This is a genomic window from Streptomyces sp. NPDC101225 (genome assembly GCF_044767585.1).
Classification (GTDB): Bacteria; Actinomycetota; Actinomycetes; order Streptomycetales; family Streptomycetaceae; genus Streptomyces.
Map to the genome: position 1 here is coordinate 1 of NZ_JBIWOE010000052.1, position 53,081 is coordinate 53,081.

Consider the following 53,081-nt stretch of genomic DNA (forward strand, 5'->3'; position numbering starts at 1 on the left):
ACCGAACCAGACGCCCGAACTCTCCCGCAACAATGCCGACACCATGCCTGATCAGCGGAAACTCAACGACCACATCCGGAAAGACAACGGCTTCTTAGGCCAGTGCTTCGCGTGCGCGGCGGGCGAGTTCGGCGGCTCCGGGCACTTTGCGGCGCTGATAGGTGGAGAGGGTGGAGCGGAGCGAGGTGATTGCTTTGCAGGTGCGGTCGGACGTCATGCCCTCCATCAGGGTCAGGGCCTGTGACCAGGCGGCGACGGCTTCGTCGGCTCGGGCCTGGGCGGCGAGGCTGTCGCCGAGGTCGGCGTGCGTGAGGGCGTGGACGCGCTTGTACTTCTCGGGGTCCCAGCGCACCAGGGCGTCGCGGTGTTGTTGCTCGGTGCCGACGTGGTCGGCGAGGTCGGTCAGGGTGCGGGCGGTGTGGCTGGCGACGGTGCCGGCGGCCGGGCCGCTGACGCGGGAGTAGCTGGGCTGGGGACCGTCGTCGCGCAGGAGGGCGTCTTCGGCGGCGAGCAGGGTGCGGGCTGCTGCTGGCTTCGCGCCGACCGCAGCGTATGCGCGGGCGTGGGTGATGTGCAGTAGCGCCTCGGTCTGGCCGTCGACGTGGCCCAGGCCGCGGGTGAAGGCGGCTTCGACGAGGTCGATGCAGTGGTGGGGCTGTTTGAGGCTAAGGGATTGGTGGGCGAGGGCGCGCATCATCCAGGCGGCGTGGCCGCGCGGGTCAGCTTCGCAGGCGAGATGGTAGCCGACCTGATAGTAGCGCTGTGGTGCACCTTCCTGGCCGAGGTCGTGGTGCTTCCACCCGGCGAGGTAGGCGAGTTCGGCGACGACAGCGACTGGTTCGGATGCCCTAGACAGCGAGCAAGTGTGAGGGGTACCGAGTCGCTGACGGTGAGTGGTGCGCGGTCGGGTGCAGCCATGCTTCGCGGCGTTGCTATGCCGTCGGCCATGGCCAGAACAGTCACCGTCGGTCGGCGAAGTGGCGGCCGGGCTGGGCGCGGGGTTGTGCAAGAGACGGCTCCTGACGGTTGGGAGACGCAGGGGCGCCAGAGCAGCGACGCGGCTGCCCGGAGCCCCCGAGGACACCGTCAATGCTCCGGAGAATCGCCGGTTTCGCTAACCGGCGATGTGGGTGTACTCTCCCTCGCTCGTCTCGGTTCAGCGGCAGGTCAGACCGCTTCTGCTAGCACCTCCTGCTGCCTCGATTCGCCAGTCTCTGCGTCATCGCCCTCGGCCTGTTCCGGTCGTACGAACTCGACCGTCGCCCGCTTCTCGACGGGCGTCGACCTTCCCGCACCGGACGCCTTGGTGACCGTGACCCGGCGCACGAACAACTTGACGAACTCCCGGCGCTCCTGCGTCGTCGCAGCCTCCCACCATGAGCCCTCGCCCACAGGATCGACGTCCCCCGCACCCAAGGGCAGCCACAGGTGGATCGGGAGCGTCGGCGTCGCCGCCTCTTCCAATTCGGTGAGACGGGCCTCCGCCCGCTCCATACGGCCGAGGAGCCGTTCCCTGCGCTCCCGGAACCGGCGTCGTCCGACGGGGTCGTCGTAGTCGCCGGCCTCTTCCCTGTCGTACAGCTCCTCCAGCGCGTGCTTGGCATCGGCGCGTTCGGTGACGAGACTGCGGCGTTCGCCCACGATCTCCGGCTGTTCCGTCTGCGCCGCGTACCGACGGGCGGCCTCGGCGAGGATGACTGCCGTCTCGGGGTCATCTTCGGCGGTCTGGATGAGGGCGAAGATTCGCCGGGCGACGTACAGGTCCAGGGTCTGCATGCTGATCGTGCACTCGCCCTCGTGCTGGCCCGGCAACGATTTCCGACGGCGGCAGCGGTACGCGGCCTTGTTGGGAGTGGTGGCGCGGTGCGACGTCATCACCGCTCCGCAGTCGCAGAACAGGACGTCCATGGCGGAGAGGACGGCGTGTCCGCGCGACAGGCCCTTGCCCTGGCCCCGCCCGTCGAGCCACTTCTGCAGCTCGTGCCAGTCGTCCGGCGGGATGATCGGCGGGTACGCCTGAACCGGCTTCATGGTCTCGGGGTCGCGCTCGATGCGGTAGCTCTCGATGGTGCTGGTCAGCTTGCCGTCCTCCCGGCGCTTGTAGACCGGGGTCGCCGCGTAGCCCGCGATGCGGGGGTCGCGGAGGATGCGCATGGCCGTCTTCGGGTCCCAGATGCTGTCCTTCGTCTTCTTGCCGACTCGCTGCCCCTTCGTCGGTACGCCGTCGGCGGTCATCTGAGCGCAGATGCCCGTGAGGGAGCCCGGATGCCGACGTCCCCCTCCGGGGCGGTACGGCATGTCCTTGTGCTCCTTGATCCGCGCCCACATGTCCCGAATCACCGGCACCTCGTCGGGATCGTGCTCCAGGATGTGGATCACGACGGGCCTGCCGTCGGCCGTCGTTCGCGTCGCGGGGACCATGCGGAAGCCGTACGGCGGCTTGCCGCCCACATAGCCGCCGAGTTCACGGGCCGTCTTCTTCGCGCCCCGCACCGCGTCGCTCTTGTTCTTGCTCTCGCTGTGGGCCGCGTCGAGCCGCAGGATCAGATGGATCAGGTCCATCAGGTTGCCCTTGCGGAACTCGCCCTCGGTGAGGCTGACGATCGTCACGCCGAGGTTGAGTAGCTCCGTGACGATGGGGATGGCGTCCAGCGGATCCATCCGTGACAGGCGGCTGATGTAGTAGACGATGATCAGGTTGATCCGGCCCTCGTGGCAGTCCTTGAGCAGCCGGTCGAAGTCCGGGCGGCCGTCGCCCGTGAACGCGGATATGCCGAGGTCTTCGTACTCGGTGATGCTGACGACCCCGCGCCGCTTGGCCTCGGCCACACCCGCAGCGCGCTGTGTGACCGTGCTGACCTCGGACTTGTTGGTGCGCCCCACGGACTGACGCCCATAGACCCCTGCATGGATGTCCATGCCGGTCACCACCCCTGGTCTGATCATGGGGGGACTCTAGCCGATTTTTAATCCCCCAACTGGTTTAACTCAAAAAGGCCCCCTGGCACCCGCACCGCGGATTCGAGACCGTCACCTACATCATCGACGGGATCTTCGACCACCAGGACTCCAACGGTGGCGGCGGCACCATCACCAACGGCGACACCCAGTGGATGACCGCGGGCTCGGGCCTTCTGCACATCGAGGCTCCGCCGGAGGCGCTGGTCATGTCCGGCGGGCTCTTCCACGGGCTGCAGCTGTGGGTGAACCTCCCGGCCAAGGACAAGATGATGCCCCCGCGCTACCAGGACATCCGCGGTGGCAGCGTGCAGCTGCTGTCGACCCCGGACGGCGGGGCGCTGCTGCGGGTGATCGCCGGTGAGCTGGACGGCCACCAGGGCCCCGGCATCACCCACACGCCGATCACGATGCTCCACGCGACGGTGGCGCCGGGCGCGGAGGTCACCCTGCCGTGGCGGGAGGACTTCAACGGCCTCGCCTACGTCCTCGCCGGCCGGGGCTCCGTCGGCACCGACCGCCGCCCGGTCCGCATGGGGCAGACGGCCGTCTTCGGCGACGGTGGCTCCCTGACGGTCCGCGCGGACGAGACGCAGGACTCGAACACGCCGGACCTGGAGGTCGTGCTCCTGGGCGGGCAGCCCATCCGTGAGCCCATGGCCCACTACGGCCCCTTCGTCATGAACACCCGTGACGAGCTGCAGCAGGCCTTCGAGGACTTCCAGAAGGGCCGCCTGGGGACGATCCCCGCGGTGCACGGGATGACGGAGGGCGGCCTGTAGGGCCTGCCGGCAGGCCCTCGCGGGGCACCTTTCGACCGGGACCGCCGGACCTCTCGTTCGGCGGTCCCAGCGCGACACGGCATCTGACGTATGGCCAGATGAGAGGGTGCCCGCTCCGCAACCGCTGCTTCCCGGTCCCGTACGGCGGCTCGGCGCCTGGTGCGCCGTCGTGCTGCTGGTGGCGGGCGTCGGCTGGGTCGGCATCCGGCTCTGCGCGGAGCTCAGGACCGCGGTCACGCCGGTGCTGCTCGCGCTGCTCGGCACGGCACTGCTCGGGCCGCTGTACCGGCGGCTGGTGAAGGCGAAGGTCAACCGGTCGATCGCGGCCGGGCTGACGTGCGTGGCCGTGGTGGCCGTCGTCGGCGGGGCCGTGTACGTCGTGGTCGCCGCGCTCATCGACACCGGGGACCAGATCATCGCCTCGCTGAAGGACGCGGGGCGGTCGGTCGCCGAGCACTTCGGGGCGGCCGGGACCTCACTGGACGATCTCGCCTCCAACGCCAAGGACCTGCTCGGCAGGTTCGGCGGAACGGCCGCGTCCAACGTCATCAGCGGGGTCAGTGTCGTCGGCGAAGGCATCGCCATGGCGGTGCTGGCCCTGCTGCTCGTCTTCTTCTTCCTGCGGGACTCGCACCGGGCGGCCGGCCTGATCCGGAGCCTGGCCCCGGGCCGGAGCGGCGACACCCTCGAGGCCATGGCCCGGCGGGCCTACGAGGCGGTCGAGGGGTTCATGCGCGGCACCACCCTGATCGCGCTCATCGACGCCTTCTGCATCACGGTGGCGCTGCTGGTCCTGGACGTGCCCGGTGCCGTCGGCCTCGGTGCGCTCGTCTTCGTCGGCGCCTACATCCCCTATCTCGGCGCCTTCATCTCCGGCGCCGTCGCCGTTCTGGTCGCGCTCGCCGACCGCGGCTTCGTGATCGCCCTGTGGGCCCTCGGCGCCGTCGTCGCCGTGCAGGTGCTGGAGGGCCATGTCCTCCAGCCGGTGATCCAGAGCCGTACGGTGCAGATGCACCCGGCGGTCGTGATGGTCGCGATCACGGCGGGCGCGTCGGTGGCCGGAATCCTCGGCATGCTGCTGGCCGTACCGCTCACCGCGGCGGCCTTCGGTGTGGTGGGCGAGCTGCGGGCGCGCTACGCCCTGCCGGACGGGGGCGTCTCGGCGGCCGAGTCCCCGGAGGCGTAGACGCGGCCCGCCCGCCGGAGCCGTCCGGTGGGTGCGCGGACGCGCTACGCCGGGGCTTCGGGGGAGCCCTCCCCCGCCGAGCCGTCGGACTCGTACAGCTCGAACCAGATGCTCTTGCCCTCGCCCTGGGGGTCCACGCCCCAGGCGTCGGCGAGGAGTTCCATGAGGACCAGGCCGCGGCCCGAGGAGGCCAGTTCGCCGGGGCGGCGCTTGTGCGGCAGGGCGTCGCTGGTGTCGGTGACCTGGACGCGCATACGGCGGCTGCCGGGCTCGCCGCGCACGTCGGCCAGCAGCAGGGCGTCGGCGTCGGTGTGCACCAGGACGTTGGTGAGCATCTCCGAGACCAGCAGCACCGCGGAGTCCACCTGGTCGGGCGAGGGCCAGTCGTGCAGCAGCTCGCGCAGCTGCTGGCGGGCCGCCGCCACCCGCTCCGGTTCGGCCTGGGCGACCGACAGCATGGTGCGGCGCACGGGCGGCGGCAGGAACAGGGTCTCGCCGCTGCCCTGCTCCGGCCGGTGCAGCAGCAGGACGGCTATGTCGTCCTCGCGCCGGTCGGCGAACGGGCCGGTGGTGTGGTGCGAGGAGGGCCCGTGCACGCCCTGCACCAGGGCGTCGGCCAGCTCCTCCAGATCGCCCTTGTGCTCCTCCAGGATCGTGCGCAGCCGCTGCCAGCCGCTCTCCAGGTCGTGCCCGCCGGTCTCGATCAGACCGTCGGTGCAGATCAGCATGGTCTCGCCGGGTTCGAGCGTGATCCGGGTCGTCGGGTAGTCGGCGTCCGGGTCGATGCCGAGCGGCAGGCCGCCCGCCGTCGGCCGGGCCAGCACCGTGCCGTCCACCAGCCGGATCGCCGGGTCCGGATGCCCCGCACGGGCGATGTGGAGGGTGCCGGTCGCCGGGTCGGCCTCCACGTACAGGCAGGTCGCGAAGCGCAGGTCGGAGAGTGTGTCGTCCTCGGCGACGCCGTCCGTCATGCCGTGCAGGAAGCGGGAGGCGCGGGAGAGCACCGCGTCGGGGCGGTGGCCCTCGGAGGCGTAGGCCCGCAGGGCGATCCGCAGCTGGCCCATCAGGCCGGCCGCCCGGACGTCGTGGCCCTGGACGTCGCCGATGACCAGGGCGATCCGCCCCGCCCCGGAGGAGGGACCCCCGGGCAGCGGGATCATGTCGTACCAGTCGCCGCCGACCTGGAGGCCGCCGCCGGTGGGCACGTAGCGGGCGGCGACACGCATCCCGGGTATCTGCGGGCCGAGTGTCGGCAGCATCGAGCGCTGGAGGCCGTCGGTCAGCGCGCGCTCCGTCTCGGCGGCGCCGGCCCGGGACAGCGCCTGGGCGAGCATGCGGGCCACCGTCGTCAGCACGGACCGCTCGTCCGGGTTGAAGGTGACGGGATACGCGAAGGCCGCCATCCAGGCGCCCATCGTGCGCCCGGCCACGGTCAGCGGCAGAAACGCCCAGGAGTGGCGGCCGAAGGACGAGGCGAGGGGCCAGGTGGCCGGATAGCGGGCCTTGTACTGGTCGGGGGTCGAGATGTAGACGGCACGGCCGGTGCGGGCCACCTCGGCGGCCGGGTAGTCCGTGTCCAGGGACATGTGCGAGAAGGGGCCGTCGTCGCCGGGCTGGTGCCCGTGGTGGCCGATGATCGTCAGCCGGTCGCCCTCCACGCCGAAGACCGCGAGCCCGTCCGGGGTGAAGCCGGGCATGGACAGGCCCGCCGCGACCCGCAGCACCTCCGCCGTCGACCGCGCCTCGGCCAGCGCACGGCCCGCGTCCAGCAGGAACGCCTCCCGGGAGCGCCGCCAGTCGCCCGTGACGGCGCTGCGCCCGGCCGGTGAGCCCGGCGTCGGCTCGGTGACCTCCTGAAGGGTGCCGATCAGCTGGAAGGCCCGCTTGACCGGGTCGAACGACGGCTTGGAGCGGGAGCGGACGACTCGGATCACCCGGCCCTGCTCGTCCATGATCCGGATCCGTACCTCGGCCAGCGTGCCCTCGGCGACGGCCAGCCCGACCACACCCGTGATCTCGTTCCAGTCGACCGGATGGAGGCGGGCCCTGGCCTGGGCCTCCGTAAGAGTGGTCTCCTCGGCGGGCAGGCCGAGCAGCCGAGCTGCCTCGGCATCGACCGTGACCTTGTCGGTGGCGGTGTCCCAGTGCCACATGCCGGTCGCGAGGGCTGCCAGAACCTCCCCCACGGCGGGCAGAGGCTCACCAGTGCGCATTGCCCCACTTTATGGAGAGGAGATCCGGGAGTGCCACCGATCGTCGCCTCTTCATGGTGGGGAGCCGATCTTGGGGTGCCCGGTACGCTGGGGGTGTTTCACGTGAAACGTGCCCCCGATCCGCGAAGACTGGATGAACGACGATGCATCGGTACAGGTCCCACACCTGCGGCCAGCTCCGCTCCTCTGACGTCGGCACCGACGTCCGGCTGAGTGGCTGGCTGCACAATCGGCGCGACCTGGGCGGCATCCTCTTCATCGATCTGCGCGACCACTACGGCATCACCCAGCTCGTCGCGCGCCCCGGCACCGCCGCCTACGAGGCCCTCGACAAGGTCACCAAGGAGTCCACGGTCCGCGTCGACGGCTCGGTCGTCTCCCGTGGCGCCGAGAACGTCAACCCGGACCTGCCGACCGGTGAGATCGAGGTCGAGGTCGGCGAGGTCGAGGTGCTCGGCGCCGCCGCCCCGCTCCCCTTCACGATCAACACCGAGGACGGGGTCAACGAGGAGCGGCGCCTGGAGTACCGCTTCCTGGACCTGCGCCGCGAGCGCATGCACCGCAACATCCTGCTGCGTACGTCGGTCATCTCGGCGATCCGCCACAAGATGACCGCGCTGGGCTTCAACGAGATGGCGACGCCGATCCTGTCCGCCACCTCGCCCGAGGGCGCCCGCGACTTCGTCGTGCCCTCGCGCCTGAACCCCGGCAAGTTCTACGCGTTGCCGCAGGCCCCGCAGCAGTTCAAGCAGCTGCTGATGATCTCCGGCTTCGACCGCTACTTCCAGATCGCGCCCTGCTTCCGGGACGAGGACGCGCGTGCGGACCGCTCGCCGGGCGAGTTCTACCAGCTCGACATCGAGATGTCCTTCGTCGAGCAGGAGGACGTCTTCCAGCCGGTCGAGAAGCTGATGACCGAGCTGTTCGAGGAGTTCGGGAACGGCCGGCACGTGACCTCGCCCTTCCCGCGGATCCCGTTCCGCGAGGCGATGCTCAAGTACGGCTCCGACAAGCCGGACCTGCGGGCCAAGCTGGAACTCGTCGACATCACCGACGTCTTCGAGGGCTCGGAGTTCAAGGCGTTCGCGGGCAAGCACGTGCGCGCGCTGCCCGTGCCGGCGGTCCAGGACCAGCCGCGCAAGTTCTTCGACCAGCTGGGTGACTTCGCGGTCTCCCAGGGCGCGAAGGGCCTGGCCTGGGTGCGCGTCGCCGAGGACGGTTCGCTGAGCGGCCCGATCGCCAAGTTCCTCACCGAGGAGAACGTCGCCGAGCTGACCAAGCGGCTCCAGCTCGCCGCCGGTCACGCGGTCTTCTTCGGCGCGGGCGAGTTCGACGAGGTCTCCAAGATCATGGGCGCGGTGCGGGTCGAGGCCGCCAAGCGCGCCGGGCAGTTCGAGGACAACGTCTTCCGCTTCTGCTGGATCGTCGACTTCCCGATGTACGAGAAGGACGAGGACACCGGAGCGATCGACTTCTCGCACAACCCGTTCTCGATGCCGCAGGGCGGCCTGGAGGCCCTGGAGACCCAGGACCCGCTGGACATCCTGGGCTGGCAGTACGACATCGTCTGCAACGGCGTGGAGCTGTCCTCCGGCGCGATCCGGAACCACGAGCCGGACATCATGCTGAAGGCCTTCGAGATCGCGGGCTACGACCGCGAGACCGTCGAGGAGAAGTTCGCGGGCATGCTGCGCGCGTTCCGCTTCGGCGCCCCGCCGCACGGCGGCATCGCGCCCGGCGTCGACCGCATCGTGATGCTCCTGGCCGACGAGCCGAACATCCGCGAGACCATCGCTTTCCCGCTCAACGGCAACGCCCAGGACCTGATGATGGGCGCGCCGACGGAGCTGGAGGAGGCGCGGCTGAAGGAGCTGCACCTGTCGGTGCGCACGCCGCAGCCGAAGTAACCCGAGCGGACCCGAAGGGCTCGAAACCGGCGTCGGTTTCGAGCCCTTTCCCGTGCCTGCCGGGATTCACAGCTCCCTCCGATGTTCCGGCCGGCCGCCCCGCGCCTACGTTCCCTGGCCATGACGGACACTCGGACACCCGAAGACAGACGACATCTGGCCCGCCGCACGGTCCTCGCGGCGGGCAGCGTGGCCGTGACCGCGGCGGGCGTGGGCAGCGCCTTCGCCGCCGGTTCCGCCGGCTCTCCCGGTCCGGACACCGACGCCGCGGCGGCGCGGGAGGCCTGCTACACCCTGACCTCCGAACTGGTCGAGGGGCCGTACTACATCGACGCGGACAAGATCCGCCAGGACGTCACGGAGGACCAGGACGGCATCCCGCTCGCCCTGCGGCTCAAGGTGATCGACGCGCAGACGTGCCGGCCCTTGCGGAACGCGGCCGTGGACATCTGGCACTGCAACGCGTCCGGCATCTACTCCGGATACGAGGAGACGGGCAGCGGTGGCGGCGGCCCCACCGGTCCCCCGCCCTCGGACACGCCGACCGGCACCCCCACCGACGTTCCCACCGGGACCCCGACCGACGGGCCTCCTCCCGGCGGCGGCCACCAGGAGCCGACCGACGACGCACGCTACCTGCGCGGCACCTGGCGCACCGACCGGCACGGACACGTCGCGTTCCGGACCGTCCTCCCCGGCTGGTACCAGGGCCGCTGCGTGCACATCCACGTCAAGGTGCACGTGGACGGCACCTGGACGGACGCCGGATACGAGGGCGGCCACACCTGCCACACCGGCCAGCTCTTCTTCGACGAGACCTCGGTGCTGCTGTCGGCGGACGTGCCGCCGTACGCGGCCAACACCACCCCCCGCACCACCCTCGACGAGGACACGATCTACCCGGGCAACGGCCATGCGGGCGGCCTGCTCCGCCTCGACTACGACCACCGGCACATCGCCCGGGGCGTCCATGCCCGTCTGACGCTGGGCGTCACGCCGGACGAGACGCACGACGGCTGACGCCGCACCCGCCCGGGCGAGCTCACCGGAAGCCCACAGGCCGTGCGAGGAGGGCGCACAGCGGCCCGTCGTGTCATGGGAGGAGGACATCGCAGGGGCCGGCGCGGACCGGCGGGCAAGGGAGGTCGGCCATGGGGTACGCGGGCGTGACGGCGCTGCTGCTGATCGCCGGGGCGGCGGGTGCGGCCGTCATCCTGCGCCGGGCGCGGGGTGCCCAGGGCCGGCCGGGCGCACGGGGCGCGTCCGGGCTGGACGCGGAGGCCGAGGCGCATCGCCTGCTGCTCCGGCTGGCCGCCGGCCTGGCCCCGCCGGACGCGGTGAGCTGGGCGGGCGCCGACGCCTCGGCGGGACGGGCGCTGACGGAGGCCGCCACGTGCCATCGCGGCGCCCGGGCCCTGCTGGCGGACGCCCGCACGACCGCGGAGTACGAGCGGGCCGCGCGCCTCGCCCAGGAGGGCCTCCGGCACGTCCGGACGGCACGTGCGGCGCTGGAGCACGGTGCCGCGCCGGCGGACGGCGCGCATCCGGCGGCGGTCCCGGGCGGGCCCCGAGGACTGAAGGGTCTGCACAGTGCTTTCCCACGCTCCTGACAGCCGCTCCTCCTACCTTCGCCGTCCATGACGGGAAACGAGACGGCCCAAGGGCCGCGACACAAGAAGGACCCGACACGCCGCAAGGTCGTCGCCGTGGGTGCGGGCGCGGTGGCTGCGGCGGGCATCGGGGGCGGGCTGGCCCTGAACGCCTTTGCGGACGAGCCGGCCGCCGACGCCGCGGCGAGCGGCGGCAGCGCCGGGAGCTGCTACCGGCTCACCTCGGAGACCACCGAGGGGCCGTACTACATCGACGCGGACAAGATCCGCCGGGACATCACCGAGGACAAGGAGGGCATCCCGCTCACGCTCAGCCTCAGGGTGATCGACTCCGAGAGCTGCAAGCCGGTCCGCAACGCGGCCGTGGACATCTGGCACTGCGACGCGCTGGGCATCTACTCCGGCTACGAGAGCCTGTCGACCGGCGGCGGCAGCGCCCCGACGGACGCGCCCTCGGGCACACCGACCGGCACTCCGACGGGCACTCCGACGGGCGCGCCGCCGTCCGGTGGTACCGGGGGCGGCGGTCACGAGGAGCCCACGGACGACGAGCGCTACCTGCGCGGCACCTGGAAGACCGACCACGGCGGCCGGGTCACCTTCAAGACGGTCTTCCCGGGCTGGTACCGGGGCCGTGCCGTCCACATCCACACCAAGGTGCATGTGGACGGCACGTGGACGGACGCCGGATACGAGGGCGGTCACACCTGCCACACCGGCCAGTTCTTCTTCGCCGAGGAGGCGGTCCTCGCCTCGGCGACGGTCGAGCCCTACTCCACCAGCACCACCGAGCGCACCACGCTCACCGAGGACACGATCTACGACCAGAGCGGCACCACGGGCGGCCTGCTCAGGCTGGCGTACGACAGGAAGCACATCGCGAAGGGCGTGCACGCGTCGATCACGGTCGGCGTCGACCCCGACGAGACCCACGACGGCACGGACGACGCGGTGCAGCCGGGCGCCTCGGCGTCGGCCTCGGCATCGTCGTAGGCGCCGCCGCGTCCGCGCGGGTGACCGGGGCCCGGGCCCCGGTCACGTGTCGTACGTGCCGTCCCAGGGTTCGCCGAAGCCGAGGTGGTCCGGGTACAGCTCGGCCCACGGCTCGCCGTCGTCCTCACCGGCCAGCAGGCCGAACAGGACGCCGTCCACGGTGACCTGGAAGGGGCGGACGGCGATGTCCGTGTACGAGCGACGCGGGAGGCTGCGCAGCAGCTTGGCCAGGTGGACCCGGGCGCGGGCGAGCACGGAGTCGTCCCCGTCCGGGTCGCGCTGCTGCTCGGCCCAGGTGCCGGCGCACCAGATCTCGGAGTCGCGGTAGTGGCCCTCGGCGTCGAAGAGGTGGAGCACGGTGTAGAGGCGTTTGTGCTCTTCCCAGCCGTCGTCGGGGCGGAACCCTTCGGGGAACGCGTAGCTGACCGACGCCAGGAACTGCCCGTCCGCGTACCGTCCGATGCTCTCGGTACGGTGCCGCGGCTGGTAGGCGATCGGAATGACCTCTGGTACTGCCATGGCGGAAACCATAAGGGTGAGCTACAACACTTCGGAACCGGGGGCCGGTTGACTGGGGCCGCGGATTACTCCGGCTCGCCGCCGAAGCGCTCCTTGTACGTCTCCAGGTCCTCGTCCGTGAGCTTGGCGAAGAGGACCGGGGGGACCGTGAAGGGGGTGCCGGACGGGACGGCGGTCAGGGACTTCGCCTCGTCGGCGGTGACCCAGGTCGCGGAGTCGTCCGGCAGGGCGAACGCCTGGCGCATGGCGGCCGACGCCGTCGGGATGAAGGGCTCGGAGACCACCGCGTAGAGGTGGATCAGGTTCATCGCCGTGCGCAGGGTGAGGGCCGCGCCGTCCTTGTCGGTCTTGATCTCCAGCCAGGGGGCCTTCTCCTCCAGGTAGGAGTTGCCGGCCGACCACAGGGCACGCAGGGCGGCGGCCGCCTTGCGGAACTGCAGGGCCTCCATCTGTGCCTCGTACTCGGCGAGGAGCTCGGCGATCTGCCCGCCCAGCCTCGCCTCCGCCCCGCCGGGCTCGCCGCCCGCCGGGACCTCCTCGCCGAAGCGCTTCCGGGAGAAGGACAGGACGCGGTTGACGAAGTTGCCGAGGGTGTCGGCGAGGTCCTTGTTGACCGTCGCCGTGAAGTGCTCCCAGGTGAAGGACGAGTCGTCCGACTCGGGGGCGTTGGCGATGAGGAAGTACCGCCAGTAGTCGGCCGGCAGGATCTCCAGCGCCTGGTCGGTGAAGACGCCCCGCTTCTGGCTCGTGGAGAACTTGCCGCCGTAGTACGTCAGCCAGTTGAAGGCCTTGACGTAGTCGACCTTCTTCCACGGCTCGCGCACGCCGAGCTCGGTGGCCGGGAACATCACCGTGTGGAACGGGACGTTGTCCTTCGCCATGAACTCGGTGTAGCGGACGTCTGTGTCGACGTCGTACCACCAGGACTTCCAGTCGCGGTTCTCCGGGTCCTTGTCGGACCACTCCTTCGTCGCGCCGATGTACTCGATCGGGGCGTCGAACCAGACGTAGAAGACCTTGCCCTCGGCGGCCAGCTCCGGCCAGGTGTCGGCCGGGACCGGGACGCCCCAGTCCAGGTCGCGGGTGATCGCGCGGTCGTGCAGGCCCTCGGTCAGCCACTTGCGGGCGATCGACGAGGCGAGCTGCGGCCAGTCGGCCTCGTGGCGGGAGACCCACTCCTCGACCTCGTGCTGGAGCTTCGACTGGAGGAGGAAGAGGTGCTTGGTCTCGCGGACCTCCAGGTCGGTGGAGCCGGAGATCGCCGAGCGCGGGTTGATCAGGTCGGTCGGGTCCAGGACGCGGGTGCAGTTCTCGCACTGGTCGCCGCGGGCCTTGTCGTAGCCGCAGTGGGGGCAGGTGCCCTCGACGTAGCGGTCCGGGAGGAAGCGGCCGTCGGCCGGGCTGTAGACCTGGCGGATCGCCCGCTCCTCGATGAAGCCGTTCTCGTTGAGGCGGCGGGCGAAGTGCTGGGTGATCTCGACGTTCTGCGGGCTGGAGCTGCGGCCGAAGTAGTCGAAGGCGAGGGCGAAGCCGTCGTAGACCGCCTTCTGGGCGTCGTGGGCCTGGGCGCAGAACGCGTCGACCGGCAGGCCCCGCTCCTTCGCGGCCAGCTCGGCCGGGGTGCCGTGCTCGTCCGTCGCGCAGATGTACAGCACGTCGTGGTCGCGCTGGCGCAGGTAGCGGGAGTACACGTCCGCCGGGAGCATGGACCCCACCATGTTGCCCAGGTGCTTGATTCCGTTGATGTACGGAAGGGCGCTGGTGATGAGGTGTCGAGCCATCGGGGGCTGCTCCCAGGTCGGTTTTCTCGGTACTTCGCGAACCTTGAAATCGTAGCCGACACGGGTGGGCCGCCCGCTTCCCGTTTTACGGGGTGGGAAGGGGCGGCCGGTTGTACGTGTGCGGCTGTGCCGGGTTACGGGCGCCAGTCGATCAGTACGCCGTCGTAGAGCTCGGCGTCCGTGAGCTCCCTGGGGGTCGGGCCCGCGTGGAAGAAGGCCGTGTTGCCGGTCTTCAGCTTGCGGAGGTAGTCGAAGGCCTTGTTGTCGTGGTCGCCGAACGCGACGAAGGAGAAGAACACCGAGGGGTGGGACGCCGCGGCGTCGGTGAGGGACTTCGTGGCCGGGGTCTTGGCGTCCGGGGCGCCGTCGGTCTGGAAGACGACGAGGGCGGGGGTGCCGGGGGCGGCGTGCTTGTCGTAGTGGGCGAGGACCGCTTCCACGGCGGCGTGGTAGCTGGTACGGCCCATGCGGCCGAGGCCGGCGTGCGCGTCGTCGATCGCGGTCTCGGAGGAGGCCGGGGTGAGATCGGCGGTGCCGTCGACCTCGGTGGAGAAGAAGACGACGTGCACGGAGGTGTCCGGGGCGTCGGGGTCCAGGTGCTCGGCGAGGGCGAGGGTCTGGTCGGCGAGGGCCTGGGCGGAGCCGTCCTTGTAGTACGCGCGCATGCTCGCCGAGCGGTCGAGGACGAGGTAGGTCTTGGCGCGGGTGCCGGTGAGGTCGGCTTTGGCGAGGGCCGCGGCGGCGGGGGTGTCCTCGGCGGCGGGGGTGTCCTCGGCGGTCACGGGCTCGGCTTCGCCGTCGCCCGCCGTGTTCCCACCCGCACCACCCGTACCACTTTCGTCGCCGGGTGCGGGTGGCCCCTGCGGGGCTTCCTCGCCGTCGGCGGCCTCGGGTGCGTCGGTGGCCGTGGTGGTCGCCTCGGGTGCGGAGGTCGCGTCCGCCTTCGCCTCCGGCTCCGGCTCCGGCTCCGGCTCCGGGACGGTGTCGCTGACCGGCTCGGGGGCGGGCTCGGGCTCCGCCGTGGCCTCCGTGGCCGGTTCCCGCCGCTCAGCCTGCTCGGCCTTCGGCTCCTCGGTGACGGGGGCCGCCGCCGCGGGCTCCGCCTCGGCCACCGGTTCCTCGGCCGCGGACTGTGCCTCGGTCGGCTTCTCCGCCTGCGGCTTCGCCTCGGTCACCGGTTCTTCGGCCTGCGGCTTCGTCTCGGCCACCGCTTCCTCGGCCGCGGGCTGTGCCTCGGTCGGCTTCTCCGCCTGCGGCTTCGTCCCGGCCGTCTGCTCTTCCGCCGACGGCTTCGCCTCCGGCGACTCCTCGGCCGCGGGCTTCGCCTCGGCCGCCGGTTCTTCGGCCTGCGGCTTCGCCTCGGTCACAGGTTCTTCGACCTGCGGCTCCGCTTCGGCCGTCTGCTCTTCGGCCGTGGCCTTCGTCTCGGCCGGTTCCTCTACCTCCGGCTTCGCCTCGGCCACCGGTTCCTCGGCCGCAGCCGTCTCCTCGGCCTGGGGCTCCTCGGCCTGCGGCTTCGTCTCGGCCGCCGGTTCCTCGGCCGCCGTCTCTTCGGCCTGCGGCTTCGTCTCGGCCGCCGGTTCCTCGGCCGCCGTCTCTTCGGCCTGCGGCTTCGTCTCGGCCGCCGTCTCCTCGGCCGCCGACTCGTCTGCCTGCGGTTCCTCGGCCTGCGGCTTTGCCTTCGGTGGTTCGGCTGCCGTCGGCTTCGGCTCGGCCGTCGGCTCAGTCCCCGTCGGCTTCTCGGCCGCGGGCTCAGTCTGCGTCGGCTTCTCGGTCTTCGGCTTTGTCGTCGTCCGGGGTTCCGGGGTCGGGGCGGTGGGGGCTGCCTGCGCTTCCGGTGCCGGCTCGTCGTCCAGCGGTTCCGACGGTTTCGGGACCGTCACGTTGTCGAAGGCCGCCGAGACCAGATCGTGCTCGTCGCCGGTCTCCGTGGCCGACGAGCGGGGCTCGGGGACCTGGGCGGTGGCGGACGGCCGGGGCTCGGGGGACGGGGAGGGGACCGTCGGCTCCGGGGAGTGCGAAGAGGTTAGGTCCGCACCCTCTGCCTCGGCGGCACGCCCCTTGCGTGACCTGCCGAACGCGTTCCGCAGGAGAGTGAGAATGCCCATGTGCGCAACCCTTCGCGTGAGTTGATGCCCGTCAATCCCTGGCCAGGACGGACACGTAAGGTTAGCGGCCCCGGACGGCGATCTTGGGGAGGGGCAAGAGACAGTACGGCCACTTGTGTCAAGCACGCCTCAACCCCCTCCGGGATCAACCTGATTACCGAAGCGCCGAGGCCGAGGCGGGGACCGGAGCCGGGGTGCTCGTACCCGTGCGTTCCAGCCACTCCCGGTACGTCGGTGCCCGGCGGGCCGATTCCCAGTACGCCTCCTCCAGCGCGGGCAGGGCGCCGTCCAGGTCCGTCTCGGTGCGGGCCGCCAGCAGCAGGCGGACACCGAGCGGGTCGCCCCGCAGGCGGCGCACCACCATGTCGGTGTGGGAGACGGTGGTCGGCTGGCAGACGGTGACCACCTCGCCGGTCGCGACCAGGGCGGCGGCCGTGTGGTAGTCGCCGTGCAGCACGTGCGGATGGATCTGCGCCCGGCGGAACATGTGCTGCACCGCGTCCCACTCGCCGTCCACCGTGGGGTCGATCATCCAGCGGTCGGCCGCGAGGTCGCGGACGTCGACCGCCGGGTGCGCGGCCGCCGGGTGGTCGGCCGGCAGGTACACGAACTGCGGCTCGCGCTCGACCAGGACGCGCAGCCGCAGGCCCTCGGGGATGCGCAGTCGGCTGCCCTCGACCTCATGCACGAAGGCGACGTCCAGCTGGCCGTCGGCGACCATGCGCAGCAGGGCGTTCGGGGAGACGTTCATGTGCAGGGTGGGGTCCTGGCCGCGGGCGCGCAGCCGGCGCAGCCAGCCCGCCAGGGCCTTGCTCGCGGTGGAGCCGATGCGCAGTTCGGGGCCGCCCGTCGCGGCGGCCCGCGCCTCGCTCACCAGGGAGCGCATTTCGGCCACCAGCGGACGGGCGCGGCTCAGTACCAGGCTGCCCAGCGGGGTCGGCCGGCAGCCGGTGCGCGCGCGGACGAACAGCGCGCCGCCCAGCTCCTGCTCGATACGGCGCAGCTGCGTGCTCAACGACGGCTGAGCGACGCCCAGTTGGCGCGCCGCACGGTGCAGGCTGCCGGTGTCGGCTATGGCGCACAGCGCGCGGAGGTGTCGCACCTCGAGGTCCATGCCCTCGGAGCGTAAAGCGGAATCAAAGGTTTCACCAGACGCACAAATCCCGGCAGGAACCCGCGAATCGGGATGTCCGGCCGAACCGCGATAGGGCCGCGCTATCGCCGGTTGGCATCATCACAGGGCCCGCACAGGCGCACACACTCACCGGTGACGACTGACTCACCCCCCACCTAGGAGTCATCGATGCACCAGCGCACTCCCCTGCCCATGTCCCGGTTCCTGGCCGCCCGTACGGTGGCGGCGGCCGGTGTCGGCCTCGCGCTCCTCGGTCTCGGCACGGCGGTTCCGGCCGCCGCGTCGCCGGCTGTGGCGCCGTACTCCGGCTACACCGGTTCGGCCGACGAGGCCAAGGCGAACCAGGCGTTCTTCCAGGCGGTCCTGAGATCCGTCGCCGAGAAGCGCGCCGCGCACCCGAACAGCGCCGCCGCCGTCACGGTCGTCTACAACCCCTCGGGGGCGCCGACGTTCAGCGCCCAGATAGCCCGCGCCGCCCAGATATGGAACGGCGCGGTGTCGAACGTGAAGCTCCGCTCGGGCTCCAACGCCGACTTCAGCTACTACGAGGGCAACGACTCCCGCGGCTCGTACGCCTCGACCGACGGTCACGGCCGTGGCTACGTCTTCCTCGACTACGCGCAGAACCAGCAGTACGACTCCACGCGCGTGGCCGCCCACGAGACGGGCCACGTCCTCGGCCTGCCGGACCACTACTCGGGCCCGTGCAGCGAGCTGATGTCCGGCGGCGGGCCCGGCCCGTCCTGCACCAACCCCTACCCGAACGCCAACGAGCGGGCCCGCGTCAACCAGCTGTGGGCCAACGGCTTCGCCGCCGCGCTCGACAAGGCCATGACCGAGAAGTCCCTGCACAAGTCCGGCCGATAGCTCTCGCGGCGCCACCCCCCACACCACGGTGCGGGCCGTCCTCCTGCACAGGGCGGCCCGCACCGGCCTGTCCGCACCGGCCTGTCCGGGCGCGGGACCGTCCGGCCGCGGGACCGTCCGGCCGCGGACCGCCCGGGGTCATCCCCTCCGGTGCAGCGTGAGGTCCACCAGCAGGGCGCGATGGTCGGTGCCGGTGAGCCGAAGGAAGCGCGCGCCGCTCGCGGAGAAGTCCCGGGAGACCAGCACGTGGTCGATCTGCGCGCCGAACCCCGGGGTCAGCCGGGCGGGCCAGCTCGGCGTGCGGTCGTGCCCGGCGAGCGCGGCGGCGTCGCTCAGCCCCGTGTCGAGGATGCGGCGGAAGGCGGCGTGGTCCTGCGAGGAGTTGAAGTCGCCGGCCAGCACCAGCGGGGTGCGGGTGGCGGCGGCCGTGTCCCGCAACCGCCCGAGCTCGCGCCGCCAGACGCCGACCTGTCCCGGCAACGGAGGCATCGGATGGGCGAGTTGGAGCCGTACCTCGTGCCCCCGCACATCGGCGACGGCCCCGGGCATCCCCATGGTGCCGCGGACCCCGGCGGTGGTCCTCAGCGGAAAGCGGCTGAGGACGATCGACCCCTTGGACCCCTCGGCCGCGACGGCCCGGCGGTAGGGGTACACGGTCCCGAACTCCCGCAGCAAGGTGGCCCGGCAGCCGTACTCGCACTCCTCGACGAAGACGATGCCGGGCCGGTGCCGCCGGATCTCCGGCACGAGCGAGCCGGTGCCGCGCCCGAACTCGACGTTCGAGGTCAGCACCCGGAACTCGGCGACCGGCGTGCCACCGGCGTCCTCCGTCCTGCCGTACGGCTCGATGAACCAGGCCAGCAGTCCCAGCACGACGAGCGCCCACACCATGCCGAGCCGCCAGCGCGCCAGCAGCGTGAGCAGCAGCGCCAGCGCGGCGGGCGCGAGGAGCCAGGGCAGGAAGGCCAGGACCTGGGGGATCGGGGTGACGCCGTCCGTGTCGGCGGCGCGGCAGCCGGCGACCGCGCTCACGGCGACGAGCAGCAGCCCGGCGCACCGGGCGGCGAGGCGCCGGCCGGGACGCCGTACGGGTTCGTCCTTGCTCGGGGCGGTCCGCCCGGCAGTGGCAGTGTCCACGTCCCGGCCTTCCGCTCGTGAGAGAGATGCCCGAATCATCCCCCAGCCGGGTCGACGCGCGCCAGGAACTTCCCGAGGACGCCGTTGAACTCCTCGGGGCTCTCCAGGTTCGGCAGGTGGGCCGCGCGCTCGACGACGTGGAGGACCGAGTCGGGCAGGGCCGCGTGCAGGGCCGCCGCCTCGGAGACCGGGGTGTAGGTGTCGTCCGCGCCCACGACCACCAGGGCCGGGACCGTGATCCGGGGCAGCAGCGGGCGGTAGTCGGGGCGGGCGGCCCGGGCCCGGAGCGCCGCCGCGGCGGACTCGGGGCGGGTGGCCGTCATCATGGCGTGGACGTGCGCCTTGACCCGCGGGGCGGCGTACGGGGCGACCATCCTCTCCAGGACGTCGTCGGCGTATCCGCGCATGCCCTCGCGCAGCAGCCGGTCCGCCGTGGCGTGGCGGGCGCGGGCGCCCTGGGGGGTCTCGGGAGCGGGGAAGGTGTCGGCGAGGACGAGTCCGCGGACGCGGTGCGGGAAGCGGCCGACGAGATCCATCGCGATCTGGCCGCCCATGGACAGGCCCGCGAGGACGCAGCCGTCCACCTTCAGGTCGTCCAGCAGGGCGGTGATGTCCTGCGCGAACTCCTCGAAGCGGGTGACCTCGGGGGTCGCGGGGGAGGCGCCGTAGCCGCGCAGATCGGGGGCGATGACGCGGCGCCCGGCGCGGAAGGCGTCCAGCTGGGGTGCCCACATCGTGCGGTCGAAGGGATGGCCGTGGACGAGGACGAGGGGGAGCCGTGCGGAATCCGGCCCTTTGTCCTCGTATGCGAGGAAGGGTGCCATGAGGTCGACCCTAGGTTCCCCAACTTCTCGGTGCAATAAGATCTTTGCCCTCGGTGCAATACCGGCAGGGGGTCTCATGGACGCGTACCGGCGCATCGCCGACCGGATAGCGGACGACATCGCGGCGGGACGGCTGCGGCCGGGCGAACGGCTGCCCGCGCAGCGGCGGTTCGCCCGGCGGCACGGCATCGCCGCCTCCACGGCCGAACGGGCCTACGGCGAGCTGGTGCGGCGGGGGCTGGTCGTCGGCGAGGTCGGCCGCGGCACCTTCGTGCGGGCCGCGGCGGCGGGTCCGGCGGGGCGCGCACTCGTCGAGCCGGCCACCGCGGCGCCGGTGAATCTGGAGCTCAACTACCCGTCCGTCCCCGGCCAGTCGGAGCTGCTGGCGCCCGCCCTGGCCCCGCTGCTGCGCCCGGACGTCCTCGCCGAGGCCCTGTGTCCGGGGCCCGCCGGCGGTACCGCGGCGGCCCGCGAGGCGGTGGCCGGACTGCTCGCCACCCCCGGCTGGCGCCCGGACCCCGGCCTGCTGCTGTTCACCGGCAACGCCCGCCAGGCCATCGCCGCCGCCCTCGCCTCCCTGGTCCGGCCCGGCGGCCGCGTCGGGGTCGAGAAGCTGACCTATCCGCTGGTCAAGGAGATCGCGGCCCGGCTGGGCATCCGGCTGGTGCCGCTGGCCACGGACGCGGAGGGCCCGCGGCCGGAGGCGGTCGCGGCCGCGCACCGCAGCGCCCCGCTGTCCGCGCTCTACCTCCAGCCGACGCTGCACAACCCCACGTCGGTGACGACGGGCCCGCGGCGGCGGCGCCGGCTCGCCGCCGTCGTCACCGATCTGGACATCCCCGTGGTGGAGGACCGCATCTGGTCCTTCCTGGCGGAGCCCGCCGACCCCCTCGCCGCCTACGCGCCCGGCCTGACCCATGTCGTCGACGGCCTCTCCAAGCGGGTCGCGCCCGGGCTCACGGCCGGCTTCCTCGCCGTACCGGCGCACCAGGTGGCGGCCGTCGCGGACGCGGTGCGCTCCGGCGGCTGGAGCGCGGGGCGCTTCGCGCTGGAGGCGGGGGTGCGGTGGATCGAGGACGGGACCGTGGCACGGCTGGTCGCGGCCAAGCGGGCGGAGGCGGCGCGCCGGCAGCGGCTGGTCGCCGGGCACCTCGGCGGCTTCGCCGTACGGTCCGATCCGCACGCCTGCTTCGCCTGGTGGGAGCTGCCCGCCCCCTGGCGCGCGGACACCTTCACCGCCGCGGCCGCCGCCCACGGCATCGCCGTCACACCGGGACCCGCCTTCTGCGTCGGTCCCGGCCGCACCCCGAACGCGATCCGCCTCGGGCTGGCGTCGGCCGCGCGCGCCGATCTGGAACGGGCGCTGGAGACGCTCGCCTCCTTGGCGCGGGACGGGCGCGGCGCCGGGTGAGCGGGCGGGGGAGCCGGTTCCGGTGCGTGCGGACCGCGGCGGACCGCGCGGACAGCTGAGGGCCGCCGGAGGGTTCAGACGCGGACCCCGGGCGGCCGTCGCGCCGGGTCCGGCGTGGGGCTCGACGGTGCTCCCGGGCGGCGCCGGCGGCCGGTCAGCCAGGTGGCCAGGGCGACCGTCAGGCCGAGGGCGACCAGGAGCCAGGAGGCCTCGCGGAGCGTGGCGGTCAGGGCGTCGTAGACCGCGCCCGCGGCCGGCTGGTGGGCCTCCTCGGGCAGGTCGGCCAGGGTGAGGCGGCGGCCGATCATCACGGCGAGGGCGAGCAGGGCACCGCCCAGCGCCGTGCCGAGCGCGGTCGCGGTGACGGCGCGGCGGCGGCAGGTGGCGACGCCGATCCCGGCGACGGCGAGGACGACGGCGGTGACGGGCAGCCAGAAACCGGCGACTTCCAGCACGCGGAATCCTTTCCGGAGCCGGTCCAGTTCCTGGACCGGCAGAACCGGCACCTCGGTGTGCTCGACCGGGATGCGGTTCGCGAACGGGACGTGGTCCACGGCCAGTTGACGCTTGACCTGGGCGGTGACGGGGGCGAGGTCCACCGTGACGTCGTGCTCGCTCCCGTCGTGCAGGGCGCGCAGCACGGCGTCGTGCACGGCACGGTTCGCCGCGTCCCAGGCCAGGCGGAAGGCCGCGGTGCGGGTGAAGGAGTGGACCGCGTCGTGCACATAGGGGCGCACGTCGGCACCCCGCAGCGGGCGCACGTCCACGTGCGCGTCCACCTCGTCCATGATCCCGGCGCCCACGGTGTCGGCGACGGCGTTGCGCACGGCCGGATCGGCGGCCAGCGGCGCCATGGTCGTGACGTAGCGTCCCGTGTCGGCGAGGTCGTACGCCGCCCAGGCCGCCAGCGCGCCGCACGGGGCGAGCAGACAGGCGAGGGCGACCAGCGCCGCCGACAGGGCGCTCCGCAGGCGCGCAGGAGGTGGGGACACCCCTCAAGGCAACGGCCAGGGGGCGCCGCGCGCGAGCGCTGCGGCTCCGAACGGGTGACCCGCGCGCCGCCCGTGACGGTCAGCGGACGCGGTTGCCCACGGCGTCCTCACGCGTGTAGTAGCGGTAGAAGAACACCAGGAAGACGGCCGCCGTGACGAGCACGCCCACCGCCACCGACCGGTAGATCGAATCGCCGGTCTGGCTGTAGAGGAAGCCGATCGCGGCGCCGGCGAAGGCGGACTTCACCAGCGAGTGCAACTCGCGCTTCAGCAGCGGCGCGAAGGTCGCGACGGCGATGCACAGCACGATGAACACGGCCGCGGTGACGAAGCCGAACAGGATGTTCCAGCCGGTGATCTCGCCGCCGCCGCGCCGGTTGGCCGCCGCCCAGAAGCCGTAGAGGAGTCCCAGGGCGACGGGGATGCCGTACCGGCCCACGGTGTGGACCCGCTCGTCGAACAGATCGGGTGTCCGGGTGGGACGTGCCGCCCGGTTCGCCCTGACCCGTCCCATCATGCCGCCGGACGTGGGTGCCGCTTGAGCCATGAGAGCACTCCTCTCTCCTCGCCCCCGCCTACCAGAGCACACCTGCGGACAGGCCCTGGCAAGTCGGTCGACAGCCCGGATGCGCCCGGCACGGGGACATGTTTCGCTGGGGCGCATGACCAAGGTGCTCGACCGGCTGCCGCGGGCCGGGCACCTCGACGCTCCGCAGGGCCATCAGACGCTGCGGGTGCGGGGGCACAGCGTCGCCTGGGTGCCGCCCGCGCTGCTGCTGGTGGGCATCATGGTCGCCGACTTCAACACCACCGGCGAGTTCCGGATCATCTCCTGGCTCGTGCTCGTGCCGGCCATCGCGGCCGCGCTCTGCGGGGTGTGGGCCACGACGTTCTTCGCCCTGCTGACGCTGGTCACCTATGTGCTCGGGGACCATGCCTGGCCGCACCAGTACCAGACCGGACTGCCCGACTTCATCCTGGTCGTCCTCGGCGGCGTGCTGTCCGTCCTCGCCTGCGCGGTGCGGGTGCGCGGCGAACTGCGCATGCTGCACATGCGGGACGTCGCCGAGACCACTCGCCGCACCGTGCTGCGCCCCCTGCCGCCCGACTGGAGCGGCCTCGAGCACGCGGCCGTCTACCTCGCGGCCGACAGCGAGGCCCGCGTCGGCGGCGACTTCTACGACATCCAGCCCGGCCCGCGCGGCACCCGTGTCCTCCTCGGCGACGTGCAGGGCAAGGGCCTCGGCGCGGTCGAGGCGGCGGCCGCCCTGCTCGGCACGTTCCGCGAGGCCGGCTACCACGAGGCCGACCTCGCGACCGTCGCCGAGCGCCTGGAGGTGCGGATGGTCCGCCACCGCGGGCACACCGCCGCGCTCGGCCGGCGCGACGGCGACCGCTTCGCCACCGCGGTGCTGCTCGACTTCCCCGACGACGATCCCGGCGCGGTGGACGTGGTGCTGTTCGGCCACGATCCCCCGCTGCTCGTCGGGCCCGCGGGCGTACGGTCCCTGCCGCCCGGCGACGGCCTTCCGCTCGGCCTCGGCGACCTCGTCGCCGACGGCCGGCCGCACGTGCGCCGGGTCCCCCTCGCACCCGGCGAGACGCTGCTGCTGACCACCGACGGCGTGACCGAGGCGCGGGACCGCGCGGGGGAGTTCTACCCGCTCGCCGACGACGTCGCCCGGGCCCTCGCCGCCGATCCGCGGCTCGTGGAGCCGCCGCGCCTGGTCGCCCACGTGCGGGACGGCACGCTGCGGCACTGCGGCAACCGCCTCGCCGACGACACCACGGTCTTCGCCGTGCGGCGTTCGCGGTCCTGAGACCCACCTTTGCAGCCGCAGCGGTTACGGTTTGCCGTACGTGATCGACGGGGGATGGGGAGGGAACGATGCCCGGGACCGTGCTGTTGCTCGCCGCATCCCCGGCGGGCCGGGGATGTCTGGTGGACGCGGCGTCCGTGCTCCCTGTCCTCGCGGCCGTCGCGCCCGGCGTCCTGTCCGGCACGGACACCGCGAACGTCGTCGAACTCGCCGACCCGTTGGAGCCGCAGGCCGTGCTCACCCGGCTGCGCGCGGCCGCGGCGGCCCCCGGGCCGCTCACCGTCTTCGTCACCGGGCAGCTGCAACTCGACCGGCGCCAGCGGCTGCCGCACCTCGCGCTGGCCCGCACGACACCCTCGACGGTGCGGTACACGGCGCTGCCCTGGCACTGGGTCCGGGAGGAACTCCGGCTGCGGGCGGCCGGATCCACGACGCTCGTCCTCGATCTGCACGCCGACGCGGAGACGTGGGAGCGGCTGCGCACCCGCCCCCTCGACTGCGGGCGCCACGTCGCCGTCTACGGCCGTGTCGCGCCGCCGCCGTCGCGGCGGGCGGTGGCGGCGCCGTCGTACATGAAGGCGGTGGCGACGATCCTGCGCAGCGGGTGGCGGCCGCCGGTTCCGCAGTTGCACGAGCAGGCGCTGGCCCGGGTGGGGGTCGAGGGGTACGCGGACCTCGTGCTCGCCTCGGGCGGCGGGGCGGCCGGTGTCGCCGGGAGCCCTGCCCCCAGACCCCCGTATCGGCCCGAAGGGCCTCGTCCTCGAACGCCGGACGGGCCGGGTGACGCGGACCGGCGTGCGGACCGTGACGCCGGCCACGGCGACCCGCACGCCGCCATCTCCGCCGCCGTCGCCGCCGGGCGGCACCTCGACGCCGACGCCCTCGCCGCACGCCACTCGCAGGCCGCGGTCGACGCGCACGGGGCCGGGTCCGAGGAGGCGTTGCACTGGGCCGAGGTCCGGGCGGATCTGGCGATGTTCGCCGGGGATCCGGTGCGCAGCTGCCGGACGTGGCTGGGGGTGGCCGCCGCGCGGCTGGCGGCGGGGCAGCCGGCGGACGCGCCGGCCGTGGAGGCGGCCGTGGACCGGGCGCACCACCAGTGGGGGCAGGTGCGCGACGCGGTGCTGGCACGGGACCTCGGCGCCTCGCTCGCCGACCTGCGCTCGCGGGTGCCGGGACGCCGGGAGGGCGCCCTGGACCATGTCCGGCGCCAGCTGCGGCAGTTGCAGGCCCAGCCCTAGGGGGTGGCCCGGACAGGATCTAGGGGCCCTGGACGAGGTGTGCCAGTGCGGCCGAGACCAGGGTCCGTACGCCCGGGGTGATCGTCGCGAGGTCGGGGGCGAAGTGGGGGCTGTGGTTGCTGGGGACGGCGAGGAACTTCTCCATCAGGTCCGTGCCGGGTGCCGCGTCCCAGACGTCGGCCGGGGTGGTCGTGACGAACCAGTAGGAGTACGGGATCCCGCCCGGTGCCAGGTGGGGGAAGTCCTCGCTGCCCATCACGGGGCCGAAGTCCAGCACCGTCCCGGCGCCGAGCACCTCCTCGTGGACGGCGGCGGTGCGGCGGTCGGTGGCGGCGTCGTTCACGGTCATGGGGAAGGCCGCGCCCACCGTGACCTCCGGCTCGCGCGGGCAGCCGGCGGCGAGGGCCTCGCCCGCCGCGATGCGCCGGACCGCCGCGATCATCCGCTCGCGCACCTCGTCGGACTGGGTGCGCAGGTTGAGGGAGATGTGGGCCTGGGACGGGATGATGTTGTGCCGGGTGCCCGCCTCGATCCGGCCGACGGTCAGCACGGCGGACTCGCGGGCGGCGATCTCCCGCGCGACCACGGTCTGCAGCCGGGTCACGAGGAAGGCCGCCGTGACGACGGGGTCGACGGTCGTCTCCGGCCGGGAGCCGTGCCCGCCGCGCCCGTGGACGACGATGTCGAGGTCCGTCGTCGCCGACAGGATCAGGCCCGGCGAGTGGGCGTAGAAGCCGACCGGGCCGGGCCCCGCGTGCTGGCCGAGCAGCACGTCGGGGCGGGCGAAGCGCTCGTACAGGCCGTCCTCGATCATCGCCAGAGCGCCCTGGCCGGTCTCCTCGGCGGGCTGGCCGATCACCAGCAGGGTGCCCGACCAGGTGTCCCGGCCGGCGGCCAGCGCCTCGGCCGCGCCGGCCAGCCAGGTCATGTGCAGGTCGTGCCCGCAGGCGTGCATCACCCCGGGCACCTCGGAGGCGTAGGGCAGCCCGGTCTCCTCCGGCACCGGCAGCGCGTCCATGTCGGCGCGCAGCAGCACGGTCGGGCCGTCGCCGTTGCGCAGCAGTCCGACGACGCCCGTGCCGCCGACGCCCTCGGCGGTCTCGAAGCCCGCCTCGGCCAGGCGCCCGGCGAGCTTGGCGGCGGTGCGGTGCTCCTGGCGGGAGAGTTCGGGATGGCGGTGCAGGTCCCGGTAGAAGTCCGTCAGGCCGGCGACCGGCAGGTGGGCGGTGAGTTCCAGCGCGGTGCGGGCGGCGGGAGAGGTCACGGGGGCAGGGTAGCGGGAGGGGGCGTACGAATGCCCGGGAAGCCGCCCGCCGGGTCAGCCGGCGTGATGGACTTGCTGCACCTGACCGGCCTGTCCGGTGTCCGCCGCCCGTGCCGGGCCCGCGTTGGCGGCCAGGACCAGGGCGGCCACCGCGATCAGGGCGGCACCGAAACCTCGGGCGTAACGCTCGGAGATGTGTCGAAGCACGGCAACCTCTCAACAGCGTTGTATTAAACGCGCTTAAGACGCCGTTTAACCTAGGGGCATTCGTGGGCAACAGCAAGAGGCACAGGGGGAGTTGGCGTGTCGGAACGTGACGATCCGGTGACCATCGGCCGCAGAGTCCAGCAGCTGCGGACCGATCGTGGCCTGACACAGAAACAGCTGGCCGAACCCGCCTACACCCCCGCCTACATCTCCACCCTCGAGGCCGGCCGGGTGCGGCCCTCCGACGAGGCGCTCCGGTACATCGCCGAGCGCCTCGGGATCGCCTATGAGGAACTGGTCACCGGACGCCCGGCGCACCTCGCCACCGACCTGCGGCTGAGGCTGACCGAGGCGCAGCGCACCCTCGCCTCCGGGGAGGCGGAGGAGGCCGCCGAGCAGTACACCGCCCTGCTCGCCGAGGCCGAGGAGCACGAGCTGGCCGACGTACAGGCCGTCGCGCTGCTGGGCCTGGGCGAGTGCGCCCTGGACACCGGTGAACTCGACGTCGCCCGCGGGTACTTCGAGCGGTCCGAGCAGGTGCTCGCCGACGTACCGCTGCCGGCCCGGGTGCCCGCGCTGCGCGGCCGCGCCGTCTCGCACTATCTGGCCGGTGAACTCCGCTACGCCGTCTACCTGCTGGAGTCCACCCTCGACGAGCTCAACCGCGGCGGACTGCACGACCCGGACGCCCTGCTGCTGCTCTACGCCAGCGCCATCGGCCCCTACATGGACATGGGCGCCCACGCCCGCGCGGCCCAGGCCGCCGAGTTCGCGCTCGCGCTCGCCCCGCAGTCCGGCGACCCCGCGCTCGTCGCCCGGATGCACCGCTCGGTCGCCCGCACCCTGCTCGCGGAGGGCCGGATCGCCGAGGCCGACGCCTCGCTCGCCAAGGCCGCCGAGCTCTACCGCACGCTCCAGATCCGCACCGAACTCGCCAACTGCCACTGGATGCGCGGCTACGTCTGCGCCCAGAACGGCGAACTGGGGCGCGCGGAGGCCGAGTTGCGGCAGGCCCTCGACATGCTCTCCGCCAAGCGCGCCGCCCTCTACAGCAGTCAGGTCGCCGTGGAACTCGCCGACGTCCTGCACCGGCGCGGCAAGTCCGCCGAGGCCGCGGCCCTGCTGCACGACGTGCTCAGCGACCTCAGTTCGGAACGCGGCGCGCTGCACTCCGCCGCCGCCCACCGCCTGCTCGGCATCATCGCCGACGACGCCCGCGACACGGACGCGGCGGAGGAGCACTACGTCCGCGCCCTGAGCCTGCTGGAGCGGGCCGGCGCCGCCGGCGACCTGGCCGACCTGTGCCGGCTGCTCGGCGATCTGCTGCGCCGCACCGGCCGTGTGGAGGCGGCGCTGGACGCGTACCGGACGGGCCTGGGCCACCGGACGGCCCCGGGCACCACCACCCTGGGACCGGCCCCCGCCCAGCCGCCCCTGTAAGCGGTCCGCGGCCCGGCGCGCACCGTGTTTCGCCCCGGGGGGGCAGGGGTAGTCGGGCAGCAATCCGGAGCGGGTGCGCCGCCGGCCCGACCCCTGCCGGGAGCGGGCCCGCCTCCGGGGACGCGCGAGCCCCCGGCCCTCGTCGGCCGGCGAAGGAGGCGGTAGCGGTGCGGCCCACGCCCGACCGCGGCACCTTCCCGGGCGCCGACCCCGGCCCCGGCCGCGGTGCCGATCCCGGCGTTGGTCCTGGCGCCGATCCCGGCCCCGGTCCCGGTCTCGGTCCTGGCCGCGGTGCCGACTCTGGCCCTGGCGCCGATCCCAGCGCCGACTCTGGCCCTGGCGCCGGTCCTGGCCGCGGTGCCGATCCCGGCGTTGGTCCTGGCGCCGATCCCGGCCCCGGCCCCGGTCCTGGCCGCGGTGCCGACCCCGGCCTTGGTCCCGGTGCCGGTCCTGGCCGCGGTGTCGACCCCGGCCTTGGTCCCGGTGCCGGTCCCGGCCGCGATGCCGTCCCCGGCCCTGGTCCTGGCGCCGGTCCCGGTCGCGGTGCCGACCCCGGCCCTGGCGCCGACCCCGGCCCCGGCACCAACCCCGACCCCGGCACCAACCCCGGCCCCGGCGTCGATCGCGGTGCGCGCGGCCGTACCGGGCGCGGCCCCGACCGGGCCCGGGCCGTCGCGTTGATCGCCGACGGGGTGCGCGACGCACGGCCTCCCGAGCTCCCGGACCGCCTGTGCGCCGTCGCGGTACGGCTGCTGCCGGTGGCCGGCGCGAGCGTGTCGCTGCACAGCGGGGGCGTGCCCGTCCGGTTCGGCGTGAGCGGCGAGCGGGCCGCGCGGCTCGCGGACATCCAGGCCACCCTCGGCGAGGGACCCTGCCTGGACGCCGTCCGGGACGGCGCCCCCGTGCTCGCGCCCGATCTCAGCGGCCGGGACGCGCACCGCTGGCCGGTGCTCGCGCTCGCGGCGACGGCGGCCGGGGCGCGGGCGATGTACGCGATACCGCTGGGCGGCGGCGGGACCCCGCTCGGGACGCTCGATCTGCACCGGACCGCCCCGGGCCGGCTGACCGCGCGCAACCTGCGCGACGCGCGGCTCGTGGCCGGTGCCGTCGCCCTGGCCGTCGCCGCGCTGCCGCACGAGGAGGACGCCGATGGCCGGGACGGGTCCTGGCTGAGCGGGCTGACCGCCGAGCACGACCGGATCCACCAGGCCGTGGGGATGACCATGGCGCAGCTCGGCACCGGCGCAGGCGAGGCGCTGGCACGGCTGCGCGGCCGCGCCTTCGCGCAGGGCCGCACCGTGCTGGAGCTGGCGCGGGACGTGGTGGCGCACCGGGAGAGGCTGGACCGAGGCTGAGGGGCCTACGATCCTGTCATGGACATACTGGGGCTCTCCCTGATCATCCTGCTCGTGCTGTTCGGCATCAGCAGCATCGAGAACCGGATCTCCCGTCAGGACAAGCGCGTGGCGCGCGTGGAGCACAAACTCGACCTGATCCTCGACCACTTGGGGCTGCGCGAGCCGGAGCCGTGGTCGGACGAGGTCGGCTCCCTGCTGCGCGACGGCCGGAAGATCGAGGCGATCAAGGCGTACCGGGAGGCGACGGGGGCGGGCCTGAAGGAGGCCAAGGAGGCCGTGGAGAAGCTCGACGCGGCACGCTGACCGCGCGGCCTCCCGCGGCGCGGCGCCGTCAGACGCGCAGCCGCGCCTGCTTCCTGACGTCGGTCAGCCGTGCCACGCCCACCTGGACGAACGCCTGCGTCGTCGCGGCCGACACGAAGCCAGGGCCGCCGTGCGTGAGGGCGATCGTGACGTCCCCGACCCGGACCACGGCCACGTCCAGGGTGAGCACCGTCTGCTCGCCGTCGTCCGTCTCGCGGGTGAACGTCACCCGCAGGCCCTGCCGCGCGTCCCCGACGTCCGGGAGCTCGGCCGCGCCGACCAGGACGCCCTCGCGGGCGCCGTGGTCGGTCGTCGCCATGAACCTGGCGCAGGTCCGGGGCAGCGACCCCAGCCAGGCGAGGGTCCGGTCGACGTCCGCGGGGTCCGGCGTCAGCACCTGGTAGCGCAGCTGCGCCTGGTCCATGGCGTCGTCGAGCCCGGTCACCGCCCGGGTCCCGGGCTCCGTCTCGAACAGGTCGTCGGTGTAGAGCGCGTCGAGCAGCCGCCGGCAGTCCGGTGCCTCGGCGGTCGCCTTCAGCACCCCGTCCCGCCAGGTCGCGGCCCCCTGCGTCGCGGCCCAGGGCTCCCCCAGGTCGCCCTCGGTCACCAGCGCGGCCCGCGCCTGCGCCTCGGTCAGCGGCAGGGCCGACGGCGGCGCGGACGGGGACGGCCGGGCGCTGTGCGAGGGCGCGGCGGGCGCCTGGGCCCTCAGCTGCGCTCCGGCACCGCAGGCGCTCGCGCTCCCCAGGGCCGCCAGGGACAGCGCGGAGGCGACGACGACACGGAACGGAATGCGGATCATCGGGGACCTCCAGCCCACTCCAAGATCGGTGACGTCTCCAAGGGACCACCCCGCACCCCGCCCGACCAGCGCTCCGGGCCGTCCGGGTTACGGCGGGCGCGCACCGTCCCGCCCCCGCCGGGGCCGCGCCGGGCACCCGCGTGCCCCGGCAAAATGCGTCGACCCCGCCCCGCCGTCGCGCTACCGTCCGCTCATGAAGCGCGCCCACTCGTGGTCCACGACGACGCCGGAGAGTGTCCCGGCGCGCTGAGTTGTGGACTGGACGTCCCAAGCCCCGGGCGAGTGGCCCGGGGCTTCGTCGTCGGTCGCTCGTCCGTCACCAGGAGGAGAGAGACCGTGTACGACCACCGCAGGCTCGGCCGTGAACTCGAACTGTTCGGCACCGATCCGCTGATGGGCGCGGGGCTGCCGTACTGGCTGCCCGACGGCGCGCTCGTGCGCCACGTGCTGGAGGAGTACATCCGCGAGCGGGAACGCGCGGCCGGCTACCGGCACGTGTACTCCCCGGTCCTCGGCAAACGCGAGCTGTACGAGATCTCGGGGCACTGGGACCACTACAGCGACGACATGTTCCCGCCGATGCGGCTGGGCGGCGAGGAGGTGGTGCTGCGGCCCAGCCTGTGCCCGCACCATGCCCTCATCTACCGGTCACGCTCCCACAGCTACCGTGAACTCCCCCTGCGGATCGCCGAGTTGGGCGGCATGTACCGCTCCGAGCCGTCCGGCGTGCTCGGCGGACTGACCCGCGTACGGTCCATCCAGCTCAACGACGCCCATATCTTCTGCACCCTGGAGCAGGCGGTCGACGAGGCCCGCGCGGCCCTGGAGCTGATCGGCCGCGCCCACGCCGACCTCGGCATCCGCGCGGTCCGCCACCGGCTGTCCCTGCCGGGCGAGGGCGGCAAGTACGTCGCCGGGCGGGAGCTGTGGCGGCGGGCCACCGCCCTGCTGGAGGAGGTGCTGGCGGGCGCCGGCGTCCCCTACGAGGCGGTGGCGGGCGAGGCCGCCTTCTACGGGCCCAAGATCGACGTCCAGATCGCCGACGCCGCCGGCCGCGAGTCCACCCTCTCCACCGTCCAGATCGACTTCCACCAGCCCGAGCGCTTCGACCTGCACTACATCGGACCGGACGGCTCCAGGCACCGCCCGGTCATGGTGCACCGCAGCATCATCGGCAGTGTGGAGCGTGCCGTGGCGCAGCTGATCGAGGTGCACGGCGGCGCCTTCCCGGTGTGGCTCGCCCCCGTGCAGCTGGTCGTGCTGCCGGTGTCCGAGGCGCAGGAGGAGCGGGCCCTCGACGTCGTCCGGCGGGCCCTCGCCGCCGGTCTGCGGGCGGAGTACGCCGGCCCTGGGCAGGGCAGTCTCGGCGCCCGCGTCCGGGCGGCGCGGCTCGTGCCGTACCAGGCCGTGATCGGGGAGAAGGAGGCCCGCGGCGACCTGGCGGCCGTACGGCTGCGCGACGGGCGGCGTCCGGGGGCCGTCGCGGTGGAAGATCTGCTGGAACGGGCCGGCGCGTGCGCGCGGGCCCGGGACGGCGAGCTGTGGGCGGCCGCACAGGGCCGGGCGCACAGCTCTCGGAGCCCAGAGAGAGGAGCGCGGCCGTGACCGGTCAGCCCATTCCGATGATCATCGACTGCGACACCGGCGTCGACGACGCCCTCGCCCTGCTGTTCGCCGTACGCCACCCCGGCATCGACCTGCGGGCCGTCACCTGCGTCGCCGGGAACACGGACGTCGACGGCGTCGTCCGCAACACCCTGACCGTGCTGGAGCAGGCCGGTGCCCCCGACATCCCGGTCGGCCGGGGCGCCGAGCGCCCGCTGCTCGAACCGGCGCGCTCGGCGCGGCACGTGCACGGCTCCGACGGCATGGGCGACCTCGGCCTGCCCGCGCCCGCCCGCACCGCCGCCGACGTGGACGCGGTCACACTGCTGCGCCGCGAGATCCTCGCCTCCCCGCGCCCGGTCACGCTGGTGCCCACCGCGCCCCTGACCAACATCGCGCTGCTCCTGCGCACGCATCCGGACGTGGTGCGGGGCATCGAGCGGATCGTGTTCATGGGCGGCGCGGTGGCCGCCGGAAACGCCACCGCGGTCGCCGAGTTCAACGTCTGGCACGACCCGGAGGCGGCCGCCGTCCTGCTCACCGCGGGCGTGCCGATCACGATGTACGGCCTGGACGTCTTCACCCGGGTCGTCGTGCCCGGCGCCGATGTGCACCGGCTGCGTGCCGCCGCGGAGCCCGGCACCCGGCTGGCCGGCGAACTCCTGGCCCATCGCCCGGCCCACCCGGGCGAGGCGCCCGAGGCCGAGGAGGCGGGCGGCCTCGGCGACGCGGGCGCGGTGTGCACGGCCGTCGATCCGGCGGGCGTCACCACCCGCCTCCTCCCGGTCGAGATCTCCCTCGCCCCCGGCCCCTCCCGTGGCCAGACCGTCGTCGACCGCCGCCCGCGCCCGGGGGAGTCCGAGATCCACGAGGGTGCCCGCCGGCAGCCGCTGGTGGACGTGGCGCTGGACGTGGACGTGGACCGGTTCGTGAAGCTGTACCTGGAGACGGTGGAGCGGTAGCCGGACAGGACGAACGCCCCGGAGCGGGGGTCTCCGGGGCGTTCGTATCGGGAGTGGTCCGTGGGTGAATCAGCGGGCCGTACGGCGGCGCCGGGTCACGACGACGATCGCCGCACCGGCCGCGAGGAGCGCCGCGGCGCCGCCCGCGACGATGCCGGAGCCGCTGCCGCCGCCGGTCTCCGCGAGGTCGCCGCCACCGCCGTCGGGCGTGGGCGCGGCCTGCGCGGTCGAGGCGGAGGCGGACGGGGCCGGAGCCCCGGTCGAGGGCGTACCGCTCGCGGGCGGGGTGCTCTCCCCGCCCGGCGTCGAGGGCCGACCCGACTCCGGCGTGGACGGCGTGGCCGGCGGCTGCGGCTCCTCGGCCGCCGTGCAGTCCTTCGTGCCGCCGTTCCAGGACGCGATCAGCTTGTCCTTGATGACCGGGTGGTCGGGGCCCTTGGGCAGGTCACCGTGCTCGAAGCCGTCCTGCGCGCCGGGCTTGCCGTCGAACTTCACGGCCCCGCGGTAGAGGTCGATCTGCGCGAAGCAGCCCGCGTCCGGCACCGCGATGTCGAGGGAGCCGGTCTCGCCCCGCTCGACCGTCACCGAGTCGAAGTCGACGAAGACCTGCTCGCCGGAGGTGGCGAAGGACGAGCCGTGGGCGAGGTAGGAGGCGAGCGAGGCCGTGCAGCTCGCCGCGTCGCCCGCCGCACGGACCTTGATGTGGATCTTGCCGTCGCCGGTCGGCCGCAGGTTCTGGTCGTCGACCTTGACCGAGGAGTGGAAACCGGTGCCGTCCAGCGAGAACTCGCAGCGGTCCGTCGCCGTCCTGGTGCCCGCGCCCGTGCCGGGCTCGTAGTGGCCGCCGTGCTTCCAGCCGTCACCGCCGTGGCCGCCGTCGTGGGCCCAGGCGCCGGAGGCGGCGGCGACGGTGGCGGCGCACAGGGCGAGCGACGCGGCGCCCGTCCCGAGGACGCGGCACGCGGTGACACGTGTGGCCATGGACATGCGGGACCCCCACTTCGGCATGTGCTGCCCCGGGCACGGCGGCGCGGGGCAGCATGCGGCAGCCGGCCGTACCGGGGTGAATGGTCTGAGGAACACCTGGCTCATTGGTCACATGAGCCCCAGTGCGATCACATCGTGGATCTCTTGGCCGAACGCTGTCAACCTGCGGTGAAGCGCGGGTAGTTCAATGGTGCATCACAATTTCGCGACATACGGAGAGGGCGGCTCCGCTCGCGCGGTGCCGCCCTGTCCCGCCGCCCCGCTCTCACCTCACCGTCGGGGTCGGACTGGCCGCCTGGCCGGACGGCTCGCCCGGCAGCACCGGCGGCCGGGTGGTGCTGTCGGCCGGCGCGGTGAGCACGACCTGCGGCTGGCCGCCCCCCGGGGGCGGCGGGGTCAGGTCCGTGGCGGGCAGCCTGGGCGGTGTCGTCTCCTGGAACAGCACCTGGTCGAAGTCGACCAGCCCCGTCTGCTCCATGACCGTGATGTGGTCCAGCACGGTCACGTTGGCCTGGTCGGCGAGCGTCCGTACCACGGAGTTCTCGGTCGTGGAGCGGACCTTGGCGATCGTGTTGAAGATCGAACCGTGCGTCACCCGCAGGATGTTGGCGAAGTCCGTGTCGAACTGCTTGCCCTGGTCCGCGGCGAGCGTCTTCACGAAGCCCTGCTGCTGCGGGCTCGCCTCGTTCGGGATCGTGATGTCGAGCATCGTGCTGATCTTGCGGCAGCTGGCGTCCAGCGCCGCGTGCCCGTCGATCAGGTGCTTGCTCGCGACCAGGACCGCCTTGCTCTGCCCCTTCTTCAGGCCCATCTGGCCGACCGGGTACTCCCACAGCCCGGCCGCGCGCACCTTGACCACGAAGTCCCGGTCCTGCTCCGTCAGCGGCCCCCACTGGGTCTGCGCGATGATCCGCGACCCCGAGCTCGACGTGGTGTTGACTCCGAGCATCGCGGGATACGCGAGCGCGGCCAGCGTCACGCTGAGGGCACCGCCCACGAAGAGACCTCCCATCGCATTCCGCGAAAAGCGCACCGTGCCTCCTGCCCGGTCGGGAGCCCGCCGGGGAGGGGCGGGCTCGGACGGAGGGGGATACGGACCGGTGGCGATGCGAAACCTTTTGATTGGGTAAAAACCTCGGGGTGTGAGGCTCGTCTCCCCGCCGCGGTTGACGAAACGTTGACCGTTTCCCGGGAGAGACGAGAGAGGGACGAGGGAGAGTCAAAACGAGGCCCGGACCTAGATTCGGGCCATGCCCCCACAGCTTCCACGGTCCCCGCGCCCCGGCCCGGGCCGGGCGGTCCCCGCCGCGCTTCCCGTCCTGCCCTACCGCAAGCCCACCAAGGGCCGCGACTACTGGGTCCTCGACGACGTCCTGCCCGACGCGGACGCCGTACGGGAGCGCTGTCTGGCCAGGGACGACTGGGTCAAGGGCTACCCGTACACCTCGGAGACCTGGCCGGGCCTGCGCACCATGCCGGGCCTGGAGCCCGCCGAACTCGCCCGCGTGGAAAGGCTGGTGAAGAAGGCGACCGGCGCCGCGGAGCTGTGGGTGCAGCGGGCTCCCGGCGGCGGCACGCTCAACCACAACTGTGTGCAGGTCGTCGGTGCGGGCGAGAGCGAGCCACGCCCGCACACCGACTCCCGCGCGCTGTGCAGGTACGCGGCGGTGCTGTACCTCAACCCCGGCGTCCCCAAGGACTGCGGGACCGCCTTCTACCGCCAGTCGCTGCCCGGCGGCCGGCTCGGCGGGAACGTCGTCCAGGCGCCGCACACCAACCTCGTCGAGGCGCTCGGCACGCGGTTCGTCGCGCCGGACGCCTTCGAGGAGGACGTGCGCGTCCCGCACCGGTACAACCGGCTGCTCCTGTACAACGCCAACATCGTGCACAGCGCGACGGGTTACTGCGGCAGCGCGCTGGAGGACAAGCGCATGACGGCGGTCTTCTTCTGGATGGCGTGAGGGACCGTCAGGTCACTGGCGCCCCGCGCCGCCACTGCCGAAGGAGCCGCTGGAGCCGGGCACCCAGCGCCGGCGGTGCTGATCCTTTCCCGTCCTCGTACTGGAGGAGTGGAGCTCGTAGGGCATCAGCCGGTCCCCGTTCTCCGCGAGCGGCACCTCGTCCGGCTCCCGCATCTCGCGCGACTCCCGGACGGGCCCGCTGTCGGGAAGGTGCGGCTGCTCTTCCGCCTTGGGCCGCGGGGACTCGCGGTCCATCTGACCCATACCCATCCGCACGGCCCACACGAGCGCGCCGACGATGATCAGGCCACCGACAAAAGCGGCAACCACGTTGAGTACGTCGCTCGACGTGGCCGCTACAACAAACGTCGCGGTACTCATGTCCCCATTATCGCGCAACGGGGCCGTTTGCGGAGTCCTGGGCGTTGTCGCAGCTCAGAGAAGGTACCGAAAGTCGGTGAAGAGCGTATTGCCGGGTACGTACCCGTCTGATCCGGTCTGTTCGAGGAGGGTGACGTCTCCTACGGGTTACGGATGCCGCAATCCCTGGTGTCCGGCCGGTGAGCGCCGCACCATGGGGCCATGACACCGGCCCAGAGAGCCATGACCCAGCTGGCGGAGTGGCCCGACCTCAGCCCGTGCGAGGCCGGCTGCGGCACGGGTCCGGCGCTGCGCTCCGCGCGGGACGAGATCGTGCACTTCCACTCCGACCGGGACGTGGACCTGCATCTGACCGCGCACGCGATCCAGCGCCTGCACTACGACTTCGCGGAGTCGACCGCCATCCGCCTGGTGCCGGGCTCGCGCTGGGTCACCGTCCACCTCGACTGCGAGGCCGACGTGGACCTGCTGCTCAGCCTGGTCAGCGTCGCCCTCAAGGCCCACCAGAACGGTCCGCTGCCCGCCGGACCGGCCACGGCCGTCTGCAACTTCCACCGGGTGACGGTGCTCGAACGCGGCGAGGACCCCGGGACGCACGGGACACCCGGAGGCTGACGGCGCCGGGCACCCGTGCTTCTCGCACCGGCCCCGGCGCGGGACGGGCCGGCCCCGGACGGTCAGCCCAGGCAGAGCAGCCCGAGCACGCACACCGATGACGGTGACGTCGCCGTCGGGGTGGTGTCCGGCTGCGAGGCGTTGGTGCCGGAGGAGTTCGGGCCGGACGTGTCCGACGAGGACGCGTCGGAGGAGGACGTGCCCGCCGAGGACGTGCCGCTGCCCGGGGTGGCGGACGGCGACGGCGTCGTGCCGCCGGTTCCGGCCGGCGTGCCCGACGTGCCGGACGCGGTGCCGGCGGCGGTGTGGGCGGTGGTCCGCGGCTGCGTCGTCGGCGCGGTGCGCGGCGCCGAGTAGGGCCGCGTGCGCTCAGACGCGGTGTGCGGCGCGTCCGGCGTCGCGGTGGTCCGCGGCTGCCGGGTGCCCGCCGCGGCCCCGCCGTCCGTGGCCGACGGCGCTCGGTGCTTGCCGGTGCCCGGCTGGGTGGCCGTCGGCACGGTGTACTGCTGCGCCGGCAGGTCCTGGTTGCCCGTGCTGGTGAGGTCCGGGGCCGTGGCGGCCTCGGCCCGGTGACCGGAGCCCTGCTCCAGCGTGGACACGGCCAGCCCGCCGCCGACGAGCGCGACGGTGGTGGCGAGCACGGCCTTGCGCCGGCTCTTCCTCCACCGCGCCCGCTGCCGGCGCCGTGCCGCCCGGCCCTCACCCGGGGGGAGGACCGCCTCGGCGGCCGGGGTCTTTGCGAAGGGCTCGAACGGGTGCGGCTCCGGCCGGGCCGGCCGCTGCGCGGCGACGGCGTCGAAGCCGCCGTGGTGGGTCACCGGTGCGATGTCCGGGGCGTAGGCACCGCAACCGGGGCACACCAGGGCGCCGTTGAGGTGCCGGCGGCACGAGGAGCAGTAGTCCATTCCGCTGTTTTCCTGACGGTCGCACGGGAAAGGTCGAACGGCGAGAACGGTAACGGCGGCTTCGGAAGACTGTGTGACCCCTGTGTGGTGCTCCTGCGCGGGTTCTCCGCGTACGGCGTGCCCGGCCCGCGAACCTCCTGGTCGGGGCCGGGCCGTCGGGTGACGTACCGGACCGTGGCGTTGCTCACGGTCATCGGGAGGTCAGTGGCGGGTGAACGGCGCGAAAGTGTGGCTGAAGTACCAGGTGTCCTGGGCGATCCCGGAGCAGGAGTTGGATCCGGCCATGCCCACGCAGCCGCCGTTGTCGCGCTGGAGCGCCCAGAACGACAGGGTGTTGATGCCCTGCCTCCGTGCCCACCTCTGGACCTTCACGGCGTCCTCGGTGGTGAAGGTCTCCTGCGGGCCGAAGTCGTCGATGCCGGGCATCTCGGTGACGCCGATCATGCGCCAGAGCTTCTGCGGCCTCTGCTTCGGGTACAGGGCGGCGAGTTGGTCCCGCAGGCCGGCCGCCGCCGTCTGCGTGTCGGCGGCCATGTCGTGCGTGGCGCCGTCCCAGTAGTCGAACGTCATGATGTTCACGACGTCCACGCGCGCTCCGTTGTCGACGGCGTCGCGCAGCAGGGCCACACCGTTCGGGGCGAGCCCGGTGGTCGTCGTGGGCAGGGTGTACGAGAACTGCACGTGCCGGCCGGTCCGTTCGGCCCAGCGCCGCACCTTGACGATGGCCTTGTTGCGCCGGTCGATCCCGGCGGCGTTGTTGATGGAGTCGGCCTCGATGTCCAGGTCGATCCGGGAGATCCCGTACGTCGTCACCAGGCTCTCGTAGACCTTGGCGATGGCGTCGACGCTGGTGCAGCTGTCGGCGAGCTCGGTGCCGGTGGTGTCCGCGCCGTAGCCGCCGAAGGACGGGATGACGTTGCCGCCGCGGGCCTGGATCCGCGCGATGTCCTTGCCGAAGGCCGACTTGGCGATCGGCAGGCTCTTGTCGCCGTTCCAGTAGGCGGTGCACGACCCGGGCGCGTCGGTCTGCAGGAACGCCATGGTCAGGTACTTGTTGCCGGAGGCGGCGGCGAGCGTGGCCGGGCTCTCGCCGGTCCAGGCCTCGAAGTAGGGCGCCGCCAGGTGGTCGGGCATGGCGTGCGCGCGGTGGGAGGCCGGGGCCGCGTCCGCGGCGAGCGCCCCACCTCCGCCCAGCGCGAGCAGTGCGGCGGACAGGCCGGTGACGGTGACACACGAGAGCAACGCGCGAAGTGCCGGACGAGGTCGTCTCATTGACGCTCCCACAGGGGCCGGAGGAAGGGGGGTGGGACGAGCGCCGCCCATCTTTGGCCTAGACCAATTGACTGTCAAGGTTCTTTACGGTTCCCTGACCGTGCGTCGGGGGTGCGCCTGCGGACATATCGGTGTCACCGGGCGCGCGATACCCGCCGGTTGGGGAGATTCCGTAGGAGGTTCGGGGGAGGACAACCGGATGTCTTGACGTGCTCTCCACGGACCCGTTGGCTCTTCGTCTCACCCGTGGCCCGCTCCTCCCCCATGCCCGGAAGGCACCAGCACGTGAAGATGCAGACCCCCCGCAGAACCGGCGCGCGCCGTCGCGCCGTACCCCTGATCGCCTCCGTGTCGGCGCTGCTGCTCGCCGGCTGCGGTGCCCTCGACAGCGTCGACGGCGGCGGGAGCTCCGCGAGCCCCGAGAAGGGGGACGACATCACGGTGGGGCTTCTGCTGCCGGACACCGACACGGCGCGTTTCGAGAAGTTCGACCGTCCCCTCATCACGCGGCGGGTCACCTCCCGCACCCACGGCAAGGGCAAGGTGCGCTACGCCAACGCCGGGTCCAGCGCAAAGACGCAGAGCAGGCAGTTCGCGCAGATGATCTCCGCCGGGACGGACGTGATCCTGGTGGACGCGGTGGACTCCAAGGCCATCGCCCCCGAGGTGCGCAAGGCCAAGGACGCCGGGATCCCGGTCATCGCCTACGACCGGCTCGCCGAGGGTCCGATCGACGGCTACGTCTCGCACGACAACGAACTCGTCGGCGAGGTGCAGGGGCGCGCGATCGTCGACGCGCTCGGCGACAAGGCCGCCACCAGCAAGATCGTGATGGTCAACGGCTCGCCCGCCGACCCCAACACGGCCCGCTTCCACGAGGGCGCGATCAGCGAACTGAAGGGCCGCGTGATCGTCGCCAAGTCGTACTACACCAAGGACTGGCTGCCCGAGGCCGCCAAGGCGAACATGCAGAAGGCCATCCGGTCCGTCGGGCTCGGTGACATCGCCGCCGTCTACTCGGCCAACGACGGCATGGCGGGCGCCGTCATCGACGCGCTCAAGGAGGCGGGCGTCCACAAGATGCCGCCCGTCACCGGCCAGGACGCCGATCTCGCGGCGGTGCAGCGGATCGTCGCGGGTGAGCAGCGGATGACCGTGTACAAGTCGTTCCTGCTGGAGGCGGCCGGCGCCGCGGACATGGCGGTGGCCAAGGTGCAGGGCAAGGCGATCGAGTTCGACGCGCTGGCCCAGGACTCGGTCGACAGCCCGACCGAGAAGTCGATCCCCGCGCAACTGGTCCCGGTGGTGGCCCTGACCAAGGACAACATCAAGGCCACGGTGATCAAGGACGGCGTCTACAGCGTGAAGGACATCTGCACCGCGCAGTACGCCGCCGACTGCGCGGCGATCGGTCTCCGGTAGCCGCCACGGGGCGCGAGGGGCCCGAAGGGCGCGAGGCCGGAGCCGTGCCGGTCGGGCCCGGCCGCCGGGCCTCGGCTATTTTCCGGGGCATGATCTATCACGTCGTGCCGGCCGCCGAGTGGTCCGCGGCTCCCGGGCAGCCGTACGCCCCCGCGTCCCTCGCCGAGGAGGGGTTCGTCCACTGCTCCCCCGACGAGGCGACCACGCTCGCCGTCGTCAACGCCTTCTACCGCGCCGCGCCCCGGCCGCTGCTCGCCCTGCTGATCGACGAGGCCCGGCTCACCGCGCCCTGCGTGTGGGAGGCGCCGTCCCCGGCACCCCCGCCGGGGGTCGCCGAGGGCACCCTGTTCCCGCACGTGTTCGGCCCCCTCGACCGCGCGGCCGTGGAGCACGTCCTGGTGGTCGGCTGGGACGGGCAGGGCCGGGCGACGGGGCTCGGGGAGGACGAGCGGAACGGCGGCTGACGGGGCCGCCGGGCGGGAGCGGGAGCGGGGTGGGGGAGTGGCCTCGACCGTGGCGCCAGGCGGTGCCGGTGACCGGCGCGCCCGCGGCGGGGCCGGGCCGGACGCCCTGCGGCGCGGTGCCCAGGCGCCTGGTCACGGACGTGCTCCCTCGCCGAGGGTGGCGCGCACGGCGCGGATCACGTCGAGATAGGGGCTGCCCTCGGCGGCGAGGCCCGCGGCGAGCAGGGCCAGGGCGCCGCGGTGCTCGTGCAGCACGGCGTGGCCCGCGGCCGGGCAGCGTGCCGCGAACTCCAGGACGGCCGGGAGGTGGTCGGGCGGCTCACCGCCGGTCGGCTCCCAGCCGTAGTGCCGGTAGCGGTCCTCCAGCGCGGCGAGCGAGGCGCCCCGGCGCCGGGGGTCGCCGGCGGCGTAGTGGGTCAGGTGCAGGGTGCGCCGGCGGCTGCGGTCGAACGTGGTGACGTACTGGGCGGCGAGGTCGAGCAGCGGGACGTCGGCGGTGCGCCGGCAGAACCGCCGCAGCGACTCGGTCGCCGGGCCGGACAGCCCGCCGATCGACTCCAGCACCAGGGCGCGGTGCGCGGGCCAGCGCTGGTCGGGGTAGCTCAGGAGCAGGGACGCCGCCTGGTGGACGGCTCGGTGCTGGTTCATCGCGGCCCTGCGGCCTTCCGGTCGGGGAACGGTCCGGGGGGCCGGCCGCGGCCGTTCCGGTCGAGCAGGTGCGGCCGGACGCCCGGCGGACCGGCGCACAGGCCGCAGAGAACGCGCCTCACGACGCCGGCCACCGGCATGTGGCGGGGACGGGCTGTGTGTGGGGCGGTGGGTGTGTGGCGGGCGCGGGCTGTGTGTGGGGCGGTGGGTGTGTGGCGGGCGCGGGCTGTGTGTGGGGCGGTGGGTGTGTGGCGGGCGCGGGCTGTGTGTGGGGTCACCGGGGTGTGGCGGGCGCGGGCTGTGTGTGCGGCGGTCGGCATGTGGCAGGCACCGGTCGTGTGTGCGGGGATCGGCGCCGGGGGCGGCGCGAACCAGGTGCGGGGCTCCGGCTCGTGGGCCGCGCTCGCGTGGACGCGGGTGGCGGCGGCTTCCCGGGCGCCGTCCTCGCCGATGCGGACCACGCCGCCTCCGCCGCGCGCCCGGCACGGGATCGCCGGGCCGGGCGCGGGCCTCGCGGCATCACTCCACCAGGACGCCTCGCGCATGCGGATGGCGCACGCGTGCCGGCGCGTACCCGCACCGGGAGAAGGACGCGCCGCACGGGCGGCCGCGCGGCCCGCCTCCGGGCCGGTCGGGGCCCGTCGGCGGGTGGTCCGGTGCCGTCCGCCCGCTTCCGGCGGCCGACCGGCGGCCGGACCCGCCGCTCCGTCCGCTCCCCGCGGGGCTCCGCGCCGTCCCACCCGCATCCACTCCCTACGCCTGGCGATTCCGCTGCTGCCAGCGTCGGGCATCGGTGACACGGTGAAGCCGGGTGACCGCTCGCTGTTGAGGGTCTCTATACGGAGATTTTCTTGGCCTTTGCACTGATCGCGCCCGGCACCCCGCGCCGTGGCGGCCACCCTGGGCGCCGGCCGCGCGTTCGCCCGCGCATGTTCACCTGGGCCTGACACGATCGCGACGTTCGGCCATGACGCGGAAGGGTGTGGTGAGGCGCGGTGCCGGAGCATGACGCGAACGGGGACCTGGACCTGGACCTGGAACGGGCGCTGGAGGTCGCGACCGGGCTGGCGGCCTGGGCCGTGGAGACGATCCGGCGTCCGCGCTCCCCCGCCACCGCGACCGACGTGCGGGAGAAGGACGGTCCCGCGGACATCGTGACCGACACGGACGAGGCCGTGGAGGCGCATGTCCGCGAGCGGCTCGGCCGCGCCTTTCCCGGGCACGGGATCGTGGGCGAGGAGTACGGCGGGACACAGGGCGCCCCGGGCGCCCCGCACTGGGTGATCGACCCGGTCGACGGCACGACCAACTACGCCCACGGCATCGGCTGGTGCTCCTTCTCCCTGGGCCTCGCGGCGCCCGACGGCACGCCGCTGCTCGGCGTGGTCGCCGACCCGTGGCGGGGCGAGACGTTCACGGCGGTCCGCGGCGGCGGAGCGTTCCACGACGGCACCCCCGTCCGGGCCGCGGACCACGCCACCCTCACGGGCCATGTCTTCATGACCGAATGGGCGGCCCACGCCCACTGGCCGGGCATGGACGCGCTCCTGACCGCCCTCGCGGACCGCCACTGCACGGTCCGGGTGATGGGCTCCACGGCCCTGTCCCTGGTCCAGGTGGCGGCGGGCCGCGCCACCGCCGCGGCGATCGGCGCCTTCCACGCCGTCGACGGCCTGCCGGCCCTGCTCATCGCCCAGGAGGCGGGTGCCGTGGCCCTCCCCGAACTCCCGGCCCACGACGAGCCGTTGCTCCTGGCGGCACCGGGCGCGGCGGCGGAGGCGGCGGCGCTGTGGCACCGGTCGCGGGAGGCATCCCGCCGGGCGAGGTGACCGGGCCGGGCGCGAATCCGGTGCGGGCCCGGTGCGAGCCCGGTACGCGTGGGGGCACGGCCGCCGGCCCCACACCCGTGGCGCCGCCCGCACCGCCGCCCCAGGAAGGGCCGTTGCCGCCGACGGCACCAGGCGGGCCCCGGGCCCCGCTCGGGCCCGTACCGCCGCCCCGCGCTCGCCCCCGTCGCCGGGACGTGCCCGACGTCCGCGTCGAGCGCTGCCCTCCGGCGGACCGGACCCCGTCGGCGACATGGCGGTGACGTCCGGACGCCGGCCGGCGGGGCCCTGACCGTGGCCGTGCGCGCCGCGCGCGGGGGCGCGAGGCCGTTTCGTGCCGCGAGCGCGAGCGCGAGCGCTGGCACCGGCACCGGCACTGGCACCGGCACCGGCACTGGCGCGGGCACCGGCACCGGCACTGGCGCGGGCACCGGCACTGGCGCTGGCACCGGCACCGGCACTGGCGCGGGCACCGGCACCGGCGCTGGCGCCACAGGCGGGCTGCCGTTGTCACGGGCGCGTCGGCTCGCCGCGGTCGCGCGCACCGGGGCGGGAGCGTCCGGCCGGGAGGAACCGGGGGCCCGGCGGGCGGTGGCCGTCCTGGCGTGCGTGGCGCCCGGTGGTCACGTGCGGCCGCCGCGGCCAGGAATCCGCCGCGGCCGGCCGGCCGCGGCCCCATCGGCTCCCTCCCCTTTCTGGACTTGCCGGTCCATTTTCTGCGGCGCACAGTGGGCCGCGACGTCCCGGCACTGCGCAACGGACAAGGGAGAGCACAGCATGAGTGAACGACTGCGGAACAAGACGGCCCTGGTCACGGGCTCGACCAGCAACATCGGCCGGGCGATCGCGGAGGTGTTCGCCGCCGAGGGGGCACACGTCGTCGTGTCCGGCCGCCACCGCGAACGCGGGACACGGGTCGTCGAGGGAATCCGGGCGGGCGGCGGCCGCGCCGACTTCCTCGTCGCCGACCTCGACGGCAGCGAGGAGGCGTCCCGGGACCTCGCCGAGCGGGCCCGCGAGACGCTGGGCGGGCGGATCGACATCCTGGTCAACAACGCCGGCGTCTACCCGGCCCCCGGCACCGCCGCCACCGACGAGAAGACCTTCGACCAGGTCTACGGCGTCAACGTCAAGGCGCCCTTCTTCCTCACCGCGGCCGTCGTCCCGGCCATGGCGGAGGCCGGCGGCGGTGCGGTCGTCAACCTCGGCTCCTGGATCGCGCGCCTCGGCGTACCGCTCGGCGCGCTCTACAGCTCCACCAAGGGCGCCATGGAGACGCTCACCCGCGCCTGGGCCGCGGAGTTCGGCCCGATGGGCGTGCGCGTGAACGCCGTCTCGCCGGGCGTGATCCTGCCGCCGTCCCCGGAGGGCACCGAGCCCCACCCCGGCGAGGTCATGATGAAGGGCACCCCGGCCGGCGAGGTAGGCACCCCGGACGCCGTCGCCCACGCCGTGCTCTGGCTGGCCAGTGACGAGGCGGCCTTCGTGCACGGCACCGTGGTGGACGTCGACGGCGGCCGGACGGGGGTCGCCGTCATCGCCGCGTAGCGCGGGCCCCCCGGCCCGGCCGCCGGACGGCGCCGCCGTGCGACGGCGTCACCGGACCCCGACGCCCTCCAGCAGGGTGTGCAGGTCGTGCGCCGCCTCGGCGGTGGCCAGGGTCGCCGCGGCCAGGACGGCGGCGGTGGCGGTGGCGAGGACGGGGTGGCGCCGCAGCGGAGGCGCGAGGAGGGCGGCGACGCGGCGCGGCACGGGGCCCGCCGTCGCCAGGGGGTTGCGGCGACCGAGGAGGCCCAGGGCGGCGCTCGTGACGCGGGCGCGGATCGGGGTGCGCCGGGCCGCCAGGGCGGCCTTGCCGACGGTGCGGGCGACCTGCTTCCGGTCACCGGAGGCGGCCGCCGCCCGCTCGTCCGCCCAGCGCTCGATCGTGTAGGTGACGGCGGTGGCCAGCGGCCGCATCAGCGGGTTCGCGGCGGCGCCGAGCTGGGCCAGGGCGACGAAGGCGTAGTGGTGGCAGGACAGATGGGCCCGCTCGTGCGCGAGCAGGATGTCGTGCTCGGTCTCGTCCAGGGTGTGCAGCATGCCGGTGGAGACCACGATCCGCCCGGGCAGGCCGGGCAGCGCGTAGGCGTCGGGGGCCTCGTCCTCCACCACGACCAGGCCGTTGCGCTCGGGCATGCAGGCGGCGTCCACCGCCGCGGCGGCCAGCGTGCGGGCGCGGCGCCAGAGCATCCGGGCGGCCGCGAGCACCGCGCCGCCGAGCAGCAGTCCCGCGGCGAGGGCGATCGACAGCTCGGTCGGATCGTCGCGCTGCGCGCTCGGGGCGGACCAGTGGCCGAGCCCGGCGATCAACGGGAAGCGGATCAGGCCGGTGACGGCCAGCAGCCCCAGGGAGACCGTGCTCGCCGCACCCAGGACCAGCGACGCGGCGGTGAGCAGCCAGGTCGCCAGGCGGGGCTCGCAGCGCTCGGACAGCGGCCGCGCACCGAACGGGGCGAGCAGCGAGAGCAGCAGCGGCACGTAGACGGCGATACGCATCCGGCGGGCCCTTCCTGTTTCTCCTGTCCGGACCGCGCCTACTGTCCGGGGTGCTGGCCGGGGTCGAGCAGCTGGCGCAGCAGGTCGGCGTCGTGGTCGGACAGCTCGTCCGCGAAACGGGCGAGGACGGCCTCCCGGTCGGACCGCTCCTCGAGAACTGTACGCATACGCCGGGCGGCGAACCCCGCGTCGTCGGTCACCGGGGCGTAGGCGAACGCCCTCCCGCGCGCGTTGCGCCGGAGCACGCCCTTGGTGTGCATGCGGGTGAGGATCGTCACCACGCTGCTGTACGTCAGCTCGCCGCCGAGGAGGTCGGTCACCTCGCCCGGGGTCAGCGCGGCCTCCGCCTGCTGGAGCAGGCCGAGGATCTGGGTCTCGCGGACACCGTTCGCCCGTTTCGGGCCCCGTCCGTGTGTGTCGGCCGCCATGGGATTTTGTGGTTCTCCGGTTCGTCTTCTACAGTCGTGTAGAACTTCTACGATCGTGTAAAAGCTCCCGCCTCCCCGAGTGTGCCATTGGACCGCCCATGAGTGCCATCAGCATCGGTCAAGCCGTCTTCCTCGGCGTCGTCGAGGGGGTGACCGAGTTCCTGCCCGTGTCCTCGACCGGGCATCTGAAGATCACCGAGGGGCTGATGGGCATCCCCGTGGACGACAGCTCCGTGGTCGGCTTCACCGCCGTCATCCAGGTCGGCGCGATCGCCGCCGTGCTCGTGTACTTCTTCAAGGACATCGTGCGGATCGTCTCCGCCTGGGGCCGGGGCCTCGCCGACAAGGAGGAGCGCTACCACCACGACTACAAGTTCGCCTGGTGGGTCATCTACGCCACGATCCCGATCGTGATCGTGGGTCTGGCGGCCAAGCCGCTGATCGAGGGGCCGCTGGCCTCGCTGTGGGTGGTGGCGGCCTCGCTGATCGTAGGGTCGGGCGTGATGTGGGCGGCCGACCAGATGGGCCGGCACAAGCGCGGTGAGGACGACACCACCTTCAAGGACGCGATGCTGGTGGGCTCTTCGCAGATCCTGGCGCTGCTCTTCCCGGGCTTCTCCCGCTCCGGTGCGACGATGTCCACCGCGCTGATCCTGGACCTGGACCGGGTGGCGGCCACCCGGCTGTCGTTCTTCCTCGGCATCCCGGCCCTGACCGGCGCCGGCCTGTACGAACTCAAGGACGCCGTGGGCGCCGGCGTGGGCGCCGCGCCGCTCGCCGTGGGCACGGCGGTCTCCTTCGTGGTCGCCTACGCCTCCATCGCCTGGCTGCTGAAGTTCGTCGCCAAGCACTCCTTCAACGCCTTCGTGGTCTACCGGATCGTCGTGGGAGTGGCGCTGCTGGGGCTGCTGGCGACGGGGGCGCTCGATGTGTGAGGGCGGTCCCCGGGCCGCTGCCGCGGAGGTGACGCCTGCTCCCTTCGGCACTCCGGAGGGCGCGGCACCGACGGGTGCCGCGCGCGTGCGGTGTGCGGCGGCCTGACGGCGCGCGACGTCCCCGAAGCCCCGCGCAGGGCCGCGGCCGGCCGGGACGGCGCGGACCGGGTGTCCGCGCCGCCGCACGCCCCGACGGAGGACGACCGATGAGCCGGGAGGGCCGAACGGCCACCGCGAAGCCCGCCCCGGCGCGGCAGATGTGGCCCCTGTACGCCGCCGGGTTCACGACCGCCTTCGGCGCGCACGGCGTCGCCGCGAGCCTCGGCGCCGACGCCGAGGGCGCCGTCACCTCGCTGCTCGTGCTCGGCGGGCTTTTGGCCCTGTACGACGGCGCCGAGGTGCTCCTCAAGCCGGTCTTCGGCAGCCTCGCCGACCGCGTCGGCGCCCGCCCCGTCCTGCTCGGCGGGCTCGCCGCGTTCGCCGTGGCGTCCGGGCTGTACGCCGTCGCCGGCAGCCCGGGCTGGCTGTGGGCCGCCCGCCTCGGCCAGGGCGCCGCGGCCTCCGCCTTCTCCCCCTCGGCCTCGGCGCTGGTCGCCCGGCTCAACCCGGCCGCCAAGCACGGGCGGGCGTTCGGCAGTTACGGCTTCTACAAGTCGATCGGCTACACGCTGGGCCCGCTGCTCGGCGGCGTCCTGGTGTGGGCCGGCGGCCTGCGGCTGCTGTTCGCCGTCCTCGCGGTACTCGGCGCCGCCGTCGCCGTGTGGGCCGTCCTCGCCGTACCCGTCGTACCCCCGCTCCCCAAGGCCCGGCAGACGGTCCTCGACCTCGCCCGGCGCCTTGCCGACGCGTCGTTCCTCGTCCCGACGGCCGCGCTCGCGGCGGCGACCGCGGCGCTGTCGGTCGGTGTCGGCTTCCTGCCGGTCTCCGGCCGCACCGCCGGGCTCGGCACCGTCGCGACCGGCGCGGCCGTGTCGCTGCTCGCGGCCTGCGCGGCCGTGGTCCAGCCGCGGTCGGGCCGCGCACTGGACGCCGGGCGGCTCACCACCCGTTCCGGACTGACCGCGGGCCTGCTGATCACGGCGGCGGGCCTGGCCTGCGCCATGCTGCCCGGTCCGACCGGCATCCTGGTGGGCGCGGCCCTCATCGGCGCCGGCACGGGCCTGATCACCCCCCTGGGCTTCGCCGCCCTGGCCTCCGCCACCCCGCGCGAACGCCTCGGCCAGACGATGGGCGCCGCCGAACTGGGCCGCGAACTGGGCGACGCGGGCGGCCCGCTGCTCGTCGCCGCCGTGGCGGCGCCGACGACGCTCACCCACGGATACGCCGTGCTGGCCGCGCTCGTCGCCGTCGGCCCGCTGGTGGGACTGGTGCTCCGGCGTCCCAACTCGCCGGGCCCGCCCACCGGTTCGCCCTAGCGCCGGCACCCGGGGAGAATCGGTCCCATGCCCAGTGCCCCCACCCCCTCCTGGACCGTCGGCGGCAGTACCGTCCACCGCATCGACGAGACACCCCTGCCGCCCGGGACCGGCCCCTGGCTGCTGCCCGACGCCACCCCCGACGTGGTGCACCGGCACGGCTGGCTGCGCCCCCACTTCGCCGACGGGGCCGGCACCCTGCGGCTCCACAGCCACAGCTTCGCCTTCGAGGCGGGTGGTCTGCGCGTCCTCGTCGACACCGGCATCGGCAACGGCAAGACCCGCGCCAACCCGGCCTGGCACGACCTGCGCACCGGCTACCCCGACCACCTCGCCGCCGCCGGATTCCCCCCGGACACCGTGGACCTGGTGATCCTGACCCATCTGCACACCGACCACGTCGGCTGGAACACCCGCGAGGCCGACGGCGTGTGGGTCCCCACCTTCCCCAACGCCCGCTACGTCACCGCCCGTACCGAGCGCGCCTTCTGGGCCGGGTGGGCCATGGACGAGCCACGACGGCAGATGTTCGACGACTCGGTGGTCCCGGTCGAGGAGGCGGGGCTGCTGGATCTCGTGGACGTGGCCCCCGAGGGCACCGAACTGACCCCCGGCGTACGGCTGTTGCCGACCCCCGGCCACACGCCGGGCCACATCGCCGTGGAGCTGAGCGGCGGCGCCGGGGGAAACGCGCTGATCACGGGCGACTGCATCCACCACCCCGTCCAGTTCGCGCATCCCGGCATCGGCTCCTGCGTGGACATCGACCCGGAGCAGTCCGAGCGGACGCGCCGCGCCCTGCTCGGCAGGCTGGCCGGCACGGACACCCTCGTGCTGGGCACGCACTTCCCGCCGCCCACGGCCGGCCGCGTGGTCGCGGACCAGGACTCCTACCGCCTGCTGCCGTAGGCGGCCGCGGACGCAATGCGGGGGGAGGAGGCGCTTGCGGATGTGCCCCATCCGCCGCCCGCGTAACCTGGTCCGGGTACTTCGGACCGCGCCCCAGGGCGTGCATTCGTCACTCCCGCATGCCTCCGCACTCCCGTCGCCGGGGCATGCCCGGACGAAGCGGAGGATCTGCGATGGGTACAGTCACCACCGACGACGGCACCAGCATCTTCTACAAGGACTGGGGGCCGCGCGACGGCCGGCCGATCGTCTTCCACCACGGGTGGCCACTGAGCGCCGACGACTGGGACAACCAGATGTTGTTCTTCCTCGCGCACGGCTACCGCGTCATCGCCCACGACCGCCGTGGACACGGCCGCTCGAGCCAGTCGGCCACCGGCCACGAGATGGACACCTACGCCGCCGACGTCATGGCGCTCACGGACGCGCTCGACCTCAAGGACGCCTGCCACATCGGCCATTCCACCGGCGGCGGCGAGGTCGCCCGCTACGTCGCCCGCGCCAAGCCGGGACGCGTCGCGAAGGCGGTGCTGGTGAGCGCCGTCCCGCCCGTCATGGTCAAGTCGGAGTCCAACCCGGGCGGCCTGCCCATCGAGACCTTCGACGCCTTCCGCGAGGCCCTCGCCGCCAACCGCGCCCAGTTCTACATCGACGTCCCCTCGGGCCCGTTCTACGGCTTCAACCGCCCCGGCGCGAAGGTCTCGCAGGGCCTGATCGACAACTGGTGGCGCCAGGGCATGACGGGTGCGGCCAACGCCCACTACGAATGCATCAAGGCGTTCTCCGAGACCGACTTCACGGAGGACCTCAAGCAGATCGGCGTCCCGGTCCTCGTCTGCCACGGAACCGACGACCAGGTCGTCCCGTACGAGGACTCGGCACCCCTGACGGCCGCGCTCCTCAAGAACGGCACCCTCAAGACCTACGAAGGCCTCCCGCACGGGATGCTCTCCACCGACCCGGACGTCCTCAACCCGGACATCCTGGCGTTCCTGCGGTCCTGAACGGCGCCGGCCGGGTCAGCCCTGATCCGGCACGGCCATCTCTCCCAGCTCGGACCAGCCCTCCTGCTCGACGGTCGTGTTGACGATGCGCGGGGTCTCCGCGAGGTAGGGGGGCAAGGTCCTGCGGGCGGTCCGGAAGTGCTCGGACCGCACGTGGGCGGCGCCCGCCTCGTCGTCCCGGAAGGCCTCCACGAGGACGTACTCGGCCGGGTCGTCGAGGCTGCGGGACCAGTCGAACCAGAGGCAGCCGGGCTCGGCGCGGGTCGCCTCGGTGAAGGCGGCGGAGATCCGCGGCCACTGGTCCGCGTGCTCGGGGCGGACGCGGAACTTCGCGGTGATGAAGATCATCTGTGGGCTCCTCGGCGGGTCGGTTCGGGTCGGGGCACCAGGATCGCGCGTCCGCGGACCCGCTGCCGCGCGGCGCGGAGCACGAGCCCGCGCGGGTCGTCGCGGCGGCCCGGCGAAGTGGACGACGGTCCCGGCGCCCTGACCGCCCGCGAGGCCCGGCACCTCGTCCGCCTGCCTCCCGTCCGCGACGCCCCCGTGGCCGCCCCCGTGGCCGGCGCCGGCGATCCCGGCCGCGGCGAGCGCCTCCCGCATCCGGATGCCGGTGCGGCCGGGGCCCGCCGGCACCGGTCACGACGCACCGGTCCGCCGGGCGGCCGTGCGTGCGGCTGCCGGAGGTCAGTGCTCGTGGGGGCCCGGGCGGTGGACGGGACCGTGGGCGTCGTCGCAGTGGTCGACGGCGTCGGCGGTCGGTGCGGTGATCTGCAGCAGCTCCGCCGATCCCGCGTCCTCGCCGAGGTGGTCGACCTGGAGGGTGGTGTGGGTGATGCCGTACTCGTGCTCCAGGAGCTTCTCCAGGTCGCGGCGGACGGCGTGGCAGTCGCCGCCGGGTTCGACCAGGACGTGGGCCGAGAGGGCGGGCTGGCCGGAGGTGATCTGCCAGACGTGCAGGTCGTGGACCTCGACCACGGCCGGCTGCGCGACGAGGAGGTCGCCCACCTGGTCGGGGTCCATGCCGGCGGGGGCGGCCTCCAGGAAGATCCGCCCGGACTCGTGCAGCAGCCCGTACCCGGCCTTCACCATGAGGACGACGACCACGAGGGTGGCGATGGGGTCGGCGCGGTCGAAGCCGGTCAGCACGACGACCAGGGCGGCGATCGCGGTGCCGAGGAAGGCGAACAGGTCGTTGAGGATGTGCTGGTAGGCGCCCTCGACGTTGAGGGAGGAGCGGTTCGCCCGGGACAGGCACCAGGTGGCGACCAGGTTCACGGCGATGCCGGCGAGCGCGGTGGCCAGCATCAGCCCGCCCTCGACCTGCGGCGGCGAGATCAGGCGGCGTACCGCCTCGTACGCCAGCCACGCCCCGAGCAGCAGCAGCGTCAGGCCGTTCGCCTGCGCCGAGAGGATCTCCGCCCGCTTGAGCCCGTAGGTGAAGCCGCCGCGGGCCGGGCGCGCGGCGAGCCGCATCGCGATCAGCGCGAGCACGATGGACGCGGCGTCGGTCAGCATGTGCGCCGCGTCGGAGATCAGGGCCAGGGAGCTGGCGATGACGCCGACGGTGACCTCGCCCGCCATGAAGACGGTGATGAGGGTGAGCGCGATGCCGAGCCAGCGGCGGTCGGCGTCCGCCGACACGCCGTGGGCGTGCCCGGCGTGGCCGCCCGCGCCGTGCCCGTGGCCCTGCCCGCCGGGACCGTGATCGTGCCCGGCGTCGTGACCGTGGTCGTGCTCGCTCATGCCCTGTGCCCTCCCCCTCGCGACGGATCCTCCGAGCGCAGTGAAACGCATCGAGAGGGCAATCGCCAAAGGCTGCACCGGTGACCGTTGTCATCTCCGTTAACGCCGCTCTGACGCGTAAATAGCGGCAGGTCAGTGTGGGTGTGGGCAGGTCTGAGTGCCCGGTGGCCGTGGTGGTCGCCGGTGTCCTGGCTCTGGCCGGT

The 53,081-nt window shown here is 73.5% G+C and carries 47 protein-coding genes and 3 pseudogenes; 26 read left to right on the top strand and 24 right to left on the bottom strand.

Annotated features, from left to right (window positions below; genetic code table 11):
• Positions 1 to 94: 94 nt before the first annotated feature.
• Positions 95 to 826: pseudogene (locus tag ACIRPX_RS40580) on the bottom strand (tetratricopeptide repeat protein); the annotation flags it as partial.
• Positions 827 to 1,167: 341 nt separating this feature from the next.
• Entirely contained in the window at positions 1,168 to 2,946 is a 1,779-nt protein-coding gene (locus ACIRPX_RS40585) for a recombinase family protein (RefSeq protein ID WP_404204927.1), read from the bottom strand.
• Between the two features lie 44 nt (positions 2,947 to 2,990).
• On the opposite strand from ACIRPX_RS40585, the pseudogene ACIRPX_RS40590 reads away from it, so the two are divergent.
• Together ACIRPX_RS40590 and ACIRPX_RS40595 are read left to right on the top strand one after the other, a co-directional pair.
• Positions 2,991 to 3,740: pseudogene (locus ACIRPX_RS40590) on the top strand (pirin family protein); the annotation flags it as partial.
• A gap of 106 nt (positions 3,741 to 3,846) precedes the next feature.
• Positions 3,847 to 4,926 (top strand): AI-2E family transporter, encoded by a 1,080-nt coding sequence (locus ACIRPX_RS40595; protein WP_404204929.1) that lies wholly within the window; start codon positions 3,847 to 3,849, stop codon positions 4,924 to 4,926.
• A 44-nt stretch (positions 4,927 to 4,970) separates the two neighbouring features.
• Here ACIRPX_RS40595 and ACIRPX_RS40600 read toward each other — a convergent pair whose 3' ends face one another.
• Positions 4,971 to 7,139, bottom strand: coding sequence for a SpoIIE family protein phosphatase (locus tag ACIRPX_RS40600; RefSeq protein ID WP_404204931.1), 2,169 nt, complete (start codon positions 7,137 to 7,139; stop codon positions 4,971 to 4,973).
• 143 nt (positions 7,140 to 7,282) lie between these two features.
• On the opposite strand from ACIRPX_RS40600, the gene aspS reads away from it, so the two are divergent.
• The 4 genes from aspS (at position 7,283) to ACIRPX_RS40620 (ending at position 11,649) form a co-directional block, all read left to right on the top strand.
• A complete protein-coding gene (aspS, locus tag ACIRPX_RS40605; protein ID WP_404204933.1) occupies positions 7,283 to 9,046 on the top strand; it encodes an aspartate--tRNA ligase in 1,764 nt (587 codons plus the stop codon).
• Between the two features lie 120 nt (positions 9,047 to 9,166).
• Positions 9,167 to 10,066 carry a dioxygenase gene (locus tag ACIRPX_RS40610; protein WP_404204935.1) on the top strand — a complete coding sequence of 300 codons (900 nt, stop codon included), beginning with the start codon at positions 9,167 to 9,169 and terminating at the stop codon, positions 10,064 to 10,066.
• A 131-nt stretch (positions 10,067 to 10,197) separates the two neighbouring features.
• Complete coding sequence (locus ACIRPX_RS40615) at positions 10,198 to 10,656, top strand: hypothetical protein (RefSeq protein ID WP_404204937.1); 459 nt, start codon at positions 10,198 to 10,200, stop codon at positions 10,654 to 10,656.
• Positions 10,657 to 10,683: 27 nt separating this feature from the next.
• Complete coding sequence (locus ACIRPX_RS40620; protein ID WP_404204939.1) at positions 10,684 to 11,649, top strand: intradiol ring-cleavage dioxygenase; 966 nt, start codon at positions 10,684 to 10,686, stop codon at positions 11,647 to 11,649.
• Positions 11,650 to 11,691: 42 nt separating this feature from the next.
• Here the strand turns inward: ACIRPX_RS40620 and ACIRPX_RS40625 are convergent, their stop codons facing one another.
• From ACIRPX_RS40625 to ACIRPX_RS40640, 4 genes are all read right to left on the bottom strand, one after another.
• Positions 11,692 to 12,168, bottom strand: a complete 477-nt coding sequence (locus ACIRPX_RS40625; protein WP_404204941.1) for a hypothetical protein — start codon at positions 12,166 to 12,168, stop codon at positions 11,692 to 11,694.
• A gap of 65 nt (positions 12,169 to 12,233) precedes the next feature.
• Positions 12,234 to 13,949, bottom strand: coding sequence for a methionine--tRNA ligase (gene metG / locus ACIRPX_RS40630; protein ID WP_404204943.1), 1,716 nt, complete (start codon positions 13,947 to 13,949; stop codon positions 12,234 to 12,236).
• A gap of 134 nt (positions 13,950 to 14,083) precedes the next feature.
• The gene (locus tag ACIRPX_RS40635) at positions 14,084 to 16,057 is read right to left on the bottom strand and encodes a VWA domain-containing protein (protein WP_404204946.1); all 1,974 of its coding nucleotides are present in this window, start codon (positions 16,055 to 16,057) and stop codon (positions 14,084 to 14,086) included.
• Between the two features lie 154 nt (positions 16,058 to 16,211).
• Positions 16,212 to 17,171: a LysR family transcriptional regulator gene (locus tag ACIRPX_RS40640; RefSeq protein WP_404204948.1), complete on the bottom strand. Its 960-nt coding sequence runs from the start codon at positions 17,169 to 17,171 to the stop codon at positions 16,212 to 16,214.
• Positions 17,172 to 17,360: 189 nt separating this feature from the next.
• On the opposite strand from ACIRPX_RS40640, the gene snpA reads away from it, so the two are divergent.
• Positions 17,361 to 18,059, top strand: coding sequence for a snapalysin (snpA, locus tag ACIRPX_RS40645; protein WP_404204950.1), 699 nt, complete (start codon positions 17,361 to 17,363; stop codon positions 18,057 to 18,059).
• 138 nt (positions 18,060 to 18,197) lie between these two features.
• Here snpA and ACIRPX_RS40650 read toward each other — a convergent pair whose 3' ends face one another.
• Both ACIRPX_RS40650 and ACIRPX_RS40655 read right to left on the bottom strand, forming a co-directional pair.
• On the bottom strand, positions 18,198 to 19,196 hold the full coding sequence (locus ACIRPX_RS40650; protein ID WP_404204952.1) for an endonuclease/exonuclease/phosphatase family protein: 999 nt from the start codon (positions 19,194 to 19,196) through the stop codon (positions 18,198 to 18,200).
• 35 nt (positions 19,197 to 19,231) lie between these two features.
• Positions 19,232 to 20,020: an alpha/beta fold hydrolase gene (locus ACIRPX_RS40655; protein ID WP_404204954.1), complete on the bottom strand. Its 789-nt coding sequence runs from the start codon at positions 20,018 to 20,020 to the stop codon at positions 19,232 to 19,234.
• Between the two features lie 76 nt (positions 20,021 to 20,096).
• On the opposite strand from ACIRPX_RS40655, the gene ACIRPX_RS40660 reads away from it, so the two are divergent.
• Positions 20,097 to 21,431: a PLP-dependent aminotransferase family protein gene (locus tag ACIRPX_RS40660; protein ID WP_404204956.1), complete on the top strand. Its 1,335-nt coding sequence runs from the start codon at positions 20,097 to 20,099 to the stop codon at positions 21,429 to 21,431.
• Between the two features lie 74 nt (positions 21,432 to 21,505).
• Here ACIRPX_RS40660 and ACIRPX_RS40665 read toward each other — a convergent pair whose 3' ends face one another.
• Together ACIRPX_RS40665 and ACIRPX_RS40670 are read right to left on the bottom strand one after the other, a co-directional pair.
• Complete coding sequence (locus ACIRPX_RS40665) at positions 21,506 to 22,423, bottom strand: hypothetical protein (protein WP_404204958.1); 918 nt, start codon at positions 22,421 to 22,423, stop codon at positions 21,506 to 21,508.
• A 79-nt stretch (positions 22,424 to 22,502) separates the two neighbouring features.
• On the bottom strand, positions 22,503 to 22,970 hold the full coding sequence (locus ACIRPX_RS40670) for a hypothetical protein (RefSeq protein ID WP_404204960.1): 468 nt from the start codon (positions 22,968 to 22,970) through the stop codon (positions 22,503 to 22,505).
• A gap of 115 nt (positions 22,971 to 23,085) precedes the next feature.
• Between ACIRPX_RS40670 and ACIRPX_RS40675 the strand changes: the two genes are divergently transcribed.
• Both ACIRPX_RS40675 and ACIRPX_RS40680 read left to right on the top strand, forming a co-directional pair.
• A complete protein-coding gene (locus ACIRPX_RS40675; protein ID WP_404204963.1) occupies positions 23,086 to 24,243 on the top strand; it encodes a PP2C family protein-serine/threonine phosphatase in 1,158 nt (385 codons plus the stop codon).
• Positions 24,244 to 24,311: 68 nt separating this feature from the next.
• The gene (locus tag ACIRPX_RS40680) at positions 24,312 to 25,484 is read left to right on the top strand and encodes a hypothetical protein (protein WP_404204966.1); all 1,173 of its coding nucleotides are present in this window, start codon (positions 24,312 to 24,314) and stop codon (positions 25,482 to 25,484) included.
• Between the two features lie 19 nt (positions 25,485 to 25,503).
• Here the strand turns inward: ACIRPX_RS40680 and ACIRPX_RS40685 are convergent, their stop codons facing one another.
• A complete protein-coding gene (locus ACIRPX_RS40685) occupies positions 25,504 to 26,748 on the bottom strand; it encodes an amidohydrolase (protein ID WP_404204968.1) in 1,245 nt (414 codons plus the stop codon).
• 54 nt (positions 26,749 to 26,802) lie between these two features.
• Positions 26,803 to 26,955 (bottom strand): hypothetical protein, encoded by a 153-nt coding sequence (locus ACIRPX_RS40690; RefSeq protein ID WP_404204970.1) that lies wholly within the window; start codon positions 26,953 to 26,955, stop codon positions 26,803 to 26,805.
• A gap of 96 nt (positions 26,956 to 27,051) precedes the next feature.
• On the opposite strand from ACIRPX_RS40690, the gene ACIRPX_RS40695 reads away from it, so the two are divergent.
• The 4 genes from ACIRPX_RS40695 (at position 27,052) to ACIRPX_RS40710 (ending at position 30,056) form a co-directional block, all read left to right on the top strand.
• A complete protein-coding gene (locus ACIRPX_RS40695; protein WP_404204972.1) occupies positions 27,052 to 28,395 on the top strand; it encodes a helix-turn-helix domain-containing protein in 1,344 nt (447 codons plus the stop codon).
• A 240-nt stretch (positions 28,396 to 28,635) separates the two neighbouring features.
• Positions 28,636 to 29,076, top strand: coding sequence for a hypothetical protein (locus ACIRPX_RS40700; protein WP_404204974.1), 441 nt, complete (start codon positions 28,636 to 28,638; stop codon positions 29,074 to 29,076).
• Positions 29,077 to 29,087: 11 nt separating this feature from the next.
• A complete protein-coding gene (locus ACIRPX_RS40705; protein ID WP_404204976.1) occupies positions 29,088 to 29,750 on the top strand; it encodes an ANTAR domain-containing protein in 663 nt (220 codons plus the stop codon).
• 18 nt (positions 29,751 to 29,768) lie between these two features.
• Positions 29,769 to 30,056 (top strand): ribosomal protein L7/L12, encoded by a 288-nt coding sequence (locus ACIRPX_RS40710; RefSeq protein WP_404204978.1) that lies wholly within the window; start codon positions 29,769 to 29,771, stop codon positions 30,054 to 30,056.
• Between the two features lie 28 nt (positions 30,057 to 30,084).
• Here ACIRPX_RS40710 and ACIRPX_RS40715 read toward each other — a convergent pair whose 3' ends face one another.
• Positions 30,085 to 30,858, bottom strand: a complete 774-nt coding sequence (locus ACIRPX_RS40715; RefSeq protein WP_404204980.1) for a hypothetical protein — start codon at positions 30,856 to 30,858, stop codon at positions 30,085 to 30,087.
• Between the two features lie 336 nt (positions 30,859 to 31,194).
• Here ACIRPX_RS40715 and thrS point away from each other — a divergent pair, with 336 nt between their 5' ends.
• Both thrS and ACIRPX_RS40725 read left to right on the top strand, forming a co-directional pair.
• Complete coding sequence (gene thrS, locus ACIRPX_RS40720; RefSeq protein WP_404204982.1) at positions 31,195 to 32,463, top strand: threonine--tRNA ligase; 1,269 nt, start codon at positions 31,195 to 31,197, stop codon at positions 32,461 to 32,463.
• A complete protein-coding gene (locus ACIRPX_RS40725) occupies positions 32,460 to 33,425 on the top strand; it encodes a nucleoside hydrolase (protein WP_404204984.1) in 966 nt (321 codons plus the stop codon). Before thrS ends, ACIRPX_RS40725 begins: the two co-directional genes overlap by 4 nt.
• 69 nt (positions 33,426 to 33,494) lie before the next feature.
• Here ACIRPX_RS40725 and ACIRPX_RS40730 read toward each other — a convergent pair whose 3' ends face one another.
• Both ACIRPX_RS40730 and ACIRPX_RS40735 read right to left on the bottom strand, forming a co-directional pair.
• Complete coding sequence (locus tag ACIRPX_RS40730) at positions 33,495 to 34,412, bottom strand: LAETG motif-containing sortase-dependent surface protein (protein WP_404204986.1); 918 nt, start codon at positions 34,410 to 34,412, stop codon at positions 33,495 to 33,497.
• A gap of 265 nt (positions 34,413 to 34,677) precedes the next feature.
• Complete coding sequence (locus ACIRPX_RS40735; RefSeq protein WP_404204988.1) at positions 34,678 to 35,424, bottom strand: DUF4142 domain-containing protein; 747 nt, start codon at positions 35,422 to 35,424, stop codon at positions 34,678 to 34,680.
• A gap of 238 nt (positions 35,425 to 35,662) precedes the next feature.
• Here ACIRPX_RS40735 and ACIRPX_RS40740 point away from each other — a divergent pair, with 238 nt between their 5' ends.
• On the top strand, positions 35,663 to 36,373 hold the full coding sequence (locus ACIRPX_RS40740; RefSeq protein WP_404204990.1) for a DUF6445 family protein: 711 nt from the start codon (positions 35,663 to 35,665) through the stop codon (positions 36,371 to 36,373).
• Positions 36,374 to 36,385: 12 nt separating this feature from the next.
• On the opposite strand, the gene ACIRPX_RS40745 is transcribed toward ACIRPX_RS40740, so the two are convergent.
• Positions 36,386 to 36,754 carry a DUF6479 family protein gene (locus tag ACIRPX_RS40745; protein WP_404204992.1) on the bottom strand — a complete coding sequence of 123 codons (369 nt, stop codon included), beginning with the start codon at positions 36,752 to 36,754 and terminating at the stop codon, positions 36,386 to 36,388.
• Positions 36,755 to 36,955: 201 nt separating this feature from the next.
• Between ACIRPX_RS40745 and ACIRPX_RS40750 the strand changes: the two genes are divergently transcribed.
• Positions 36,956 to 37,369: a luciferase family protein gene (locus ACIRPX_RS40750; RefSeq protein WP_404204994.1), complete on the top strand. Its 414-nt coding sequence runs from the start codon at positions 36,956 to 36,958 to the stop codon at positions 37,367 to 37,369.
• 62 nt (positions 37,370 to 37,431) lie between these two features.
• On the opposite strand, the gene ACIRPX_RS40755 is transcribed toward ACIRPX_RS40750, so the two are convergent.
• Together ACIRPX_RS40755 and ACIRPX_RS40760 are read right to left on the bottom strand one after the other, a co-directional pair.
• Positions 37,432 to 38,274: a hypothetical protein gene (locus ACIRPX_RS40755; protein ID WP_404204996.1), complete on the bottom strand. Its 843-nt coding sequence runs from the start codon at positions 38,272 to 38,274 to the stop codon at positions 37,432 to 37,434.
• A 210-nt stretch (positions 38,275 to 38,484) separates the two neighbouring features.
• A pseudogene (locus tag ACIRPX_RS40760) lies at positions 38,485 to 39,546 on the bottom strand (chitinase); the annotation flags it as partial.
• A 291-nt stretch (positions 39,547 to 39,837) separates the two neighbouring features.
• On the opposite strand from ACIRPX_RS40760, the gene ACIRPX_RS40765 reads away from it, so the two are divergent.
• On the top strand, positions 39,838 to 40,968 hold the full coding sequence (locus ACIRPX_RS40765) for a sugar ABC transporter substrate-binding protein (protein ID WP_404205021.1): 1,131 nt from the start codon (positions 39,838 to 39,840) through the stop codon (positions 40,966 to 40,968).
• Between the two features lie 89 nt (positions 40,969 to 41,057).
• Positions 41,058 to 41,432, top strand: a complete 375-nt coding sequence (locus ACIRPX_RS40770; protein WP_404204998.1) for a DUF952 domain-containing protein — start codon at positions 41,058 to 41,060, stop codon at positions 41,430 to 41,432.
• 132 nt (positions 41,433 to 41,564) lie between these two features.
• On the opposite strand, the gene narJ is transcribed toward ACIRPX_RS40770, so the two are convergent.
• Entirely contained in the window at positions 41,565 to 42,080 is a 516-nt protein-coding gene (narJ, locus tag ACIRPX_RS40775; protein ID WP_404205000.1) for a nitrate reductase molybdenum cofactor assembly chaperone, read from the bottom strand.
• A 995-nt stretch (positions 42,081 to 43,075) separates the two neighbouring features.
• Here narJ and ACIRPX_RS40780 point away from each other — a divergent pair.
• Both ACIRPX_RS40780 and ACIRPX_RS40785 read left to right on the top strand, forming a co-directional pair.
• On the top strand, positions 43,076 to 43,909 hold the full coding sequence (locus tag ACIRPX_RS40780; RefSeq protein WP_404205002.1) for an inositol monophosphatase family protein: 834 nt from the start codon (positions 43,076 to 43,078) through the stop codon (positions 43,907 to 43,909).
• A gap of 774 nt (positions 43,910 to 44,683) precedes the next feature.
• Positions 44,684 to 45,454: an SDR family NAD(P)-dependent oxidoreductase gene (locus ACIRPX_RS40785; RefSeq protein WP_404205005.1), complete on the top strand. Its 771-nt coding sequence runs from the start codon at positions 44,684 to 44,686 to the stop codon at positions 45,452 to 45,454.
• A 48-nt stretch (positions 45,455 to 45,502) separates the two neighbouring features.
• Here ACIRPX_RS40785 and ACIRPX_RS40790 read toward each other — a convergent pair whose 3' ends face one another.
• Entirely contained in the window at positions 45,503 to 46,444 is a 942-nt protein-coding gene (locus ACIRPX_RS40790; protein WP_404205007.1) for a M56 family metallopeptidase, read from the bottom strand.
• Between the two features lie 38 nt (positions 46,445 to 46,482).
• Entirely contained in the window at positions 46,483 to 46,872 is a 390-nt protein-coding gene (locus ACIRPX_RS40795; RefSeq protein WP_404205009.1) for a BlaI/MecI/CopY family transcriptional regulator, read from the bottom strand.
• A 98-nt stretch (positions 46,873 to 46,970) separates the two neighbouring features.
• On the opposite strand from ACIRPX_RS40795, the gene ACIRPX_RS40800 reads away from it, so the two are divergent.
• The 4 genes from ACIRPX_RS40800 (at position 46,971) to ACIRPX_RS40815 (ending at position 51,135) form a co-directional block, all read left to right on the top strand.
• On the top strand, positions 46,971 to 47,807 hold the full coding sequence (locus tag ACIRPX_RS40800; protein ID WP_404205011.1) for an undecaprenyl-diphosphate phosphatase: 837 nt from the start codon (positions 46,971 to 46,973) through the stop codon (positions 47,805 to 47,807).
• Positions 47,808 to 48,064: 257 nt separating this feature from the next.
• Positions 48,065 to 49,222, top strand: a complete 1,158-nt coding sequence (locus tag ACIRPX_RS40805; RefSeq protein WP_404205023.1) for an MFS transporter — start codon at positions 48,065 to 48,067, stop codon at positions 49,220 to 49,222.
• Between the two features lie 27 nt (positions 49,223 to 49,249).
• A complete protein-coding gene (locus tag ACIRPX_RS40810) occupies positions 49,250 to 50,131 on the top strand; it encodes an MBL fold metallo-hydrolase (protein WP_404205013.1) in 882 nt (293 codons plus the stop codon).
• Between the two features lie 173 nt (positions 50,132 to 50,304).
• A complete protein-coding gene (locus ACIRPX_RS40815; protein WP_404205015.1) occupies positions 50,305 to 51,135 on the top strand; it encodes an alpha/beta fold hydrolase in 831 nt (276 codons plus the stop codon).
• Positions 51,136 to 51,150: 15 nt separating this feature from the next.
• Here the strand turns inward: ACIRPX_RS40815 and ACIRPX_RS40820 are convergent, their stop codons facing one another.
• A complete protein-coding gene (locus tag ACIRPX_RS40820) occupies positions 51,151 to 51,483 on the bottom strand; it encodes a putative quinol monooxygenase (RefSeq protein ID WP_404205017.1) in 333 nt (110 codons plus the stop codon).
• Positions 51,484 to 51,819: 336 nt separating this feature from the next.
• Positions 51,820 to 52,878, bottom strand: coding sequence for a cation diffusion facilitator family transporter (locus tag ACIRPX_RS40825; RefSeq protein ID WP_404205019.1), 1,059 nt, complete (start codon positions 52,876 to 52,878; stop codon positions 51,820 to 51,822).
• Between the last annotated feature and the right edge of the window lie 203 nt (positions 52,879 to 53,081).

Excerpts from the sequence above, each read along its gene's own strand:
- ACIRPX_RS40585 (WP_404204927.1), bottom strand. The coding sequence starts at position 2,946 with ATGATCAGACCAGGGGTGGTGACCGGCATGGACATCCATGCAGGGGTC.
- ACIRPX_RS40600 (WP_404204931.1), bottom strand. The coding sequence starts at position 7,139 with ATGCGCACTGGTGAGCCTCTGCCCGCCGTGGGGGAGGTTCTGGCAGCC.
- aspS (WP_404204933.1), top strand. The coding sequence starts at position 7,283 with ATGCATCGGTACAGGTCCCACACCTGCGGCCAGCTCCGCTCCTCTGAC.
- ACIRPX_RS40610 (WP_404204935.1), top strand. The coding sequence starts at position 9,167 with ATGACGGACACTCGGACACCCGAAGACAGACGACATCTGGCCCGCCGC.
- ACIRPX_RS40615 (WP_404204937.1), top strand. The coding sequence starts at position 10,198 with ATGGGGTACGCGGGCGTGACGGCGCTGCTGCTGATCGCCGGGGCGGCG.
- ACIRPX_RS40620 (WP_404204939.1), top strand. The coding sequence starts at position 10,684 with ATGACGGGAAACGAGACGGCCCAAGGGCCGCGACACAAGAAGGACCCG.
- ACIRPX_RS40625 (WP_404204941.1), bottom strand. The coding sequence starts at position 12,168 with ATGGCAGTACCAGAGGTCATTCCGATCGCCTACCAGCCGCGGCACCGT.
- metG (WP_404204943.1), bottom strand. The coding sequence starts at position 13,949 with ATGGCTCGACACCTCATCACCAGCGCCCTTCCGTACATCAACGGAATC.
- ACIRPX_RS40635 (WP_404204946.1), bottom strand. The coding sequence starts at position 16,057 with ATGGGCATTCTCACTCTCCTGCGGAACGCGTTCGGCAGGTCACGCAAG.
- ACIRPX_RS40640 (WP_404204948.1), bottom strand. The coding sequence starts at position 17,171 with ATGGACCTCGAGGTGCGACACCTCCGCGCGCTGTGCGCCATAGCCGAC.
- snpA (WP_404204950.1), top strand. The coding sequence starts at position 17,361 with ATGCACCAGCGCACTCCCCTGCCCATGTCCCGGTTCCTGGCCGCCCGT.
- ACIRPX_RS40655 (WP_404204954.1), bottom strand. The coding sequence starts at position 20,020 with ATGGCACCCTTCCTCGCATACGAGGACAAAGGGCCGGATTCCGCACGG.
- ACIRPX_RS40660 (WP_404204956.1), top strand. The coding sequence starts at position 20,097 with ATGGACGCGTACCGGCGCATCGCCGACCGGATAGCGGACGACATCGCG.
- ACIRPX_RS40670 (WP_404204960.1), bottom strand. The coding sequence starts at position 22,970 with ATGGCTCAAGCGGCACCCACGTCCGGCGGCATGATGGGACGGGTCAGG.
- ACIRPX_RS40675 (WP_404204963.1), top strand. The coding sequence starts at position 23,086 with ATGACCAAGGTGCTCGACCGGCTGCCGCGGGCCGGGCACCTCGACGCT.
- ACIRPX_RS40680 (WP_404204966.1), top strand. The coding sequence starts at position 24,312 with ATGCCCGGGACCGTGCTGTTGCTCGCCGCATCCCCGGCGGGCCGGGGA.
- ACIRPX_RS40710 (WP_404204978.1), top strand. The coding sequence starts at position 29,769 with ATGGACATACTGGGGCTCTCCCTGATCATCCTGCTCGTGCTGTTCGGC.
- ACIRPX_RS40715 (WP_404204980.1), bottom strand. The coding sequence starts at position 30,858 with ATGATCCGCATTCCGTTCCGTGTCGTCGTCGCCTCCGCGCTGTCCCTG.
- ACIRPX_RS40730 (WP_404204986.1), bottom strand. The coding sequence starts at position 34,412 with ATGTCCATGGCCACACGTGTCACCGCGTGCCGCGTCCTCGGGACGGGC.
- ACIRPX_RS40735 (WP_404204988.1), bottom strand. The coding sequence starts at position 35,424 with ATGGGAGGTCTCTTCGTGGGCGGTGCCCTCAGCGTGACGCTGGCCGCG.
- ACIRPX_RS40740 (WP_404204990.1), top strand. The coding sequence starts at position 35,663 with ATGCCCCCACAGCTTCCACGGTCCCCGCGCCCCGGCCCGGGCCGGGCG.
- ACIRPX_RS40745 (WP_404204992.1), bottom strand. The coding sequence starts at position 36,754 with ATGAGTACCGCGACGTTTGTTGTAGCGGCCACGTCGAGCGACGTACTC.
- ACIRPX_RS40750 (WP_404204994.1), top strand. The coding sequence starts at position 36,956 with ATGACACCGGCCCAGAGAGCCATGACCCAGCTGGCGGAGTGGCCCGAC.
- ACIRPX_RS40755 (WP_404204996.1), bottom strand. The coding sequence starts at position 38,274 with ATGGACTACTGCTCCTCGTGCCGCCGGCACCTCAACGGCGCCCTGGTG.
- ACIRPX_RS40765 (WP_404205021.1), top strand. The coding sequence starts at position 39,838 with ATGCAGACCCCCCGCAGAACCGGCGCGCGCCGTCGCGCCGTACCCCTG.
- ACIRPX_RS40770 (WP_404204998.1), top strand. The coding sequence starts at position 41,058 with ATGATCTATCACGTCGTGCCGGCCGCCGAGTGGTCCGCGGCTCCCGGG.
- narJ (WP_404205000.1), bottom strand. The coding sequence starts at position 42,080 with ATGAACCAGCACCGAGCCGTCCACCAGGCGGCGTCCCTGCTCCTGAGC.
- ACIRPX_RS40785 (WP_404205005.1), top strand. The coding sequence starts at position 44,684 with ATGAGTGAACGACTGCGGAACAAGACGGCCCTGGTCACGGGCTCGACC.
- ACIRPX_RS40790 (WP_404205007.1), bottom strand. The coding sequence starts at position 46,444 with ATGCGTATCGCCGTCTACGTGCCGCTGCTGCTCTCGCTGCTCGCCCCG.
- ACIRPX_RS40795 (WP_404205009.1), bottom strand. The coding sequence starts at position 46,872 with ATGGCGGCCGACACACACGGACGGGGCCCGAAACGGGCGAACGGTGTC.
- ACIRPX_RS40800 (WP_404205011.1), top strand. The coding sequence starts at position 46,971 with ATGAGTGCCATCAGCATCGGTCAAGCCGTCTTCCTCGGCGTCGTCGAG.
- ACIRPX_RS40805 (WP_404205023.1), top strand. The coding sequence starts at position 48,065 with ATGTGGCCCCTGTACGCCGCCGGGTTCACGACCGCCTTCGGCGCGCAC.
- ACIRPX_RS40810 (WP_404205013.1), top strand. The coding sequence starts at position 49,250 with ATGCCCAGTGCCCCCACCCCCTCCTGGACCGTCGGCGGCAGTACCGTC.
- ACIRPX_RS40815 (WP_404205015.1), top strand. The coding sequence starts at position 50,305 with ATGGGTACAGTCACCACCGACGACGGCACCAGCATCTTCTACAAGGAC.
- ACIRPX_RS40820 (WP_404205017.1), bottom strand. The coding sequence starts at position 51,483 with ATGATCTTCATCACCGCGAAGTTCCGCGTCCGCCCCGAGCACGCGGAC.
- ACIRPX_RS40825 (WP_404205019.1), bottom strand. The coding sequence starts at position 52,878 with ATGAGCGAGCACGACCACGGTCACGACGCCGGGCACGATCACGGTCCC.